Origin of the sequence: Corallococcus sp. AS-1-6 (assembly GCF_020037015.1) — a bacterium.
Classification (GTDB): Bacteria; Myxococcota; Myxococcia; order Myxococcales; family Myxococcaceae; genus Corallococcus.
The window spans coordinates 1-55,512 of record NZ_JAIQDE010000036.1; the positions used below are offsets into that span (position 1 = coordinate 1).

Consider the following 55,512-nt stretch of genomic DNA (forward strand, 5'->3'; position numbering starts at 1 on the left):
AGCTCCTGTCCCCCTTGTCGCTTGGCAGCCGGCCAACTGGCCTCGCTATTCCGCGCAGACCTCCAGTCGGACAAGTTTGGAGGACCACGGCCCAGCGGCTCCCTCGCCACCCGGGCGGAGGAAACCAGTCCGACAGTCGGACAGGTTTGAAGGACCACGGCCCAGCGGCTCCCGCGCCACCGGGGCGGAGGGAACCAGTCCGACAGTCGGACACGTTTGGAGAACCACGGCCCCGGCGGCACCTGCCCCATCTGGGCGGAGGAAACCTGTCGGACAGGTTTGGAGGTCCGTGGCATGGGGGCTCCCGTTCCACCCGGGCGCTGGAAACCTGTCCGACAGTCGGACAGGTTTTGCGGTCCCGCCGGGCGGGGGGCAGGCTGGGGGCTTTGCTTCACCTGGCATCGTGACGCCTCGGAGTGGCGCAGGGATTGCTGGAACGTGAGGGCTTGAACCGGATGGATTCACAGGCGCGAGGCGCATTGGGGCAGGCCGCACGCGAGCACGAGCGCTTCCTGTGGGGGCTCTGCTACCGGATGACCGGCGTGGCGGCGGACGCGGATGACCTGGTGCAGGACGTCTATGCTCGCGCGCTCGCGACGCCTCCGGAGCACCTGGACATGCTGCGCCCCTGGTTGACCCGCGTGGCGGTGAACCTGTCCCGAGACCTCCTGCGACGGCGCCGCCGCGAGGGCTATGTCGGCCCCTGGCTGCCTTCACCGGTGGAGACCGGCGACGAGGAGGTCCCCCCCTCGGTGGAGGCGAGGCTCCCGGACGGCGGCTCGACGGAGGAGCGCTATGAATTGCTGGAGAGCGTCTCCTTCGCCTTCCTCCTGGCGCTGGAGGCCCTGTCTCCCAAACAGCGGGCGGTGCTGCTGCTGCGCGATGTCTTCGATTACTCGGTGCTGGAGGTGGCCGAGGCGCTGCGCATGAGCGAGGCGAACGTGAAGGTCGTGCACCACCGCGCTCGGGCGGCCATGGCCGCGTATGACCAGGCACGTTGCGTGCCCACTCGCGACGTGCAGGCTCGCACTCGGGCCGCGCTGGAGGCCTTCCTGGGCGCCCTGGTGGCGGGAGACGTGGCCACCGCGGAGGCGCTGCTGGCCTCGGATGTCCGTGCGCTGACGGACGGAGGCGGCAAGGTGCGCGCGGCCCTGGTGCCCATCGTGGGCCCCCAGCGCGTCGTCCTCTTCATGAGACGGCTGATGGAGATGCGGGGCCCGCCCGTGGCGTGGGAGGCGCGGATGCTCAATGGCCTGCCCGCCGTGGTGGCGGTGTTCCATCCAGGAAGGGATCCGCTCCTGTCCCTGCGCACCGTGCTTCGCGCGGAGGTGGACGCCAGCGGGCGCATCCTTGCGCTGCATTCCGTGGTGGTGGACCGGAAGCTCACGGGCGTGCGCATGCCCGTGCCTGAATGACCCGGAACTCTTGGCGCCGCGCGGGCCCGTACCCGTGTCACCAGCGGGACGGCGAGGTGACCTTCCCGTAGGCCGGTCCACTCCCGGATTGCCCCAGGGGATGAAGCCCCTGCCCAAGCGCTCCCTCCGTCACCAGTTCCCTGGTGACGGGCGGGACGTGCGAACGGGGGCGTGCATGGCGGGGCAGGGGGACGACTCACCGGCGGGGGGCGGGCCGTCCCTGTTCGCCCGGCTGGCGGTGGGCGTGTTCCGGCACCGGGGGCCGGTGCTGGTGGGCGCGCTGCTCCTCCTCGCCGCGGCGGTGTGGGCGCTGCTCCGGGGCGGGAACCTCACCACCGGCACCATCGAGGGCATCGAATCCGCGAGGGCCGAAGCGCTCGCGCGCGGCGCCGCCGCCGGGTCGAACGACCAGACCCTGGCCGTCATCTTCCACCACGACGACTGGCGCACGGACGAGCCGCGCTTCGCCCAGGCCGTGACGTCCGCGCTGGCCCGCGTGGAGCGGCTGCCGGAGGTCGCCTCCGTGGTGTCACCCATCGGTGCGCCCGAGGCCTTCCGGGCCCGCTTCGTGGCACGGACGGGCCACGACCTGCTGGCGCTGGTGCGGCTCAAGGGGGGAGAGAGCGAGGCCACCGCCGCGTTCCCCGCCGTGCGCGCGGCGCTGGAGGACCCGGACCTCCGGACGACGCTCACCGGCAAGGTGGCCTTCCTGGCCGCGCTCAATGAGTTGCTGGCGCACGACCTGCTGCGCGCGGAGCTGCTGTCCTTCCCGCTGGCGCTGGTGGTCCTGCTGTGGGTCTTCCGCACCGTGGTGGCGGCCATGCTGCCCCTGGTGGTGGGCGGGCTGGCGGTGCTCTGCGGCGTGGCGGGCGTGATGCTGCTGTCCCACGTCACGAACATGGCCCAGTACACGCTCAACGTGGTGTCGCTCATCGGGCTGGGCGTGGCCATCGACTACTCGCTCTTCATCGTGAGCCGCTTCCGCTCCGAGCTCGCCCTGGGCCTCTCCACGGAGCACGCGCTGACGCGCACGCTGGACACCGCCGGGCGGGCGGTGGCGTTCTCGGGGCTGGCCGTCACGGTGGGGCTGGGAGGTCTGCTCTTCTTCCGCGGCTCATACCTGAGCGCCATGGGGCTGGGCGGCGCCCTGGTGGTGGCCTTCGCAGTCCTCTTCGCGCTCACCGTGCTGCCCGCGCTGCTCGCGTGGCTGGGGCCGCGCGTGGACCGGGGACGTCTGCCCTTCGCCCGCAAGGAGGGGCGCGGCGGCGCATGGCATGCGCTGGCCACCTGGGTGATGCGGCATCCCTGGTGGGTGCTGCTGCCCACGCTGGCGCTGCTCCTGGCCATGGGCCTGCCGTTCCGGCGGCTGCAACTGGCGGCCACGGACATCACCGCGCTGCCCGAGGGCACCGAGGCGCGCCAGGGCGCGGAGACCCTGGCCCGCCTGTTCCCCCGCGAGGCCGCCACCCGCGTCCTGGTGGCGGTGGAGTTCCCAGGCGGCAGTCCCCTCACCCCGGAGCGCGCGGGCGCCCTCTACGACGCCAGCCGCCGGGTGGCGTCGATGCCCGGCGTGGTCGGCGTGGAGAGCGCGGTGGACCTGGGCCCCGGCATGGACCGGGCGACCGTCCAGCGGATGGCCGCCGCGCCCCCCCAGCTCCTCCCGCCGGAGCTCCAGGCCGCGCGGGCCGCGTACGTCACCGGCAACGTGGCGGTGATGCAGGTGCTGACGTCCTCGGCGCCCAGCAGCGTGGAGGCGCGCGACCTGGTCCGCGCGCTGCGCGAGGACCGCGCGGTGGGCGACGGCCGGTGGTGGGTGGGCGGGCAGACCGCGACGGACGTGGACGCGGCGGCCTTCGTGAAGCACCACACGCCCGCGGCGGTGGGGTTCGTGATGGGGATGACGTGCATCGTCCTCTTCGTGCTCCTGCGCTCCGTGGTGCTGCCCTTGAAGGCGCTCCTGATGAACCTGCTGTCCCTGGCCGGCTCGTTCGGCGCCCTGGTGTGGATCTTCCAGGAGGGGCACCTGCACCGGCTGCTGCGCTTCGAACCCGGGCCCATCGAACCGTCGCTGCCCATCCTGTTGTTCTGCGCGCTGTTCGGCCTGTCCATGGACTACGAGGTGCTGCTGCTCAGCCGCATCCGCGAGGAGTACCTGCGCACGGGCGACAACACCCACGCGGTGGCCGAGGGGCTGGAGCGGACCGGCGGCCTCATCACCAGCGCGGCGGCCATCATGGTGGCCGTGTTCGCGGCCTTCACGCTGGCGTCGGTGGTGGTGGTGAAGGCCATGGGCCTGGGCATGGCCATCGCGGTCGCGCTGGATGCGACGCTCGTCCGGGTGCTCATCGTGCCCGCGATGATGCGCCTGATGGGGGACTTCAACTGGTGGGGCCCCGGCCACTGGAGGCGCTCGCACGCGCGGGCGCAGGGGACGGAGGTGCGGCCATGAACGCGCGGGAGCTCGCCTGGACGGCGGCGGGAGCGGCGGCGCTCGGCGTGCTCGCGCACGGGCACCGCGAGCTGATGTCCGGCCTGCGGCGGCGCGCGGCGCCACCCCCAAGGCGCTTCGAGCCCCCTTCCGTGACGGTCATCCGGCCCATCCGGGGCCTGGACATGGACGCGCGCGAGAACGTGCGCGCGCTGCTGGACCTGGACTATCCCGGCGAGTGGGAGGTGCTCTTCGTCTTCGACAGCGAGGACGACCCGGCGTTCCTCCCCACCCGCGAGGAGGTGGCCGCTCGCCCGACGCGCGCGAAGCGGGTGGAGCTGCTCATCGCGGGCGAGCCCCCGGTGGGGATGACGGGCAAGCTCAACGCGATGCAGGTGGGCGTGGCCCACGCACGGGGAGCGCTGCTGGCCTTCAGTGATTCGGACACGCGGCCCTCGCCCGGAGTGCTCACGGCGCTGGTGGGCGCGCTGCTGGAGGACGGCGCGACAGGCGCCACGTTCGCGCCCATCTACGCGGCGGCGGACGCGCCCCTGGCGGGCGACGTGGCCTACGGGCTGCTGGTGAACGCGTGGTACGGCGCGTCCGTGGCGAGCACCGCGGAGCCGGATGGCGCGCTGCCCTTTATCATGGGGCAGTTGATGGTGTTCCGGCGCCGGGCGCTGGAGGCCATCGGGGGCGTGGGCTGCGCCGCCGGGCAGTTCGTGGATGACATGTACCTGGGGCGCCGCCTGCACCAGGCCGGGTGGAAGAACCGCGTCGTCCACGTGCCCCTGCGCGTCGTCACGGGACACCTGGGGCTGGGCGCCTTCCTGCGCATCTTCCGGCGGTGGATCCTCTTCTCGGAGGCGGGCATCCCCGGGACCTTCGCGCGGCCCCACTGGGTGCGGGGCGCGGTGAGCTGGCTGGCGTGGGGTTCACTGGCGGCGGCGGTGGCGCGAAGGGCCTGGGGCCCGGCGCTCCTGTCGGCCGCGCCCATCGGCTTCTCCGTGTGGAGCCAGTTGCGGCTCCAGCGGGCCGGCCACGGTCCGGGAATCGCGCCCCGGCACTACTGGGTGCCGGCGGTATTGCCGCTCCTGGGTGCCGGCGTGGCGCTGTCCGCGCGGCTGTCTCGCGACGTGGACTGGCGCGGCCGGGGCTACCGCTTGGACGCGAAGGCGCGCCTGGGTGAAGCCCAACCGGCCCGGGCCAGCGTGTAGACGGGACGGCGGACGCGACGATGGAGCCAGCTCCCCACCTGTTCCACCGCGCTCGCCACGGTGCCTCGCAAGGGCGGCCCGGCGGAGCGCAGCAGCGGCGCGGCGGAGCGCAGGCTGCCCCCGGGGCCGTTCGGGGACAGCATCGCGGCGAAGGCATGGACGACGACGCGCAGGTACTCGCGGGCCATCACCCGCATGCGGGGCTCCTCGGAGGACAGCAGGGCCATGGAGGCGCGCGCGCCGCCGGGGCTGTGCTCCCAGTAGTGCAACAGGCCCATGCGCAGCGCGCGCATGCCCTCGTCCTGCCTGGCGAAGGCGCTGTAGAGCGCGGTGGCGAGCGCGACGCGGGTGCGCTGCGCGGGCCTCCGCGCGTGCGCGTACTGCTCCAGCGCGCGGGCGACGTGGCCCGGGTGGCGGTCCAGCGACTCCTGGAGGGCGCGGGCGTCGTGGAAGCACGACGCCATGCCGCTGGCCGTGAGCGGGTGGCAGCACGCGGCGGCGTCGCCCACGAGCACGGCGCTCCCCATCCAGACGGTCTCCGCCAGCCAGTCGTCGTTGGAGGCCATGCGCACCGCGGGCCGCTGCTCCAGCGCCCGCCAGACGGCCTCCCTCAGCCGCGAGGGCAGGGCGAGCAGCAGCTCCGGTTGCTCCTTCAGCGTCTGGGCCGTGCTGCCCAGGGGCAGGTCCACCATCACGCGCGCCACGCCGGGCTGGATGGTGTACGCCAGCGCGTGCACGGCGCCGCCCACGAACTGGTGGCCGTGCTCCGGGTGGGTGAGGCAGTCGCTGTCCACCGTCACGCCCAGCATGGTGGAGAGGCGCTGGTGGTGCTCGGCGATGCCCAGCATCCGCCGCACGGGGGACGCGCGCCCGTCCGCGGCCACCAGCAGCCGGGCGTGCACGGTGTGCTCGGCGCCCGCGTGCGAATAGCGCAGGCGCACGCCGCGCTCGCAGTTGTGCTCCACGGCCGTCACGCGGGCCCGGGTGAGCACGGTGACGCCGCGCCGCCGCGACACCGACTCCTGCAGGGGCACGGTGAGGGCGGCGTGTTCGAGCGACAGCCCCGTGACGCCGCGACCGTAGGGCAGGACGAGCGTGCGGGCGGGGGCATGGAAGCGCACCGCGAAGCCCCTCACGGGATGGGCCGCCCAGCCATCCACGACGTCCCCGAAGCCCAGCGCGCGCAAATCCCTCACCCCGGGCGGGTGGAGCAGCTCGCCCGCGAGCTGCTTGTGCCGGTCCACGCCCGCGTCCAGCAGCAGGACGGACCACCCCAGGTCGGAGAGCGCCGCCGCCACCGCGCAGCCCGCGGGTCCGCCCCCGGCTATCACCACCTCGGTGTCCCCCACGTGGCCCCCGCTCGGTTCGCAGACACCATGTCTGGCATTGACGACTTATCCATTGATGCGCGGCGCCGCACGCGGAGGAGGCAGGCATGAAAGTGCAGGGTGCATCATTCTGTCGCACGCAATTGCCCCGGGTCTCCCGGACCTTCGCGCTCAACATCCCGCTCTTGCCAGAGCCCCTGGACCTGGCGGTGACGGCGGCCTACCTGCTGTGCCGCATCGCGGACACGCTGGAGGACGAGGCCCCCGGGGCGCTCCCCGGTGCGTTGCTCGACGAACTGGGGGAGCTCGTGTCGCTGGAGCCGGGCTGGGAGGCCCGTGCCCGCTCCTTCGCGCGAAGGGCGCGGCTCGCCCTGCGGGACGAGGCGCCCCCCGCGGAGGCCGAGCTGGTTTCCGGGACACCGACCGTGCTCGAGACCCTGGCCTCGCTCCCCTCCTGGGTCCACCCGCCCATCGCGCGCTGCGTACGCACGATGACCGGCGGCATGAAACAGATACAGCGGATGCATGGAGGGAGCGGGCAGGTCATGGGGCTGCCCGACCTCCAGGCGACGTTCATGTATTGCTATTACGTGGCGGGCGTCGTGGGTGAGATGCTGACCGGCCTCTTCGTCGCCAGCTCCCCCCGGGTCTCCTGGCGCGAGCAGCGGCTGATGACGCGGGCGCCTGCCTTTGGCCGGGCCCTGCAGCTCACCAACATCCTCAAGGACGTGCGCGAGGACCTGGACCGGGGAACCTGCTGGCTGCCCAGGGACCGCATGGCCGCGCATGGCCTCACGCCCGCCACGCTGGCCCTGCCTTCGCTCCGCGCGAGCGCCGTGGCGCTGATGGAGGAGCTGGTGGCGGTGGCCCGGCGCGAGCTGGACGTCGCGCTCGAATACTCGCTGGCGCTGCCCGTGGAGGAGCCCGGCCTGCGGCTGTTCTGCCTCTATCCGCTCTTCTTCGCCGCCGCGACGCTCGACGCGGTGGAGGGCAACCCCGCGGTGTTCGAACCCGAGCCGGTGAAGATTCCCCGGGAGACGGTGGCGGCGCTGATGCGGCTGACGCAGGAGCGGGTGGGCTCGGATGAAGCGCTGCGGGAGCTCTACGCCCGTTCCTCGCGGGCGTCCCGGGACGTCGTGGAGGCCTGGAGCTGATGCGGCGGGCCCGAGACCTGCTGGCGGGGACCCAGGCGGCGGATGGCTCCTGGAAGGGGGACTACAGCGGCCCGTTGTTCCTGGGCCCGGTGTACGTGGCCGGGCTGTACGTGATGGGCCGCGCGCCGGAGGCGTCCGCCCGCGAAGGGATGGTCGCCCACATGCGCGCGCACCAGAACCCGGATGGAGGCTGGGGGCTGGACGTGGAGTCGCCCAGCCTCGTCTTCACCTCGGTGCTCAACTACGTCGCGCAGCGGCTGCTGGGCGTTGGCGCGGAGGACCCGGGGCTCGTCCGCGCGAGGGCGTGGTTCCTTCCCCGAGGCGGCCCCCTGGGCAGCGCGTCCTGGGGGAAGTTCGTCCTCGCCCTGCTGGGGCTCTACGAGTACCAGGGCCTGGCGCCCGTGCCTCCCGAGCTCTGGCTTTTGCCGCGAGCCCTGCCGTTCCACCCCTCCCGGCTCTGGTGCCACTGCCGCATGGTGTACCTGCCCATGGGCTGGCTCTACGGCCGCCGGGTCCGCGCCATGGAGTCACCGCTGCTGGCCGAGCTGCGGCGCGAGCTGTACCCCCGACCTTACGCGGACGTGGACTGGGAGGCGGCGCGCGGACGCGTGGCGGGCACGGACGCCTACAGCCCCCACGGCCTGGGACTGCGCGCCGTGCACCGCGCGCTGGGCCTGTACGAGCGGTTTCATTCGAGGCGGCTGCGGGAGCGCGCGCTGGAGGAAGCCCTGGCGTTGATTCGCGGCGAGGACGCGGCGACGCACTTCGTCTGCATCGGGCCCATCAACAAGGTGCTCGACATGGTGGTGTGGCACGTGGCGCGGCCGGACGGCCCGGAGGTGCGGGCCCACCTGGAGCGCCTGCCGGACTACCTCCAGCGGACGCGGCAGGGCGTCACGGTCAACGGCTACAACTCCTCGCAGCTCTGGGACACCGCCTTCGCGGTGCAGGCGCTGGTGGCCTCCGGAGAGTCCGCCTGGGCGCGGGACACGCTGGCGCGCGCGGGCCGCTTCCTGGAGGCGCAGCAGGTGCTGGAGGATTCGCCAGACGCCGCCAGACACCACCGGCATCCCAGCCGGGGAGGGTGGCCCTTCAGCACGCGCGCGCACGGCTGGCCCATCAGCGATTGCACGGCGGAGGCGCTGAAGGCGTGTCTGTTGTTGGAGCCGCTCGGGCTCAACCGCGTGCCGCGCCAGCGCCTGGAGCAGGCCGTGGCGTTCATCCTGTCCCTGCAGAACCGGGACGGCGGCTGGGCCACCTATGAGCGGCAGCGGGGGCCGCGCTGGCTGGAGCGCTTCAATCCCTCGGACGTCTTCGCCGGCATCATGGTGGACCCCAGCTACGTGGAGTGCACGTCGGCCTGCATCCAGGCGCTGGCCGCGTGGCGCGCCGCGTCCCCGGAGGCGCCGGTGGGCCGGGCCATTGCGCGGGGCGCGGACTTCCTGCGCCGCCAGCAGCGCCCGGACGGCGGCTGGGAGGGCTCCTGGGGCGTGTGCTTCAGCTACGGCACGTGGTTCGGCGTCACCGGCCTGGTGGCCTCGGGCGCGGGGCCCGCGGACCCCGCGCTGCGCCGGGCCGTCACTTTCCTGAAGGCCCACCAGCGCGAGGACGGCGCCTGGAGCGAGACCCTCCAGTCCTGCCGCGAGCGCCGATGGGTGGAGGGGCGCACGGGCCACGCGGTGACGACGTCCTGGGCCGTGATGGCATTGGTCGCGGCGGGAGAGGCGCACGCCGAGGCCACGCGACGGGGCGTGGCGTGGCTCCGCGAGAGGCAGGAGGCGCGGGGCCAGTGGCCACCCGAGCCCCTGGCCGGCGTGTTCAGCCGCACCTGCGGCATCCACTACGACGCGTACCTGCGCATCTTCCCGCTGTGGGCGCTGGCGCTCGCGGAGCGGCAGGCCCTGGACTTCAAGGCGCGCGAAGGCTCTGCGACCCCAGGTAGTCCGCCTTGCCCAGGTTGACGCCGTTGTGACGCAGCAGCGCGTACGCGTGGGTGACGTGGAAGTAGAAGTTGGGGAGCGCGTTCTCCTGGAAGTAGTCCGCGCCGTTCATCACCTTGCCCTCCCACCGGGGGTGGGTGACGACGCGTGCGGCGGCGCCCTCGAAGTCCTTCGCGGTGAACGTGTCCAGGTACGCGATGGTGGACTGGACGCGGGCGCTGAGCTCCTCCAGCGTCTGCTCCGTGTCCGGGTGCGACGGCGCGGCCTTGCCCGACAAGCGCGAGGCCGCCAGCTTCGCGGCGTCACAGGCAATCTGCACCTGCCGTACGAACGGGAGCTGGTCCGGCGCCAGCCGGAAGTTCAGGTAGAGGTTCGGGTCGAAGGGCTTCGCCTTGGCGTGGGCCGCGGCCGTGTCCAACCACTTGCCCAACTGCCCCAACTGCTTCTTCATCTGCGAAAAGGTCTCGAAGTACATGGGCGCGCAAGCTAACGGGCTGGCCATGGGCGCGCGAGCCAATCGCAAAGGGCGTCTGGACTCGCGAAAAGGCCCGCGCCGTTCGAGGATGGGCCCATGGACGTGTCGATGCAGGGGATTGGAGCGGTGTCATGACGGTGGCGGTCCTACGGGCCCAGGCCCCGGAGTTCGATGTGGCGTCCGTCCTGGATCGCTTCCCGGACTGCCACCCGGACGCCGTCTGGCTCCAGGGCGAGCCGCACCAGCGCCAGGGGCGGCACTCGACCTCTGGCTTCAACCTCACCCTGGTGGAGGACGGCGAGGGCACGCTGCACGGCCCCGTCGCCGCCGCCCGCAGGCAACTGGAGGTGCTGGCCCCGCTGCTCCTGGAGCTGCGCCAGCAGGCCGTCCCCTGCGTCGTGGACTTCGGCCTGTTCGTCGGCTCCTCGCGGCACTTCACCAGCTCCATCCACTTCCCACCGGAGGACGTCCGGTGGTTCGCGGACCAGGGCATCGCCCTGGCCGTCTCCGCCTACCCGACCGCCGAGGAGGAGTCGGAGGACTCCTCGGGCAACCTCCAATGAGCGCGAAGACGCCTCCCCGCTGGGACCCCGAGACCGTCCCGACCTTCTGGATCAACCACGCGTCCCGCTTGCTGATGCGCCACTTCGAGCAGCGGCTGCGGCCGCTCGAGTTCGGGATGGCCTACCTGCCGGTGGTCCTCGCGCTGGAGGAGCACGGGCCGCTCCTCCAGAAGCAGCTCGCGGAGTACGCCCACGTCGAACAGCCCACCATGGCCGCGCTCCTCACGCGCATGGAGCGCGACGGCCTCATCCAGCGTCACCCGCACCCGGACGACAGGCGCGCGAGCCGGATTTCCCTCTCGCCCAAGGCCCGGGAGCGCCTGCCGGAAGCGAAGGCGCGGTTGGAGGAGGTCGCGGAGCAGGCGACCTCCGGCTTCAGCGAGAAGGAGCGCGCCGCGTTCATGGCGCTCCTGCGCCGCGTGGTGGCCAACCTGGAGCCGGCGTCCGGGGAGTGAGGGGGAATCCAGACAGGACGTCAGAGCGTTCCTGTAGGGTGCGCGCCCCTCCGGAAGATTGCCTTCCGGCATGGCACAAGGTCGAGGCCTCTTGAACCGCTCCTCCTTCCTGATGCGCGCGCTGCGCACCGGCACGTTCTGTCTCGTGGGCGCCAGCTCGCTGATGACCGCCTGTGATTCCAATGACGATCCCCCCGTTGACCCGGCACCGGTGGACCGGTCTCCGCGCACGCTGACGGTGCTGCAGACCAGCGACCTGCACACCAACATCTTCCCGTGGGACTACTTCTCCGGGAAGCCGGACGCGAAGCGCGGCCTGGCCAAGGTGGCCACGCTCATCAAGCAGGAGCGCGCGAAGAACCCGGACTGCACGCTGCTCGTCGACACGGGGGACACCATCCAGGGCTCGCCGCTCGGCACCTACTACGCCCAGGTGGACAACGCGTCCAAGCACCCCATGGCCACCGCCATGAACGAGCTGGGCTACGCCGCCATGGCCATGGGCAACCACGAGTTCAACTACGGCCAGGACGTCCTCAACAAGTTCAAGGGCGAGGCGAACTTCCCCCTCCTGGGCGCCAACGTGCGCAAGGCGTCGGACGGCTCCGAGGCCTTCACCCCGTACGTGATGGTGACGGTGTGCGACGTGAAGGTCGGCATCCTCGGCCTGGTGACGCCGGGCGTGGCGACTTGGGAGCGCAAGGACAACATCACCGGCCTGCGCTTCGACGAGCCGCTGGAGACCGCGAAGACGTACGTGCCGCTGATGAAGCAGGCCGGCGCGGACGTGGTGCTGGTGGCCATCCACGGGGGCCCGGACAAGCAGCCGACGGGCAGCGCGAGCAGCCCCGAGTCGTGGCTCGCGGACTACGCGGACGCCACCAAGTGGACCGACCGCGGCAACCTCACCGCTGAGAACCAGGCCGTGCAGATCGCCCAGCAGGTGCCGGACGTGGACGTGCTGCTCACCGGCCACACCCACCAGCCCATCCCGAAGATGCTGCTGAAGCAGCAGGATGGCCGTGAGGTCCTCCTCACGCAGCCCAACCGCTGGGGCAGCCACCTGGCCGACGTGCAGCTCAACGTCACCTGGAACGGCGAGCGCTGGGGCGTGGACGCGCACGACTCGCGGCTCCTCGCGGTGGACGACACGGTGGCGGTGGACGCCACCGTCACCCAGCTCACCCAGGCCGCCCACGACACCACGGTGGCCTACGTGAACCAGAAGATTGGCAGCACCACGGCGGCCTTCGTGGGCGGCTTCCCCGGCCGCTACGTGGACAGCGCCCTGGCGGACCTGCTCAACATCGTGCAGGAGGAGGCCGCGGCGGAGGCCGGCTTCCCCGTGGACCTGTCCGCGACGGCCCTGTTCTCCAACGACGTCGCGCTGCCCTCGGGGGACGTCACCCTGCGGGACGCCTACAGCGTCTACATCTACGACAACACGCTGTACGTGATGGAGATCAACGGCTCCATCCTCCGGCGCGCGCTGGAGATGAACACGCTGTACTTCAAGCAGTTGGACGCGGCGAACCTGCCCGCGAAGCCCGAGGACGCGAAGGCCACCACGCCCGTCGTCGCGGACTACAACTGGGACCTCTACTCGCGCATCGAGTACGGCTACGACCTGACGAAGCCCGCGGGCTCGCGGCTCACGCACCTGCGCTTCCAGGGCCAGGACGTGAAGGACGACCAGGTCTTCCGCATCGCCGTCAACAACTACCGCGGCGGTGGCGGCGGCGGGTACAGCATGTTCAAGGAAGGCCGCCTGCTGTGGTCCTCCGCGGACGGGGTGCGGGACTACGTCGCGCGCTACATGCAGGAGCACCAGGACCTGTCCCCGGACGCGGTGAACACCTGCAACTTCACGCTCGCGCCGGACCTCTACACGCCTTACTTCCAGGCCAAATTCGGCCCGGCGAAGTGCGCGCCGGTGCGGTGACGCAGGGCCCCCAGGGACGCCCGGTGGACAGCCCCCTCTTCCTTGGGGGGCAGGTCCCACCGGGCCTCCTTCCGGGGCGAGCGCCGGCTTTCAGTGGCGGGTTTCGCGGGGGGGCTTGAAGCCCATGAGGAAGTCGATGAGCAGGCGCGTGCCGTAGCCCGTCGCGCCCTTGCTGCGCCACGCGTTGTCGCGCTCGGCCCTCGCGGTCCCCGCCATGTCGATGTGCGCCCAGGGGAGCCCGTCCACGAACTCCTCCAGGAAGAGGCCCGCGGTGATGGCCCCGGCGTTGTCGCCGCCGACGTTCTTCAGGTCCGCCACCTCCGACTCCAGCTCCTGCCGCAGGCGCCGGTCCAGCGGGAGCTGCCACACGGTGTCGCCGGTGCGCTCCCCCGAGTCCCTCACCTGGTCCACCAGCGACTGCTCATTGCCCAGGACCCCCGCGCTCAGCACGCCCAGCGCGCGCTGACACGCCCCGGTGAGCGTGGCGATGTCCACGATGGCGTCGGGGCGGGGCGACTGCTCGGTGGCCAGGACGAGCGCGTCCGACATCACCAGGCGGCCCTCCGCGTCGGTGTTGATGACCTCCACCGTCTTGCCGCCGCGCACCGTCAGCACGTCTCCCAGCTTCATGGCGGTGCCAGAGGGCATGTTGTCCGTGCACATCAGGTACGCTGTCACCGCCGTCCTGCAGCCCAGCGGCTTCAGCGCCGTCATCGCCGCGAGGATGGCGCCCGCGCCGGCCATGTCCCCCTTCATGGTGGCGTGGACCAGGTCGTTCGGCTTCAGGCCCAGGCCGCCCGAGTCGAACATGATGCCCTTGCCGACCAGCGAGACGCGGCCCAGGGGCTGGACGGGCTCTCCGCGGCTGCCCCGGGGCGTGTACGTCAGCTTGATCATCCGCGGCGGCTCCGCGCTGCCGGCGTTGACGCCCAGCAGGCCGCCGCAGCCGAGCCCGGCCAGGGCCTCGCCGTCGAAGACCTCGACCTCCAGGCCGCAGCGCTCGGCCAGGGACTCGGCCACCTCCGCCATGCGGGCGGCGGTCAGCAGGGTGGCGGGGGCGTTGGCCAGGTCTCGCGCGAACGCCGTGGCGCGGGAGTGGATGCCTCCACGCATCATCCCCTGCTCCACCTCCCCGGTGTTGCCCGGGCCCGAGACGAGCGTCAGGGCTTCGAGCGGCGGCTCCTGTTCGGACCGCCGCTTGTAGGGCCGGTAGCGGTAGCGGGCGAGCAGGACGCCCTCGGTCAGGGCCTGCGCGGCGAGGTCCGCCGGGATGCTGCCCGTGTCCGGGACCTGGAGCGCGACGCGCTTCTGCTGGCCCGCGGTCCGCGCGAACGCGGCGGCGGCGTCCCGGAGCCTGCCCGCGTCCAGCCGTGCCCGCTCACCCACGCCCACGGCGACCAGGGGCGGGCCGTCCGTGCGGGGAATGAGCAGCGTCTGCCCGGCCTTGCCCTCGAAGCCCGCCGCCTTCAGGAACGCGCGGTCGATGCCAGGGGCCTTCACCGCTTCGTCCACTCCCACGAACGTGCCGACGCAGCCGGCATCGGCGGGGACGGTGGCCGCCACGGCGAGCTTCGTCTCCTCCGGGGGTTCAATGGAAGGAGCGGGGTGGAACTCGGCCTGCGCGCGCGAATGGAACGAAGTCAACATGGAAGCCTCCTGATGGAGGAACTGGGCACGGCGCCGGGACGGTGCAACGTCCAGAAGGTCACCTGCCCCTGCCTCCGGGAGCGGTTTGCCGGCGGATGCGAGGTGTGGATGTTCCGCGACGCAATCCCATGAGGGGGAAGCCCATGCGCACACTGCCGTCGAAGCGGATGTCCTTGCTCACCGAGCGCGAAGCCCAGCTCGTCCTGTCCAGCGCCCCACGCAACCTGGCCGGGCTCACGCCACGCGAGCTGCGCGGACGCATCCTGCGAGCGCGCCGCCTGATGGAGAAGTACCAGGACGAGGCGCAGCGGCAGCGCAGGGAGGCGCTCCGCAAGGAGGTGCCCTCCCGCTCCCGCCGCGCCGAGGGCAACCGCAACACCCTCCGCAAGGCCGAGTACTTCGCCCTCACCTTGGAGCGCTTCGAGAAGCGGCTCGCCCTGCTCGAGCGCAAGGCGCGGACCCCGGCCCGCGCCGCGAGCCGTCCCTCCACCCGGCGGGCGACGCGCACGGCCACGGGTGGACGCAAGCCCGCGCGCCGGACACGCGCCGCCGGCCGCACCGCGAAGGCCCCCGCCTCCGGGAAGCGGGCGACCCGCCAGAAGCGGGGCGGGGCCCTGAAGCAGGAGCGCTTCGCCTCCCTCAAGCGGTAGGCCCACGCCTCCGCCCGGGGCCGCCGGACCCAGGGCCGGCGCGACTCGCGGCGCTGAGGGAAGCGCCCGGGTGGGGGGCCTACCCGAGCCCCCAGGGCAGCCCCAGCACCTGCCACGCGACCAGGAGGGCAATCCACACGGCGAAGACCACGATGACGTACGGCAGCATCAAGGCCACCACCGTGCCCACGCCCGCGTCCTTCTGGTACTTCTGGGCGAAGGTGACGATGAGCGCGAAGTAGGCGTTCAGCGGGGAGATGGCGTTGAACGGACCGTCGCCCACGCGGTACGCGGCGAGCACGGCCTCCGGGTCCACGTTCAGCCGCATCAGCAGCGGCACGAACACCGGCGCGAAGATGGCCCACTTCGGAATGGCCCCCGTCATGATGAGGTCCAGGACGGCCACCACCAGCACGAACCCCACGAGCAGCGGGAGCGCGCCCAGGCCCGCGTGCTCCAGGGCATCCCCCACCTTCACGGCCGCGATCGTCGCCATGTTCGTGTAGGTGAAGAGGGCGATGAACTGGCTGATGATGAACAGCAGGAAGATGAGGCCGCCCAGCCCGGCGACCGCCTTCTCCATGGCCTTGATGACGTCCACGCTGTTCTTGAGCGTCCCGGCGCCGACGCCGTAGGCGGCCCCCGTCACCAGGAACAGCACGGTGATGGCGACGATGAGGCCGTTCATGAACGGCGAGTCCCCGACGAGCGCGCCCGTCTCCGGATTGCGCAGCGGCGCCCCCGGGGGCAGCGCCAGCAGGCCGAAGAACACCAGCACGCCCACGAGCCCCCAGAACGCGAACTTCAGCCCCCGCGACTCCTCCGGGGACAGCTTCGCGCCCACCGTGGCCGGCTTCTCTCCCTTGTATTCACCCAGCCGGGGTTCGATGAGCCGGTCGCTGATGAGCGACACCACGATGGTCAGCATCAACACCGACGCGGCGGAGAACCAGAAGTTCGCCGTCAGGTCGATGGAGCGGTCCGGCGCCAGGATGTGGATGGCGTCGTTGGTGATCTCCGTCAGGATGCCGTCCAGCGGTTTGATCAGGATGTTGACGGTGAAGACCGCGGCGACACCGGCGAACGAGGCCGCCAGGCCCGCGAGGGGATGCCTGCCCACGGTGAGGTACGCGGCCGCCGCCAGGGGAATCAGCACCAGGTAGCCGGCATCCGCCGCGATGCTGGACAGGATGCCCACGAACACCAGGATGTACGTGAGGAGCCGGGCCGGAGCGACCGCCACCAGCTTGCGGATGAGCGCGCCCACCAGGCCCGCCGCGTCCGCGACGCCCACGCCCAGCATGGCGACGATGATGACGCCCACCGCGTTGAAGTCCATGAAGTGCTGGACGACGCCCGCGAACATGAAGCGCAGGCCCTCGCCCGTCAGCAGGCTCTTCGCGGCGGTGGTCGTCTGCTCCAGTTGGTGGGTGTCCGGGTTGATGGTCTCGTAGGTGACGCTGGCTCCCAGCCAGTAGAAGAGGTGGGAGAGCACCATCACGAGCGCGATGAGGGCGACGAAGATGATGGCGGGATGGGGGACCTTGTTGCCCACCCGCTCGATGGCGTCGAGCACCCGCTCCATGCCCTTCTTCTTCGGCGGCGTGCGCTGCTTCTTCTTCGTCTCGCCTGGGACCTGGATGTCGTCGAAATGAGCCGCTTTGGCCATGGGAGTGCTGCTCCTTTCCAATCCCTCAGAGCTCCAGCTCGGCCCCCACCGAAAGCGAGGTATCCGTCCGGACCTTGCCCGCCGCGGGTGCGCTGTCGTGTTGCAGTTCGAAGTACGTGGTGAGCGCGAAGCGGTCCGTCATGTCCACGGACAGCTTCGTGGTGGAGTCCAGCAGGACGCGGGGGTCGCCGAAGATGTCCGGCAGCAGCACGGCGTCCTCGCGCACGTACACGTGCTCGTTGATGTCATAGCGGAACGCCAGGCCCACCGCGGGCGACCACTGCGTCACGTCCGGCAGGTTCTCGCGCGTGGGGGTGTACTGGAACCGGCGGTCCTTCGCGTAGCCCGCGCCCAGGTACGTGCGCAGCAGGAGCTCCTTCGACTTCTTCGTCCGCTCCAGGAGCGTGAAGCCGGCGCCCAGCTCCACCTCGGTGCGCAGCTCCAGGCTGGCGGGGTGGTCCGTCTGCACGCCCAGGAAGGTGTAGGCGCTCAGCAGGCGCGTGAAGCGGTAGTCGCCGCGCGCCCAGCCGCCGAGCGTCAGGGCCGTGACCTCCCGCTCCTCCTCGTCCTCGGTGGCCGCGTTGCCGTAGGCGCCATCCGCCTCCAGGGTGAGCGCCCACACCGGGGACTCGTACTCCGCCAGGGCATCGCCGGTGATGGTGAAGGTGCGGGCGTTGCCGGTGAAGAAGGAGGCGCCGAGCCCCGCCGACCCCGTCCAGGGCCCTTCCTCCTCGTCCTCGTCGGCTGCCGCCGCGACGGAAGCCGGTGAGGAGTCCTCCGCCGCGTCGGGAGGCGGCGTGGGTGTCTGGGCCATGGCCGCGAAGAGGAGGAAGAGTGGACTCATACGTGCCCTGGGGAAGGAGGAGCCTGCCTGTCCCGGTGAAGGGGGAGGGGCGGCCCCGGTGGTGCTCGAAGGCCCTCTCGCGCTCCACGCAACCTTTGACACGCACCGCGCGTACGGCAATCACAGGCGGGCATGCCAGGGAGTGGCCCCTTCGTGTCCTTGCCCGTCAGAACGTGACGCGGGATTTGTTTCGCGCGCCCTGGCTCAGGGGCGCACGACGTCCTGGATGAACCGGCTCAGCGACTCCGCCATCTTCTGGTGCGTGGCGGCGGAGGGGTGCCAGTCCTCGCCGACGCCGTCAGCGAACGGGTTCTGCACGGCCATCACGTGGCGGTGGATCCGGGCGTCGCCCAGCCGCTGGCGCTCCGCCACGAGCTGGGAAATCCAATCGCCGACGTGCACGGACGTCACCACGCCCTGCTGCTCCTTGCGCTTGAAGCCGTCCGTCATGCTGCCCAGCGTGCAGACGAGGTGCGCGCGGGGATGCAGCGCGCGGAGCCGCTCGAGGAAGGTCCCGTAGGCGGCCTTGAAGGCCGCTTCGTCCGGGAGGAACGCGGCGGTGCCCGCGCCCGCGAACGCGTCGTTGGTGCCGGCGTTGATGACAATCACGTCCGGTGAGCCCTGGGAGAAGTCCCAGGCGGCGGGGTGGTCCGGGACGGCGCGCTCGTAGACGGCGGGCAGCAACCCGGACGTGGACAGGTCCAGGTTGCGGTACACGCCGTGGCCCGAATAGCAGACGAACACGGCCTCCGCGCCCAGGCGCTGGGCCGTGAGCCAGCCATGGCCGCGTCTGGGATTCTGGTGCTTCGACGTGAAGGTGGGCACCCGGGAGGAGGCTGTCTCGGGATGGAAGGTGACGTCGGTGCCGTAGGCGCAGGTGATGGAGTCCCCGACGAACTCCAGCTTGAGCCCCGTGTGCGGCGGGGGCGGCTCGCGGAGCTCGCCATGGACCTCCAGCGCCAGGAGCGTGCTGGCGCCCACCAGGGACTCGGTGCGCTTGAGGAGCTCCACCGTGTGCAACCCCACGGGGAGGCCGCTGGCGAGCAGGTAGCTGCCCTGGCCGGGCTCCACCGCGAGCAGCCGGGGAGGGGCCCCGTCCACCACGACGTCGAAGTGGTTGGTCCCCATGTCGCCGCCCGCGCCCGCGTCATCCAGCCGCATCCGTACGGCGTCCCCCCAGAAGCTCGCGCGCACCGTCACGCCCGGATGGGAGAAGACGACGCCTGCATCGGAGCGGTACGTGCGGCCCACGTACCGCACGCGCGCGTCAGCGGCGGGAATGCTCACCCAGGCCATGGAGGGGTTTTCCGGTGGAGGGGAGGGGCTCCTGCACGCGGCCAGTGACAGGCCCACGCCAAGGCAGACGCCTTGGAGGCCCCGGGCGAACCTGGCGATGCGAGAGCGGTCGGGCACGAAGCTCCCAGCGTACACGGGAAGGCGCCGCTCGCGATGCGCGGGGCCGACCGTGCGGTATCGTCGTGAGCAGGAGAGACTCCAGCCAGATGCCAGGACCCTTCGCGAACCCCTCCCTGCTGATGGACTGCTCCGACGCGGAGCTCGAAGCGCTGCTGGAACAGGCCGACTTCGGCAACTTCGAGCCCGGCCGGGACCTCCCGCCGCTGCGCGAGCGGCTGCTCCGGCTGGAACGGGAGCGCGGCCTCACGGAGCTCCACCGGCGCGTCTCCGACAAGGTCCTGGCCGCGGGGGCACGGCTCGTGGAGACCCCGCGCTACATCGGCATGCAGCGCTGCTTCGCGCTCAGCCCGGATGGACGCCATCTCGCCATCGCGAGCAACCGCCTGGACGAGTCGCACGGGGGCGACGTGCGCATCTGGGAGCTGGCCACGGGGCGCGTGGTCGACGCCGTCGGGTTCGAGACGGCGCTGGTCGGCTCGACGCGGGAGCCCTCCTGCCTCCAGTGGTCTCCGTCGGGGCAGTGGCTCGGCGTCATCCTGGGCCAGGTCGTCATCGGCGTGATGCGGGCCTTCTCCGGAGCGCTGCCCTGCTTCACCGCCGACGTCACCCGTCGCTGGGGCTCGCCGCCGGGGGGGACCGTCATCAATCCCAAGCACATGGAGAACTCGGGACACCTGCCCGCGTGGTGCTGGTCTCCGGATGAGACCCACCTGTTCGTCTCCACGCCCGGGCCGGACGGCGCGCTGGGCTGCATCGTCCCGTTCCGGGAGGGCACCCGGATCCATGAGGACAGCGAAGGCCTTCGCTGGTGCCCGGCCCGGTTGAACGGACAGCCTTCGAAGTCGCGCCCGCACACCTGGGTGCGGTGGAGTCCGGATGGCTCACGCATCCATGGCTACTGCAAGGACGAGTTCGTGCTCGAACCGAACACCAGCCCGGAGCAGGAGCCCCATCCGTCCGCCTCCGCCATCGACGTGCGGAGCGGCGACCTGGGGTACCGCTTCGATGAGCTGACGCTGCCGGTGGCGTTCTCCCCGGATGGCACCCGCCTGGCCTACGGGGAGGACTCGCCCCGGCTCGCCCATGGACACACCGGCCAGACAGTGTCCGTCCTGAACAGGGACGCCGAGCTGCGCGTTCACGCGGTCGAGGAATACGTCTGGTCCCGCGACGGCCGGCGTCTGGCCGTGCTCATCAACAACTACGAGTTCCCCCAGGTCCTCATCTTCGAGGGGGGCAAGCGCCTGTGTCAGGTGGACCTGAAGCGCCGTTCGTTCGGGCCGGCGTCCAGGAGCGGCGACCTGGGCCGCTGGGCCTGGTCCCCGGATGGCACCATGGGCGCCTGCCTGCTGGGGGAGGGAGGCAAGGTCGAGCTGTGGAAGGTGGGGTCCTCGGCCCGGATGCTCCGGCGGCTCGAGGGCGCCAGCGGCATCGACGGACTGGCCTGGGGCGCGGACGACACGCTCGTGGGGACAGGGCCCCACGACATCGCCTTCTGGGACGTGAACACCGGCGCGCTGCGCTTCCGCACCTCGTTGGAGCTGGAGCCGGGCCGCGTGCCACCTCCGAGCGACTGGAACCCCTGGCCGGACGAGGTCGCGCGGTTCATCCCGTCCGAGCGTGGCTGGGACTTCACGCGCGCGCAGCCGGACGGCGCCGTGGTGTGTCCCCCGGGCTCGCGGGAGAGGCTCGAGCCCCGGCTGATGTTCTCGGTGGGGGGACGCCATGCCTGGCCCTGGCGCTGGGCCGAGGGGACCCGGAATGCGCGCTGGGAGGACACAGCCTCCGCGCCCGTCGCGCCCCCCGAGGAGGACGCGTTCGAGGAGCGGCACGTCCCGGTGCCCGAAGGCGAGACGCTGGAGGCAAGAGACGCCCGGCACGCGAAGTGGGGGTTCCTGAAGCAATACCAGGCCCCCACGCGGCCCCTGGATCATTACAGGGCCGAACCCGTGTTCACGCACGGCCCCGCCATCAGCCGCGCCAACCTGGCGCCGTATCTCGGCAAGGGGGTGCTGCTGCGCCAGACGCACTCCGGGACGTGGTACGCGCTCGGGGCCCTGCTCGAGGTCTCCGACGAGGGAATCCTCCTCCACCCGCGCGCTCCCATCGGCTCGTACCGCGAGCGGCTCCTGTCCTTCCGGGACATCCTCTGGATTGGACCGGCGGTGCCGCTCGAAACGCCGGAGGGCTAGTCATTGGCGCCAGGGCGGTGCGAGGCCGGGAGGTGCGCCCGGCCGCCGTCAGCCCGGACGGAGCCTCCGGGCGAAGAACGTCACAATCTCATCGCGCGCCGCGAGCGTCGGCTCTCCCGCCGCGTCGATGAGGTGCGCCGTCACGACGCTGTGGGCCCCGCCGACCACCCGCTCGAAGAAGGACGGAGGCCTGGGGTTCGCGGCTGAATCGGGCAGCACCTTGGGGACGAAGCGCGGTCCCAGCGTGGCGGCGTAGGCCGCGAAGCGCTGCGCCGTGCAGTAGCGGTCCCCTTCGAAGCGGTAGGCGAGCACCGTCAGGTCTTCACGCTCGAGCCGCTCCTTGACGGCCGCGGCCTCCTCCGGGGCGATCTGGATCGCGCCTGGGGCATCGAGTGGCAGCGAGGGCTGGCACAGGACCGGCGCCAGCACCGCGGGCTCGAGCATCATGCTGAGCGCGAAGTTGCCGGTGAAGCACATGCCGATGGCGCCGACGCCAGGGCCTCCGCACTCCTGGTGGGCCAGACGCGCGAGCGCACGCAGCCACTGCGTCACGGGGCTGGACTCGTTCGCCGCGAACGCGCGGAACTCGGCGCTCACGCAGGCGCGCTTCATCACGGCGAGCCCCGCCTCCGCGTGCGGGTACGCCCCGTCCCTGCCGAACAACGACGGCAGGTACACCGTGAAGCCGGCGTCCCGGACCCAGCGCGCGAAGCGCGCGACGTGAGGGCTGATGCCCGGCATCTCGGCCATGACGATGACCGCGGGGCCGCGGCCGGCGACGTAGACCGTCCGCGTGGCGGAATCGAGGGTGATGGACCGCCGCTCGAAGTCGTCGAGCGGATCATCGGCGGTGGAGTCAGGCTCGGAGGTTCGCATGCCCGGACGATGCGGAAGAACCGCCGTCCCGGCCAGTGGCGGAATCGACAAGCTTCGGTCTACTCTTGCCAATGTGATTTCCCATGTCGTCCTGGATGGCGTGGCCGAAGGCCCGCTGGGCGTCGGCCTCGACGGGTTCGCCGCGGCGGCGCGGCTGGTGGAGGCGGGCCTTGCCCCGGTCCCCCGGCGAGCGGATTCGCTGCGCCAGCGCGTGGTGTCGCTCGACGGAAATCCCGTGCGCTCGGGGACGGGGCGCCCGGTCTCCGTGGACGGCGCGCTCAGCCTTCGCGGCGTGAAGGCGGGAGACGTGCTGCTGGTGCCCGGGCTCTCCGCGGTCAGCGAGCGCGCCATCGAACGCCTGCTGTCCCGCGCCGACACCGCGCGCGTCCTCGACCTCCTTGTCCGAGCGGCGGCGAAGGGGGCGGTGGTCGCGGCCTCGTGTTCAGCGACCTTCGTCCTCGCCGCGTCGGGGCTCCTGACGGGGCGGAGCGCGACGACGACCTGGTGGCTCGTGCCCGCGTTCGCGCGCCGGTTCCCCCAGGTCACCGTCCGCTCGGACCGGATGGTCGTCGAAAGCGGAGGTGTCCTCACCGCGGGCTCCGCCTTCGCGCATGCGGACCTGATGCTGGCGCTCGTGGCGCGCGTCGCGAGCCCGTCGCTCGCGCACCTGGTGGCCCGCTACCTCGTGCTCGACGAGCGCGTCTCGCAGTCGCGGTACATGGTGATGGAGCACCTGCGCGTCTCGGACCCGGCGCTGGGCGCGGTCGAGCGCTTCGTGGCCGCGAACCTCGGCCGGCAGTTGACGCTGGACGAACTCGCCCGGGCCGCCGCCACCTCCACGCGGACGCTCGCGAGGCGCGTCCAGGCCGGCCTGGGGATGACGCCGCTCGAGTTCGTGCAGCGCGTCCGCGTGGCGCACGCCTCCCACCTCCTGGAGACGACGCACGAGTCGGTCGAGGCGATCTCCGCCCGGGTGGGCTACGCCGACGCGGCCGCGTTCCGCCGCGTATACCGGCGGTACGCGGGCGAGACCCCACGGGGCAGGGCCTCCCGGAAGCGCTGAGCCCGCGGTTCAGCGGCTTCGAGGTACTCGCCCGATTGGCCTCTGGCGAAGTGCGCGCGGTCATCGCAGGTCCGCATGGCGCGGGTGTCCGGCCCCGGCCAGCGGTCGAGGCCCGCGCCCCAACGCGCCTCACCTCCGCTTCCGGCCACGGGCCTTCGGCGGCGTGGGCGCGGCCAGCGTGGCCACGGCATCCACGAAGAGCCGGACCTTGGGCGGAAGGTTCGTCCGGCTGGGATAGACGACGTGGATGGGCCGCAGCATCGCGGGCTTGGGGCCGAAGAGGACCTTCAGCCGGCCGTCACGGAGGGCGTCGCGGCAGAGGATGTCCGGGACGAGCGCGATGCCCACCCCGGCGATGGCCGCCTCGCACGCGAGCTCCAGGTCGTTCACGGTCAGGACCGGGTCGATGCGGGTCTTCACTCCCTCCGCCATCCACGTCTCGAACGCACTGAAGCCGATGCAGCGGGCGGAGCGCAGGTCGCGAGCGTCCGGCACGCCGTACCGCGACAGGTAGCGGGGGCTCGCGACGAAGTGGACCGAGCTCTCTCCCAGCTTTCGCGCCACGAGCGACGAGTCGAGCAGGGGGCCGATGTGGATGGCGACGTCCAGCCCCTCTTCGATGAGGTGGGGCCGGCGGTCCGCCAGCACCAGCTCCACCTGCGCCTGGGGATAACGGTCGAGGTACTTCGAGATGACAGGCGTCAGGAACCGCCGGCCGTAGAGCACCGGCGAGGACACCCGGATCAGCCCCGTGGGATCCGCCATGCCCTGCTGCACCTCGCTGTTCGCCTCGTCGATGAGCGCGGCGATGGCGGCGCAGCGCTCGGAGTAGGTGACGCCGGCCCCCGTCACCCGCAGGCGCCGCGTGGTGCGCTCCAGGAGCCGGACCCCGAGCCGCTCCTCCAACTGGCGGATGCGCTCGCTGACGGTCTGCTTGGTGATGCCGAGCTTGAGCGCCGCGCGGGTGAAGCTCTCCTCGCGGACGACGGTGGCGAAGAGGAGCATGTCGGCCGGTGGGATCATGACCGTCAAGATTAACCTGACAATGAGTTCGTCCGGGGCCGCATTGTCCGGGCCCTCCGGCCGCCGCATCTTGAGGCCTCACCCGGCCCCAGGAGTGCCACCCATGAAGCTCTCTTTCGCCCCCAGGACCCGAGCGGTCCGTCCCCGCTGGCTGCTGGAGGAGCTTGGCGTGCCCTACGAGCTGGTCAGGCTCGACCTCGACCGGCGGGAGAACACCACCCCTGAGTACCTGGCGATGCATCCGCTGGGAGACGTCCCCGCCCTGGTGGATGGGGACGTCACGCTGCTGGACTCGTTGTCCATCTGCCTGCACCTGGCGGACCGGTATCCGGAGAAGCATCTGGCGCCGCCCGTGGGGAGCGCGGAGCGCGGTCCCTATTACGGATGGATGGCCTTCGCGGAGCTCCAGTTGGATCCCGCGGTGCTGGCGTTCCACGGGCGCACGCAGCCGGACGCGGACGACGCGAAGCACAGGGCCCGGCTCACGGCCGTGCTCGACGTCATCGACAGAGGGCTCGGCGGCCGGGAGTTCCTCGTGGGAGGCGCGTTCACCGCCGCCGATATCCTGATGGCCTCCATCCTCCATCTGGCGCACACGCTGAGGCTGCTCGACGGGCATCCGCGGTTGTTCGAGTACGTCAGGCTCCACACCCAGCGCCCGGCGGTGCGCAGGGCCGTCGCCGGGTGAGCCGCGGCGGCTGATGTTCGCGCCGTTCGTGTGGCTGCCGGCGGTCCTGGTGGGCTCGGCGCTGTTCGGCCACGCGCTCCTCTTCCGCCGGCTCTGGATGGCCCGCGCCCCTTGAGGGCCCGCCCGCCCGGATGCCCACCCGGGCCTCGCCAGGGCTCTTATATGACTTGACGGGCATATGAAGCCGTGGGCATATATGGGGCATGGAATCATCGTTCGCGATCATCGCGGAGCCGAACCGCCGGGCCATCCTCAGCCTGCTGGCGGCGTCGGAGCACTCCGTGGGCGAAATCGAGCACCAACTGCGGATGCCCCAGACGTCGGTGTCCAAGCACCTGCGCGTGCTGCGCGACGCCGGCTTCGTGGAGTCGCGCGTCGACGCGCAACGGCGCGTCTATCGCATCCGGCCCGAGCCGCTCATGGAGGTCGATGAATGGCTCGCGCCATTCCGGCGCTTCTGGACGCTCCACGTGGACGCGCTCGAACGCCATCTCGACCGGATGGACCAGGAACCCGAACCCAGGAAGGGAAAGAAGCGATGAGCCACCGTGCGAAGTACACCCCCGGCCCCGCGGCCGGAGCCAGGGTCCAGAAGGAAGGCGACAAGTGGACGCTCGTCCTCGTCCGGGACCTGCGTCATCCCCCGGCGAAGGTGTGGCAGGCGTTGACCGACCCCGCGCACCTGGCCGAGTGGGCGCCGTTCGACGCGGACCGGAGCATGGCCAGCGTGGGGCCGGTGAAGCTCTCGACGGTCGGAGCGCCGACGCCGCAGGTCTCGGAGACCGCCGTGAAGCGGGCGGAGGCGCCGAAGCTGCTCGAGTACAGTTGGGGGCCGCAGGACCTGCGCTGGGAGCTGGAGCCGACGGGCGCTGGCGGCACGCGGCTCACGCTCTGGCACAACATCGACCGCAACTTCATCTCGTGGGGCGCCGCGGGCTGGCACATCTGCTTCGACGTCCTGGACCACCACCTCGCGAGCGACCCGGTGGGCCGCATCGTGGGGCCCGCCGCGATGCAGTACGACTGGCAGCGCCTGACCACCGAGTACGCGGAGCAGTTCGGGGTCCAGAGTCCCGCCTGGAAGGCCAGCAACCCGAAGCAGTGAAGGAGCCCACCATGGAATCGACCCTGCCGAAGCCGGCGCTCGTCGCCGCCAGACCGTCCCCCAAAGCCGTGACCGTCGTCTTCTGGATCGCCACCGTGCTCTTCTGCCTGCAGATGGGATTCACCGCCTACGCGCAGTTGAGCCTGAAGGACGCGGCGGATGGGTTCGTGCACCTTGGCTTCCCCAGCTACTTCCGGGTGGAGCTGGCGTGGGCCAAGGTCCTCGGGGTGCTGGTGCTGCTCGCGCCGGTGCCGTGGCGCCTCAAGGAGTGGGCCTACGCCGGCTTCGCCATCAACCTCGTCTCGGCGCTCATCGCCCACTTCGCGGTGGGGGATGGCCCGCAGGCATGGGCCTTCGCGGCGGGCACCAGCGTGCTCTGGGGGCTCTCCTACGTCTCCTGGCGCGGCCTCCAGGCCGCCGCCCGTCCGCCGGAGGCTGTCCATGGGTAGCCGCGGCAGTGAGCCCGTCTCTGGAGAGGCCGCCTCCCGGCTCATCGAACAGCGGCTCGTTGATTTGGGGGACTGGAGGGCGGAGACCCTGGCCCGCATGCGGACGCTCCTCCGGGAAGCGGACTCGGAGCTGACCGAGGAGTGGAAGTGGAGCAACCCGGTCTGGTCGCACCACGGAATCATCTGCACCGGGGAGTCGTACAAGAAGGCCGTGAAGCTCACGTTCCCGAAGGGGGCCAGCCTCCCGGACCCGAAGGGCCTCTTCAACTCCAGCCTGGAGGGCAACGTGCGACGGGCCATCGACATCCATGAAGGGGAGACCGTCGACGCGCGCGCGTTCAAGGCGCTCGTGAAGGCCGCGGTGGCGCTCAACCTCGACAGCAAGAGCAAGCCGAAGGCCTCGGTGGCCAAGCGCAAGCAGGCTCCCCGGTAGCGAAGCGCTGCCCGGAAAGGCTCGCTCTTGTGAGAGGCTTGGCGGGCAGCCGCATCCTCTCGCAGGAGAACCTGATGCTTCGTCCCGCTCTCCCGAAGCCCTTCATGGCGTGGCCCCTGGTTACCGTGCTGGTGGCGCTGGGGGCCCTGTTGCTCGCGCCGCCCGCCTGGGCGGAGAAGCCTGACAGGCCCACGTCCCGGCCCGCGGACCGGCACTACATCCGGAAGGTCGACCAGTCCTCCGTCGCCAAGGACAAGAACACGGTCGTTGAATCACGGGTCGACGTCAGCCGGGACGTGAAGGAGATCAACGACGGCAAGGCGAAGAAGGGCAAGGAGTCCGGGACCGTGACCTGGACGCTCAACGGCCGGACCTACGGGGCCCATGACAATGGTACGCTCTATCCCATCCGAGGCGCCGGGTTCCATGAGTTGAACCGCTCGGCCTTCAAGGCCCTGGGGGTCTACAACAAGTTCGACGACACCCCGCGCGCCAGGGAGATCCTGGACAAGATGGGGACGTCGCAGAGCGACAGGAAAGACGCGCTCAAGGCCTACAAAGCGGGCTGAGGGGAAGAGACATGCCGCCGGAAAGACAGGTTGTCGGATTCATCGCGCGGGGGGCCGTGGGTGAAGGACGCCTCTTCGAGAGCATCGGCCGCGCGCTCGGTCTTCCTCCCGAGGCCGTGGCGCGCTTCGACGTGGACGGCCCCGCGGAGGCCGCGGTGCTCGTGGAGACCGCGCTCCGGGCCTCCGGGTTCCGCACGGATGTGACGCTCTACATCGATGCCTCGCGCGCTCGCGCGCTCACCTCGGTGGAGGTGGCCACCCGGGTCGCGCCCCTGCTCGGGGAAGAGGTCCTGGTCTCGCCTCCCGCGGACGACCCGGCGGTCGCCACCTCCTGGTTCCTCATCACCCCCGGAGGCGAGCGCTTCCGGGCCCGTGAAGCCTCGCCGGGGAATGACAGCGATTGCGTGGAGATCGACCGGGCTTCCCTTCGCCCCGGGTAGCGGACCCGCTACGGCCGGGTGACGTGGACGAGGCTGGTCATCGCGTCCACGTAAAGGGTCGTGTCATCGGCGTACAGCGGCAGCAGCGGGGTGACCGACACCTGGTTCAGCTTCGTCTTGCGGAGCTGCCGCGTGGCCGGGTCCTTGAACACGGCGAACGGGACATCCTGGATGACATAGGGCTCGCCATCCACGTGTCCGATGATCATCAGCACATGGCCGGGGACGACGACGAGGTCACCCACCTCCGCCTGCCTCAGTGCGCGCACCCGCTCGGCGTGTGAGTCCCGCGCGGTGAAGAGGCGGTGGTTCAGCGCCGCGCTCCTCCCCTGCAGCCCGGAGTTGGGCGCCAGGAGCAGCCCCATGCTGCGGTACACCTCGCTGGTCAGACCGCTGCAGTCCCGCGCGTTGAACTGGTGCCCCCAGCCGTAGCGCTCGCCGAGGAACTTGAAGGACTGGCGGAGGATGTTGGCGCGCGTCAGTGGCAGATGGCCCGGCGCGGTGTCGGCGGTCCGGCGGAGCAGGGCGCTCTGGAAGGCCAGCGAGCCGTCCTGCGCGCGCACCGGCAGCAGCACCGGCCACGATGCATAGCTGCTGGCGCCGTTGACGGGCTCGCCGGGCGCCACGTCGGCCCGCGGCAGCGCGACCCCCATGTCGAGCTCGAGCTCCGACACCTCCGGCGCCTCCGGCGTGAAGACCGTGCGCACCTGGTCACCCGTGACGACGCGCCCGGGCTCCTTCGCGACGTAGGAGAACACCGCGTCCGCCGTGCCTTCCGCGATGTCGCCGCGCTTGACCCACGCCGGCCCCTGCGTCGTCTGGACGAACAGCCATTGCTGGTCCGCGCTGGTGTGCGCGATGACGACCGGCTCCCCCGGGAACAGGACGCCGGCCTGCAGGCTCTCGTAGTCGCGCAGGTCCTCCGAAGCGAAGAGGCGCAGGTCGGACGGCAGCGACCGCAGGTGCGTGCGCCGCACGCTGAGGCCGTAACGCGCGGCGGAGGTTTCGGGGATCTGCCCGGTCGCGGTGTTCTGACGGAGCTCATCGAGCATCGCCGCCGTCACCGGCCGGCCTTGCTCGTCGATGACCGCCTGGATGGGCGTCCGCTGCGCATCCCCGACCCAACCGGCGACCTGCGCCCGCGTCAGCGTGGCCGGCAAGGCCTTCAGGTCGAGCAGGCCGCCCTCCGGAGCGAACGCGCGCATGCGCTTCGCCGCCACCTGATCGGCATCGAGCAGCACCGCATCGGGAGACGGCGCGCGGCGGATCCAGAACTCGGGCGTCAGCATGTCCTCGCTGAACGCCGGCACCCCGGACGGAGACACGGCGAGCGCGGACGGCGCGGCACAGGCGGTGAGGTTGGCGGAGGCCCCCATCACCGCGAGGAGGAGCGCCCGCGTGCGCCACGTCCGGGCGGCGGTCCGGCGCGCTGTCGCACGGGGCGGGGGAGGAGCGGGGAAGGTCAGGCGGCTCATGGGGTCTGCTCGAGGAACGAACTCCCGGTGGGGGCTATTTCGTACCCGCGCCGCGTCCTCTCCGGGCGTCAGGCGCGAGCCCCTGGTGACTGGCGCCAGCCTCCTGGTGACCGCGGTCATCAGGGCGCGGGCCCATCCCGAGAGGCCCCTCCCGCCAACTCCTTGAATCCACAGGCGGGCATGGGCCGCACCGGGCGGCCTGAGCCCGGCATGCCGGGTGCAGTAGGGGAGGGAATCGCTGTACTGCTCCCCCTTCGCCGTACTCCAGAGGTTCCCGCCATGGCCCGTCGCATCGGTTCGTCCCTGCCCCGCTCCGCCACCTTCCCGAGCCCCACGGTGTCCCAGCCGAAGCCGCCGGCGCGCGCGTCGACGCTCCCCGCCTCGACGACGGCCACGAAGCCCACGGCCACGAAGCCCACGGCGACGACGACGCCCGCGACGACGGCCACGAAGCCCACGGCGACGACGCCCGCGACGAACACGGCGACGCCGCCGAAGCACGCGGCGGCTCCCGAGGGCCAGCCCTCCTACAGCCCCTGGGAGCTGAGCTCGGGCGCCTCGGACGTGGCGGTGAGCGGCGGTGACAACAAGCTCACGGCGCCCGCGGGCGCGAAGCAGAACATGTTCCTCGACAAGCCGGGCCGGCCCTTCGAGAAGGACACCTTCGGCGGCGGCCGGCTGAGCGGCAACGTGGGCTCGATGCAGGCCTCCACCACCAGCCACAGCGGCGGTGGCGTGCACCACTACTCGGCCGAGGCCGAGCTGCAGGGCCCCAACGCCTCCTACGCGTGGCAGAAGTCGCACGCGGGCCGGATGGGCGTGTCGAGCGCGCAGGTCACCGGCGAGGCCAACATGTTCAAGGCGCAGGCCCAGGCCGGCGTGTCGGCGGACACGAACGCGCACGCCTACACCGCCGCGCTGACGGCGAAGGCGGAGACGGGCGTGGGCGTCACGGCGAGCGCGAACCACGACTTCAACCGGCACGTGGGCGGCTACGTGAAGGGTGAGGCGAAGGCCGGCGCCTCCGCCTACGCCGAGGGCGTGGCCACGCTCGACCCGAGGACGGCCACGGCGATGGTCTCCGGCCAGGTGGGCGCGGGCGCCACGGCGGGCGCGTACGCCACGGCGGGCGGGCACGTGGGCCGGGTGCACGGCTCGGTCACCGCGGGCGCGGTGGCGGGCGCGTCCGCCCAGGCCGGCGGCACGTTCGGCCTGGAGAATGGCTTCCTCAAGCAGTCGGCGGACGTGAACACCGCCCTGGGCCTGGGCACCCACGTGAAGTCGGACGTGGCGGTCGACCTGCGTCACCACCTCAAGCCGGGCATCGCGTCGGGCCTGCGCCCCGCCCTCGGCACCGCCATGGGCGCGCCCGCCCCCGCGATCGCCATCGAGCCCGAGAAGTCGGGCATCGAGAAGCTCTTCGCCAAGGCCTTCGGCCGGGAGTGACCTGCCCAAGGCCGAGGGCTAGTTACAGGGCGCGCCGCAGGTGCCAGCCCCGCGCGCCTGACATGCCGCCGTGTTGATGCAGAACTGGCCATCACCCGTGCAGCACCCGAGCAACCGCGACGACTCGTCCGTGGTCTGGTCCGGAACCGCGCTGCTGGGGCCGGTCGACACAAGCACGGCCTCTTCGTTCGCCACGGCCTCGCCCGGGGCAAACTGAGAGGAGACAGCCATTCCCACCACGAAGGCAAAACTCAGGGCAACTCCGGAAAAAAGCGTCCGCAGCATCTGATGCTCCTTGGGTTGAGAGGCGTGTGGGATGATACTCCCAGTGCGTCTTGCAATCCAAGACGCAAACGTCTGGTTTGAGTGGTCGAATGTGGATGTATTTTGGTGGTGGGCGCGAATGACACGCTGCGAAGTCAGGTCTTGCCGTAGCGGCGGAGGGCCTCGTTGAAGTCGATCCGGCGCGCGCGCAGCAGTCCACCCGCCAGGGGCTCTGCTGCGTCGACGTCCACGTAGTCGAGCTTCCACGCGAAGCCGAGTGCCGGGTCGAGCCGGTCGACGATGAGGTCGAAGGTGTATGCGGGGCCCTTCGTGGCCACCAACCAATGCACATTGTCGTGTGCGTCCGAGATGCTTGAGAGATCCCCAGGCTTGGACACACGGTCGATGCTCGGGCGCAGCACCAGGTGCTGGGGCTGACTCTCGACGCGTTCGAAGTGACGCAGGTGGAACTCTCCGCCGAGCACCACGTGCATGGACACCATGTTTTGATGTCCGTGCGGCACGATGGCCCGGCCTTGAGCCAGCCCGAAGAGCTTCGTGCCAAAGACGCGCGGCAGCCCTTCGATCCTGGGCAATGGCGCGGACGTCACACCGGCCCGGTCATCGGGCAGTTCGAGGCCCGGCTTCAGGCGGTCCGCGTCGATGGCCCGAACAAGCTCGGAGAGGGGAACCCTGGCAAAGAGCGCCTCGACCTGCTGCTGCCATTCCCGAGGCTCGAGCCGCCGGTCATGGACATCCGAACAGAGTTGATGGACGCGGGAGAGCCAGGCCTGGACCTCCTTGCGTACCGGCTCTGCGAGCGCGTCCTGCCGCAGGAGCAGTGGCAGCAGGGCATAGCCCGTCAGTGCTTGTAGCAGGACCTCTCGTCGTGTCGCGGGCTGAGACATGTCCGGGCAGGGAAGCAGGGGGCATGCCAGCCTTACGGCCGATATTTTCGAAGTAGGGGGCCGACTCCAGGCGCTCTCCTGCTGGCGAGCAGCCACAGGCGCGGGCCGCCGCCCGCGCATTCGCTGCTCGGGCAAGGCACGCCGCCTGCCGGACCGAGTACTCGGTGCCCGAGCGGAAGGGAACGGTCATCGACGCGAAGCCGTTGAGCGGGTCGCGCACCCAGGTGACGCAGTCGCGAGCGTCGGCCTTGGCGAACCGCCTGGCCGCGCCCGCGCCGAAGCCGTAGCCGCGAGCCCCCCGCCGTGCTACCCCTGCGCCAGCCACTTGACGCTCCGATGGCGGTGCGACGCTTCGTCGCGACCGTAGGGTGTCCTCGGGTGGCATCCGCCGGCTGGCGCCTCCCGGGTCACGACCCCGTTGTTGCTGGAGGCCCCATGTCCCCGTCCGAACTGCCCGTCCTCGAGTTCATCCTCACGAACTACAAGAACTTCAATGCCCGCGCGACGCGCGACGCGCTCCTGTCCTACTGGGAGCATGTGTCGAGCGGTGGCCGCATGTTCTGGAGCGTCGCGGGCGCCATGTCGTCCGCGCAGCTCGGCATCACGCTCGCGCCCGCCATCCGCGCGGGCCTGATTCACGGCCTGTCGGTGACGGGCGCCAACCTGGAGGAGTCGCTCTTCCGGCTCGTCGCGCACACGGCGTACAAGGACTTCCCCGAGTACCGCTACTTCACCAAGCAGGACGACACGCGCATCCTCGAGCAGCGGATGCGCCGGGTCACCGACACGAGCATCCCGGAGGACGAGGCGTTCCGGGCGGTGGAGAAGATCGTCGTCCCCATGTGGAAGAACGCCTCCGCGAAGGGCGAGCGCCGCTTCTGGCACGAGTACTTCTACGAGCTCATCCAGGTGCTGGAGCCCTCGGCGTACGAAGGGGACCCGGAGGCCTGCTGGCTGATGGAGGCGGCGCGGCGCAAGCTGCCCATCGTCGTCCCCGGCTACGAGGACTCGACGTTCGGGAACATCTTCGCGTCCTACGTGAAGACGGGGGGCTGCAGCGCGAGCATCGTCAAGTCCGGCATCGAGTACATGGCCGACTTCTACGACCGCTACGAGGAGCTGTCCGAGGGCCGGGGCGTGGGCTTCTTCCAGATTGGCGGCGGCATCGCCGGGGACTTCCCCATCTGCGTCGTGCCGTCGACGAAGTACGACCTGCAGAAGCCCGTGAAGCCGTGGGCCTACTTCTGCCAGATCAGCGACTCCACGACGTCCTACGGCTCGTACTCGGGCGCGACCCCCAATGAGAAGATCACCTGGGACAAGCTGACGGAGACGACGCCCATGTTCGTCATCGAGTCGGACGCCACCATCGTCGTCCCGCTGATGCTCCGCGCGCTGCTGGAGTGCCAGGCCCGGCCGGAGGCGGCGAACGCGCTCATCGCCCGGCACCGGCGCTAGTCACGCGCGACCTGCGGCAGGGCCCGGAGACGCGTGGGCCCTGCCGGGGTCTCGTCAGCGGCCCTGCTCAGAAGCGCGCGAGGAAGGCGTCGTTGCCGCCAGCGTTGGGATTGCCGCCGAGGCTCCCGCCCGTCTGCCCGGCGACGTAGGCATTGCCGGACGCGTCCACGGCCACGCCGCGGGCGATGTCCTGGCGCACGCTGCCCAGGAGCTGGGTGCCCAGCTTCGCGCCGAGCGCGTCGTAGCGGGTGAGGAAGGCATCGGCGCTGCCCGAGGACGGGATGCCGTCGAGCCCGGCGGTGTAGCCGGCGACCTGCACCACGTTGTCGGCGGTGACGGCGACGCCGAACGCGTAGTCGGGCTGCCCGCCTCCGAGCAGGCGGCTCCAGGCGCGGTTGCCGGCGCTGTCGTAGCGCGCGAGCAGCACGTCGATGGTGCCGTTGTTGGTGTTGCCGTCCAGGCCGCCGAACGTCTCGCCAGCGATGTAGACGCCGCCGTCAGGGCCCACGGCGACGCTCCTGGCGTCATCCAGGTCGCCCGCGTCGATCTGCCGGACCCACTGCTGGACGCCGAGGATGTTCAGCTTGAGCAGGAACATGTCGCCGCTCAGCGCCGGGGGCGTGGTGCCGTCGAGGCTGCCGGTGGTGCTCCCGACGACGTAGACCTCGTGGCTGGACGTGACGGCGATGCCGCGCGCCATGTCGCTCGCGGGGCTGCCGTACTGCTGGAGCCAGTACGGATTGCCCGCCGTGTCATAGAGCCCGGCGAGGATGTCGTAGTGGCCGGGATTGCCGCCGTTGGCGAAGCTGCCGCCGGTGTAGCCCGTGAAGTAGAGCGTGTCGTCCGCGCCAATGGCGATGCCGGTGACGAAGTCATCCATCTGCGTGCCGTTCTGGCGCAACCACAGGCGGTTGCCGGCGGTGTCGTACTTGGCGATGAAGAAGTCGAAGCCGCCCGCATTGGCATAGAAGTCAAAGCCGCCGAAGGTGATGCCCGCGACGTAGGCATTGCCGTCCGCGTCCGTGGCCACGGCGGTGGCGCGGTCCGCACCCGCGGTGCCGAGCTGGTGGACCCACTGGAGGTTGCCGGCGGTGTCGTACCGGGCAATGAACGCGTCCTGACCGCCAGCCTTCGGGTCGACGCCGAGCTGGCTGGTCGTCTGGCCTACGACATAGACGCTCGCGCCCGACACGGCCACGGCGTTGGCCTGCTCATCCAGGTTGGCGCCGAGCTGCGCCACCCAGGACGGGGGAGGAACCTGGGCCGCGGCGACGGAGGGGAGGCCCGCGGCGCCGACGACGCCCGCGAACCCGAACATGCTCAAGAGGAGGTGTTTCATCACGAGCTCCATTTCTCAGGGGGGAGCACTGCAAGACCACGAGAAACGGGCGCTCGGGAAGATGGGTAGTGAAAGACACGCATGCGGGCGGGAGCCCGGGTCAGGGTGTTTCGCGACGCCGCCGTGCCCAGGCCTCGAAGCTCATGGGTGAAAGGCCATGGGCGCGAGCGATTTCGGGCCGGGCCAGCACCGGGGCGACGTTCATGTATGTCATGCCTTGCGCCACGCCCGGATGCAGGCCGGCCGCGACGGCCTCTTCCACCGTGGCGGACTGGACGACGTACTCCTTGCCGTCGATGCGTGAGAGGACTTCGGCGATCTGGGGGAGCGTGAGCAGGTCACCCGCGAGCTGCAGCGTCACGCCGTTGAACCTCGCGGGGTCGTTGATCGCCGCCGCGGCCGCCTTGCCGATGTCCTCGGGCGCGATCAACCCCATGGGCAGGTCGGTCCTGACCACCGTGAGCAACCGGCGCCCATCGACGAAGCCGGCGGGATCCAGCATCGGGTGGTCCATGAAGGTGGCGGGCAGGATGAGGGTCCAGTGCTTGAAGCCCGCGGCGCGGACCCGGTCGCACGTGGCCAGCTTGTTCTCCCAGTACTCCTCATGCGCCTTCCAGCGCCCCTCCGCCCAGCCCTCGACCTGGCGGTGGTCGCCGACGCCAGACGTCGCGGTGTGCACGAACGTCTCCACGCCCTCCGCGAGCGCGGCCTCCACGAGGTTCCTGCCTTGCTGGCGCTCCTTGCTGAAGTCGATGCCGGTCGCGGAGGCGATGGGGGACTGCATCGAGAAGACGGCCCGCGTCCCGGCGCAGGCCGCGCGCAACGACGCTGGATCGTCCAGGTCCCCGACGACGACCTCCGCGCCCGCCGCCGCGAGCGCCCTGGCGTTCGCCGCCTCCGGATTGCGCACCAGGACGCGCACCTTCGTGCGGCCCTCGGCCAGCAAGGCCCGGGCGGTGGCGCCCCCCTGGCGTCCCGTGGCGGCGGTGACGAGAACGACGTCGTTGTGGCGCATCGGCGGCTCCTTCTCAAGTGGTGGACCCCACCGTTTATTTCCGTGTTAAATACGGAGGGGTCCCCCGTTTGTCAAAGAGAAGGGACTCGTGAAGAGGAGGGCGCCGTGGAGCAGGTGAAGCGGTTGCGCGCGGACGGGCGACGCAACCGGGAGCGGATTGTCGAGGTCGCGGCGGAGCTGGTCGCCAGGGAAGGCGCGCAGGTGTCGCTGGAGGAGATCGCCCGGCGGGCGGGGGTCGGCTCGGCGACCCTGCACCGGCACTTCCCGTCGCGGCAGGCGCTGCTGGAGGTGGTCTTCCGGGATGGCGTCGCGCAGCTCTGTGCGAAAGCAGCCGCGCAACCTGGCAAGGCGCCTGCCGCCGAGCTGGCGGACTGGCTGGAGGAGGCGACGGTCTACACCGCGACCCACCGCGGGCTCGCCGCCGCGCTGCTGGCCGGCCCGGAGGGGCTCTCCGCCGAAGAGCTCTGCTGCACCGACATGGTGCTCAACGTGCTGAAGGTCCTGGTCGAGCGGGCGTCCGCCGTGGGTGCGCTTCAAGCGGGCGCCACGGCGGAGGACCTGATGATGCTGGCGAACGCGATCGCCGTCGCGAACGAGAATGATCCGCACACCGCGCGCCGGGTGCTGCGGCTCGCGCTCACGGGCATCCGTCGCTGAGGGAATCGCCAGGGCTGGTACTGGCCCTGGCGATTCACGCCCCCTGACGCCCGCTCATGGGCAGGTCGCGGGCTCCAGGTAGAAGGCCTCCCACGCGCCCGTGTCCGTGGGATTGCAGACGCCCACGTTGCCGCCGTTGCCGCTCTGGATGGGCGCGCCGGGGGTGTTCTCCTTCCAGTGGCGCGCGGTGCCTGTCGTCGATTCAAAGCCATATCGATTGCGCCCGCCGAAGACGCCGCAGTCATGGCGGGTGAACGCCTCCGCCGAGCCGAGCGAGGCATTCACGGTGAGCTGATCCGTCACCACCGCCAGGTACGCGCCGCCCGATCCCTTGAGCTTGTACTTCGCGCTGCTGGTGACGAGCTCGAACACCTCGCCACCGGCCTGCGTCGTGCCGAGGGCGGCCACCTTGCCCGCGCCGTCGACGGTGAGCCACTTGTCGGTGCGCTCGCTCTGGATGCGGAAGCAGCCCGCGCTGCCGCTGGTCTCGGTGTGGCAGGTCGCATCGCAGCCATCACCCGGCTGGGTGTTGCCGTCGTCGCACTGCTCGCCGCTCTCGACCGTGCCGTTGCCGCACACGGGGCCGGTGCCGCCGCCCGGGCAGCTCACCGGCTCCAGGTAGAAGCCCTCCCAGGCGCCGCCATCGTCCGGGTTGCAGGCGCCGCCATTGCCGCCGTCACCGCTCTGGATGGGCGCACCCGTCGTGGTCTCCTTCCAATGGGGCGCGCTCCCTGACGAAGCCTGGAAGCCGACGCGCGTGCGCCCTCCGTAGCCGCAGGCAATCCGGGTGAACGACTCCCCGCTGCTGAAGTTGGCGCCCATCGTGAGCTGGTTCGCCACCACCGTCAGGAACGCGTCACCCGAGCCCTTGAGCTTGTACCGGGTGCCGTTCGGAACGAGCTGGAAGATCTGCCCGCCGGCCTGCGTCGTGCTGCCGGCGATGACCTTGCCCGCGCCGTCGACGGTGAGCCACTTGTCGCTGCGCTCGCTTTGAATCTGATAGCAGCTCCCGCCCGAGGTCTCGACGAACTGGGCGGTGTAGGTGGCCGCGCTGCCAGGCGTGACGAAGGTATGGGATTGCGCGCCGCCGTCCGACCACGACGTGAACGCCCAGAACTTCCCGTTCGCGTACTGCGGCGACTCGACGCCCACGGAGCGGACCACCCCGACCACGCCGGTCGTGTCATGCGGCGCCGGGAACGGCCGCCCGTCCATCAGCACCTGGAGTCCGCTCGGCACGCTGGTCACCGTGAGCGGGACCGTGACGGGGTGGACGTCGCGGTACGTCGTGTGGGTGAGGCCAATCGAGTCGCGCACGGTGAGCCGCACGCGATACCAGACGTTGGCCGAGCTCTCGCCGATGTTCGGGATGGGCCAGCTCCCGCTCGCGATGCCGGTGATGTCGGCCATGGCCGGGTGCGTGTGGGTATCGTGATGGAAGGTGATGTTCCAGGTCATCGCGCCCGGCGGCAGCGCGCCATCCTCCTGGTCGCTGGCCGAGCCGGAGAACGTCAGGTTGGTGGCCGCGATGTAGGTCGCGCCCGAGGCCGGCGTCACGATCGTGGCCACCGGCGGCTTGTTGGACGTCACCGTCAGCACGGCCTCGGCGCTGGTGGCCGAGCCGAGCCCGTTGGTCACGACCACGCGGAAGCGCGCGCCGCTGTCAGTGAGCTGCGCGGCGCCCAGCTCGTAGCCCGGCGAGGTCGCGCCGGGGATGTCCACGCCGTCCCGCTGCCACCGGTAGGTGAGCGGCGGCTCACCGCTCGCGGACACCGTGAAGGCCGCCGGATGGCCGACCGAGACCAGCGTGCTCGCCGGTTGCTGGGAGATGCTCGGCGGCAGCGAAGCGGTGTAGGCGATGCGGCCCACCTGGCCCGCGCCGCGCGCAAGGTAGTAGAGCGCGCCATCGGGCCCGACATCGAGGTCCACGGGCCCCGCGGCGGCGGTCGCGAACAGCGAACGCACGCCCGTGTTCGGGTCGATGCGCGCAATCCAGTTGTTGGTGTAGTCCGCGAAGAAGTACTGACCGACATACGCGCTGGGAAACGCCGGGACGGGGGGATTGTAGAAGGCACCGCCAGCGATGCAGTTGCCGGCGGCCGTGCCCGCGCCGTGCGGGTACGCGAAGAACGGCTGCGTGAGCTCCGGGCGGTTCGTGAAATAACCCTCCGTCATCGGCCAGCCGTAGTTGGCTCCGGCCTGCCCGCGGTTGATCTCCTCCCAGCCGCCTTCGCCCACGTCGTTGATGAACAGGACTCCCGTGCCGGGCTGAACGTCGAAGGTGAAGGGATTGCGCAGCCCCATCGCCCAGGTCGCCTTCGCGAGCCCGGTGGCGGCCGCGTAGAACGGATTGTCCGTGGGGATGCTGCCGTCCGGGTTGAAGCGCAGCAGCTTGCCGAGCGGCGTGTTCAGGCTCTGCGAATTGGAGGAGACCGCGTTCTCTCCGACCGAGACATAGAGCTTGCCGTCGAGTCCGAAGCGAACCGCGCCGCCGTTGTGGTTGGCGGCGTCGAGCGTCGGGAAGTCGGCGAGCACCAGCTCGCTGCCGGGGACCACGACATTGCCGTTGGCGGTGAAGCGGCTGACCCGGTTGTGGATGCTGCCGGCGACCGACGTGTAATAGACGTAGAGATAGTGATTGCTGTCGAAGTTGGGGTCGAACGCCACGCCCATCAGCCCACGCTCGTTGTCGGTGTCCACGGCGAGCGTCATGAACGGAGTCGCCAGGAGCTGGCCGTTCACGACGACCCGCAGCGAGCCATTCTTCTCGGAGATGAACAGGCGCCCGTCAGGCGCGAAGGTCATGGTGGTGGGGCCCTGGAGCCCGCTGACGAAGACCGAGTCCGCGAAGTTGGCGTCCTGCACGACCGCGCCCGCTCGCGCGACCGCCAGCTCCGGCGGCGGCTCCGCCGAGCAGCCCACGAGGAGGGAGAAGACCGCGCAAACGACGAAGCACGGCAGGGGAGACCGCGCTCGGACATTCGTTCCTGGCATCGCTGCTGCTCCTGGTCGAACGTGGGTGGTTATTCCTGTTTTTACAATGAAAGCCTGTTCGGCTGGAGCTGATTCAGCAATCCGGCAATGGATTCGCCCGTCGTACGTCATAGGTGCAGCGAATCGCGTGGCACGCCTCAGGGGGAAGGTTCCGCATGGACAGCATTTCTCGTTTCTCATCGGGTCTGAATGGCATCCGGGTCTCCTCGGGCGTGGACACGGCCTCGCAGCCAACGACGTCCCAGGAGTCCAACGCCGGGCACCTGCTCCGCGAGCTGTTCTCCCGCAGCAGCTTCGAGTCGCAGTCCCGCCCCCCGGCGCCCGCGTCCTCCCGGGCCCTGGCCGAGACCGCGCCTCCTCCGGACGTGTCCAACCCGTCCGTCAGCGACTGGCAGGCCTGGTGCGAGCAGTTCAGGGACAATGCCGACGCCGAGCTCACCCGCAAGCGCGGCACGACCCTTCCGGACAGCGCCGCCGACCAGGTCATGCATGGCTCCCGCTCGCCCATGTATCCGGCGGGCCGCTCCACCGTGCCCGGCAACGAGAACGTCCCCGCCTTCTTCCAGGACTTCCCCGCCACCGGGGAGCGGCAGATGCAGCTCTACACCTTCTGCCGCCCGCCTCCGGGCCAGCGCCTGGACCCCTCGGACCGCAACCAGTGGGTGTCCTTCGAGGTGCACGGCGACATCTGCAAGGCCTACTCGGACGACACCTTCACCCACGGCCGGCAGGGCACCAACTCCCTCTTGGGCTACCCCAACTCCGGCCTCGAGGACGCCGTGCGCACCCGCCCGCCCTTCCTCGATGACCCGATGGTGAAGGCGTTCCGCGACGCCCAGGCCGCCGCCGGCAAGGGCGACCGGGTGCCCTTCCAGGAGTTCCAGAACGGCTACCTCGCCGACCTTGGCGGCAAGGTGCAGGCCTTCACCCGGGATGGGCAGCGCCTGGGCACCGCGTGGCCCGGCGGGGACATGACGGCGGCGCCCACGCAGGGCCCAGGGGGCGTCCAGCCGCCCACGGGCCCCTACGGCACCACGGGCCCCAAGGACGGGGACACCTCCTTCGGCAACGCGACGGTGCAGATGGGCACCTCCGCGAGCCACGGCGGCGCTGTCACCAGCCTCGTCTACGACGGCGTGGAGTACATCAACAACAAGGACCATGGCCGGCAGATGCAGGTGGCCTTCTCACTGGACGGCTACGACGAGGCCCTGATGCCCACCGAGGCGGGGAGCAGCCGCAACGGCACGGAGCCCACGTCCACGACGAAGGTGGTGGGCTACGGCGCGCAGCCCGGCGCCATGACCAGCACCGTGCACCCCGCCTACTGGCTGGAGCCGGGAGAGGAGGCGGGCCCGTACAACAGCGTCCCCACGGCCAGGAACACGACCCTGGTCTCCGAGGACCTCATCACCAAGGACATCACCGTCGGCGTGGGCGGTCACGACAACGTCATCCAGTACGACAGCCACATCCACCTCGCCGCCCCCCACGACAAGATCTACGTCGAGGCCCCCACCACCTACGTCAACGGCAGCTTCGAGAAGCACTACCGCTTCGACCCTGCGACGGGCGAGTCGCGCGAGTACCCCCGCGTGCACTCGGAGGATCCGGACAAGGGAGGCTTCGTGGACGAGGCGGGGAACGTGCCGCTCATCGTCGCCACGGAGGACGGCAAGCAGGCCATGGCCATCTGGTCGCCGGACGAGGCGCGGCCGGACCTCCAGTACCGCCTGCACCAGTTCGACTTCAACGACCCCCAGGAGGACTGCTCCAAGCTCGGCGTCACCTTCGGCATGTCGGAGGGCGTGCCTGACGACCTCCAGACGCGGACCTACGTCATCGTCGGCTCCGTGGAGGAGGTGAAGGCCCGGCTCGCGGAGCTGTACAACCAGAACCCCACCGGCGTGGAGCGCAAGTGGCCGGAGGACCTGCGCTGACCGTCACCCCGCCGCCTCGGCGCTCCGCTCCTGTGCGAGGAGGATCAGCTTGGACCGGCTGGGCACGGCCAGCTTGACGAAGATCCGCTTCAGGTGCGTCTTCAACGTGTTCAGCGAGCTGCCCATGTCCTCGGCGATGGTCCGGTTGTCCCAACCATTCAGGACACGCTCCACCACGTCCAGCTCGCGCGGGGTGAGCCGCTTGCGCCACTCGGTGGGCACCTGGACGCTGTGGGACACCTCCTGGAACAGCAGCGCCCAGGGCGCCCTCCCGGGATGGAGCGGCAACGGGAGGAACGTCACCTTCAAGCTTCGCGCTGGCCGCCGGAACGTCAGGACGTCCTGTCCGGAGTGCATCGGCTGTCCGGCGCGGCGGAGCCGCTCCAGCGCGTCCAGGAGCACGTGCGGCAGACCGAAGCGGCCACACGGCGCCTCGGAGAACCAGCGATGGAGCAGCGCCGTGGCGCGGGGCGTGCGCATCAGCTCGGCGTGGGGCGGGCTCAGCACGATGCTCTCAAGCCCTGTGTGCCGGAAGAGCTGGTCCAGGAGGTCTCCCTGGCGGACCAGGTCTCCCAGCATGAGGCAGTTGCGAACCGTCCTGGCCAGGATGGGCGTCAGGCGCTGGAGGAGGTCCCGCTGCTGCTCGGAGAAGGCCTTCGGGTTGTCCCGGTACAGGGTGAAGCCGCTGTGCCAGCCAAGCCCCATGTCCAGCGCCACGGACATGACGCGCTCCACCGGCATGTTCATCTCCCGGCAGTGCGCATACATGGCGCTGTTCCGCATCTCCCGGAGCGACAGCATCTCGGTGTCCCGCAGCACGGTGTTGGGCCGCCGGATGACCGAGGCGCTCACGAAACACTCGTCTGAAATCTCCGGGTAGCGGTCGAAGAAGACCTGGGGCATGTCCTGGACCACGGGCCAGTCGTATTGGCCGGGCTCCCCGGGCCTGGACACGCAAAGCGCTCCAAAGTCCGCGGCCAGCTCGCGCGACAAGATCCCATGGGCCTCCGAGAAGACCTCCCTCAGGTCGAGCGAGCGGGTCAGCGCGGTCATCACCTCCAGGAGCACCTGTTCGCGTTGCATGACCTCCCTCCTCGTCTGGAATGACTTTATCACACGCGGAGTGTCACCCCTATGGGTGATGCCCGCCCCCAACGGGCTCCCGTACGTTTCGCCAGCCGGGACTCACGGTGATGGCCTCGCTGGATGCCAAGGAGAGAGACAATGCGGAATCAATTGTTTGTATGTGTTCTGGCGGTGGGGGTGTTGCTGGCCGGAGGCAGGGCCGAAGCCCTTCCTGGCGGCTGGTACACGAAAGAGACGGGCGACCGGGTCACCCTCTACGACCAGGCCCACGAGGCCGTCTGGGCTGGCTACTTCGACGAGGAGGGCAACTGGCATGAGACGACCTTCTCGCCCAGGGGCAGCGGCTCGGGGGACCAGGGCCAGACGATGGGCGGCATCAAGACCACGGCGGACGCCGTGCTGGTGGAGATCACGAAGCCGGTGGAGGGGATCGTCGTCATCGACGCGTCGAAGCAAGACGTCGTCTTCGAGCTCCGGGGCCATCTGGATGCCGGGATGACCGTCAAGATTCCCGTGAGCAAGCTCGGTGACACCGTGCAACTGGTGGCCACCGTCGACGACAAGGGGGCGACGCTCGACCTTGCGTTCTTCAAGCGGGCGGACGTCTGCGCCAGCAAGTCCTTCTGGATCAGCCGCTGAACGCACGGTGGCCCACGGCACAGGCCCCTTGACCGGGCCTGTGCCGTTGCTTCCGTCCGCTCCACAGGACGCCGGTCACGGCCTTCCGTTCGACCAACCCGAGCGGTTGGGAGAGGAGATGGCGTCGTTCCTACGAGAGGCACTGCCGACGTCAGCTCATACCCTGGGTCCGGGTTGACGAAGCGCTAAATGTTTCAAGACTCAACGTTTCATGCGTCTCTCCAGGAGGGTGCGCCCGGCGCCGATGCTCCTCGACAGCCCGGCCCCAGGAGAGCCTCCGCATGAAACTTTTCGCCGGCAGACTTCCCCGCGTCGCCACCGTCTCGCTCCACGCCACCACGGTCCGTGTCCTCACTTCGGCGGCGGGCGGCCACGCCAGCTCGCTCGCCCTCCGAGCCGCCGCGAGCGCACGCTCCGGACGAACCGCGGTCCGGAAGGTGGCGGCCACGCCCGTGGCCAGCGCCGCGACGTCCACGCCCTCCCTTTCGGCGGCGGCGGCGGCGGCGGCGGCGCCCAACCCGATGAGTGCGGCCGGCGCGGGGGGCGGCCAGGGCACCGGGCCGCTCCCGGCCACCAGCGGCATCCTCGTGCCGAACCACACCTATCCGCCCCTGGGCCCGCCTCTCTCGGCGGGCGGCATGGTGCCGTTCTTCATCGCGGGGCACCCCATCTTCATCCCCGGCCGCCAGCTCGCGGCGCCGACCCAGGCCGTGGCCAGCACCTCCAGCTCCAGCTCCGCCGCCGTGTCGTCCTCCTCGGGTGGCACCAGCGTCCAGGCCCTGGTCGGGACCCCCATGCGGGGCGCGAGGAGCACGACCGCGCTCACCCGTCGAGCCTCGCTCCCCGCACAGGCGCACGTCCGGAGGATCCACACGAGCCGGGACACGGTGAACGAGCCCCTCTTCACGGCCCTGCTCCGAAAGGCCAACACCCTCCCGGAGGGGGTCCGCCTGGGCCCGGCGCCGGAGCACGCCACGGTCGACAACCCGACCTGGCTCGTCCCGCTCCGGCAGATCACCCACCACGGCCTCTCCGTGCTCCAGGGCCTCGACTCGTACTCCCGACAGGCCTGGGGCGATGGGCGGATGGCCACCCTGATCGCGCATGCCATCCGCGACCAGGGCTCCGCGCTGGCGGACATGCTCCCGCCGGAGACTCCGGTCGTGGATGTCCCCATCCAGGAGCTGCTGCGCCTGTACGCCGCGGAGGTCAACAGCCCGAAGCCCGATGTGGACCGGCTGCTCGTCTGGGCCAAGACGGCGTGCATGGAGGCGCGGCGGGTCGCGGGAGATGCTCCGCTCTTCGCCACTGACGAGGAGGGCGTCCGGGACTACCGCCTCGCGCTGCGCATGCTGGACGAGGCGAGGAAGAGCCCCCTGTCGAGCGTCAAGAAGAACTACTTCCAGGAACTCGGCGCGCGGGTACTGCCCCGGTGCGAGACGGACATCGCCTACCTCCAGGCCATGTCCATGCTGGCGGGCTACGTCCACATTGATTTCGAGTGCGTCCTCCCCCTCACCATGAAGACCTCGCTGCTGCTCTCCGTCGAGCACCAGGCCAAGGTCGCCAGGACGCGCTCCGTGCGCCTTGCTCGCACCCTGCTCCAGACGGGAGGGCCGCACGCGGGGGTCCGGCAGTACTTCTGGGAGGGCATCGACAGCAAGAGCAAGCCCACCGGCCTGCTGATCATCAACTCGATGGGGACGAACTCGGATGGCGCCAACCGCGACGTCGTCCTGAAGGCCAAGCAGGTGGCGACCGGCTCCCTGGCGAACATCGACCCGAAGGGCGTCGGCTACACCGCGTCCCAGGCCGCGGCGCCGAGGCAGCGGGAGATCTTCGAGGGCTACTCCAAGGACACGGTCATCATCTGCACGGGGCACAGCCTGGGGGCGTCCATCGCGGCGGAGACGTTCATCCTCCTCCACACGTTGGGGTTCGACGACACCTACCTGGCGACCTTCAACGGCGGCGCCTTCAATCACGACGCCCCCGAGCACGTGCTGCGGGCCGCTCGCACCAGGGCCATGCTCGTGCAGAACCAGGGGGACCCGGTGCCCTACGGCGGACGGCACGTCCTCCCGGGCCTGGAGAAGATCCACACCGCCCAGCACGTGGGGACCATCGCGCGAGCCGAGCCCCACTGGCTGTTCCCCAACTGGCCGGACATCATCAACCACGGCATCCCCAACGAGGTCGCCCAGTTCATGTACGGCGTCCCGGGCACCGCCAGCGTCCACCTCAACGACCAACTGGTACGCGGCTACCGCCGGCAGCTCTTCATGGCGCTGAGCACGTACCTGCCCTGGCTGCCGAACAAGGCACTCACCACCGTGCTGAAGCCAGACCCCATCGAGGCGGGCAAGACCGAGAACTCCTTCATCGAGTACATCCCCGACAAGGACAAGGACGGCGACGCGCCGGCGAAGCTCTAGGCGCAATGCCCATCAGGAGCGCGGGGCCGCTCACGCGCTGACGGTCGTGCGCAACGCCGCGAGGAACCGCCGCACGACCGGCGAGTCCGCCTGGCCGTCGTAGACGAACTCGACGTCGAAGCGGCTGGCGAGCTCGTCGAGCGCGACCAGCCGCACCGTGCGCGGGCACATGGGTGAGGTGCTCTCCGGCACGAAGGCGTAACCCATTCCGGCCGCGACGAGCCCGATGAGCGTCGGGATGTCGCTGCCCACCTGCGCGATCCGCGGCGTGAAGCCTGCCCGCCGGCACTGCTCGAGCAGGAACCGGTGCTGCGCGGAGGAGCGCAGCGGGTCGAACCAGATGAACGGCGCGCCCGCGAGCTCAGCCAGTCGGCGGGGCGCGCGGACGCGCTGGCCCGGCGTGGACAGCATCGCGAGCACGAACCGATCGCGCAGGAGCCGCAGGCCCGACAGATGCGGCGCCACGTCCTGCCGCCACGCCATGATGCCGCCGTCGAGCTCGCCGCGTGCGATCGCGGCCGCCTGCTCGGACGACAGCCTGGGCGCGATGGACAGCATGACGTCCGGGCAGGTGTCCCGGAAGGCCTTGAGCACGTCCGACACCACCGGCAGCGGGAAGTAGTTCGGCAGCACGCCCAGCCGCAGCTCGCCAAGCTGGCCGGCCGCGCTGCGCAGCGCACGGTCGCGGCTGGCCTGCAGCTCGGTGAGGATGCGCGTCGCGTCCCGCAGGAAGCTCGCGCCGGCCGCGGTGAGCGCGACGCCCGTCGAGCGGCGGACCAACAGCGGGGTGCCGATCGCCTCCTCGAGCTCGCGGATCTGCCGGGAGAGCGCGGGCTGTACGATCCCGACCGCGCGGGCGCCGGCCATCATGCTGCCGGCCTCGGCGACCGCCACGAAGTAGCGCAGATGGCGCAGTTCGACCTGTCTCATGGGTATACCTGGAAGGCATGGCCTGATGCCTCGAAGGGTATTGGGAAGTATGGGCGGATGGCCGTAGGTTGGCCAGCGATGTGACAACGGTTCGCGCGCCGCGGACGTCTTCCCTCGACTCCTCCACATGCCACTCCATCTCCAGACTCCCTATGTCCGTTCACGAGCAGCGTCCCGCCGGCTCGGCAAGGACGTCCTGCTCAAGCTCGAGGCGATGCAGCCGTCCGGCTCGTTCAAGCTGCGCGGCGTCGGTGCGGTCTGCGAGGCGCGGCGCGCGGCGGGCGCCCGTCGTTTCGTGTCGTCGTCGGGCGGCAACGCGGGCATCGCGGTCGCCTATTCGGGGCGCGAGCTCGGCGTGCCCGTGCTCGTCGTCGTCCCGGAGAGCACGTCCACGCGCGCCCGCGACCTCATCCGCCTCGAAGGCGCGGAGCTGATCGTCCACGGCGCGTCGTGGGCGGAGGCGAACACGTTTGCTCAATCCGTCATCGGCGCTCACGACGCGTTCGTGCACCCGTTCGACGAACCCCTGTTGTGGCAGGGCCACTCGACGATGGTCGACGAGATGGCGGCGGCCGGACCGAAGCCTGACGCGGTCGTGCTGGCGGTGGGCGGCGGCGGGCTGCTGTGCGGTGTGCTGGAGGGCATGGCGCGCAATGGCTGGGGCGACGTGCCGGTCGTCGCGGTCGAGACCCGGGGCGCGGACTGCTATGCGCGCTCGGTCGCGCAGGGGAGGCCCATCGAACTGCCAGCGATTGAGAGCGTCGCCACGTCGCTCGGCGCGAAGCGGCCCTGCGACGCGGCGATGGAGTGGTCAACGCGCCATGAAATCGAGAACCTCGTCGTGTCCGATGCTGCGGCCGTGGCGGCCTCCCTGCGGTTCCTCGACGAACACCGCATCCTGGTGGAGCCCGCGTGCGGGGCCTCGCTGGCGGCGCTCGACGCGGCGTCTTCGGTGCTCGCCGCCGCGTCACGCATCGCGGTGATTGTCTGTGGTGGCGTCACGGCGCCGGTGGAGTATCTGCAAGCCTTGAGCAGCCGGGACCGGGTGCCTGGAGGAAGCTGACGCGTGCACGAGTACGATTTGATCGCGGACTGGTATGCGGCCCACCGCGCGGGCCCCATGGGCGTCCCGGAGGTGACAGCGCTCGCGGCCTCACTGCCCCCCGGTGCCCGGGTGCTGGACGTTGGCTGCGGCACCGGACTGCCGCTGACGCGGGTGCTGCTGGAGCACGGCTGTCACGTGGTGGGCGTGGACAGCTCGCGCGAGCTGCTGGCGCGATTCCAGGCGAACTTCCCCCACGTACCGGTGGTGTGTGCGCCCATCCAGTCGACCGCGCTTCAGGAGCGGGCGTTCGACGCCGCGATCTCCTGGGGTGTCCTGTTCCACCTGCGCCACGAGGAGCAGGAGCAGGCGATCGCCCATATCGCGAGGGCCCTGAGACCCGGCGCCCCGTTCCTCTTCACCTCGGGCGACGCCCACGGCTCCACGGAGGGCGCGCCGATGAACGGCGTGCCGTTCCGTTATCACTCGTACAGCGCCGACGGGTATCGCGACCTGCTGCGCGCGCACGGGCTCACGCTGGAAGCGACGCACCAGGACCCGGGCGGGAACGTCTACTACCTGTCGCGCAAGACGGGCTGAGGACGGGGGAAGGGCCTGTTTCACGGGAGGGACTCCTCTTCTTGCAAGTCCCGGGGTGACCTGCGGATGCTCGCTCGACGGGAGGCGCGGCGGAGCGGACCTGGACGGTCCGCTCCCGCGTGTCGAGCGCATGGACCTGGAAGAGTTGCGTGCCTTTGTCGGCGTGGCGGAGACAGGCTCGTTCCTGGCCGCGGCGGACACGCTGGGGGTGTCGAGGACGACGCTGCGGCGTCGCGTCGAAGCGCTGGAGGCTCGCGCGGGAGTGCCGCTGCTCAAGAGCACCCGGACGGGCGTGGTGTTGACGGAGGCGGGGGAGGTGCTCGCCCGCCGTGGCCGGCTGATGATGCAGGAGACGAGCGCCCTGGTGGCCTCACTGCGCGAGGTCGGGCAGGCCCCCGCGGGGCTGTTGCACGTGGTGTTGCCGGTGGGCCTGCCGCCACACCTGCTGTCGCCGCTGTTCGGCCTGCTGCGCGGCACCTATCCGCTCCTGCGGGTCCACGCGAGCTTCAGCGACCACCCGCTGGCGGAGCCGCTCGACAACGTGGACCTCGCGGTGCACTTCGGGGAGGACATGCCCCGGGGCCCCTGGATCTCCCAGGTGGTGCTGCGCGTCCGCGAGCGCCTCTGGGCCAGCGCGGACTACCTGCGGCAGCGCGGCCTGCCGGACTCCGTGGAGGCCCTGCGCGGCCACGAGCTGTTCTCCTGGCAGGGCCCCGGCGGCGAGCCCTGCCTGTGGCCCCAGCTTCGAGGCCCCGCGTTCCAGGTGGAGCCCGCCCTCATCTCCACGGACATCCATCTCATCCGGACGTGCTGTCTGGCGGGGCAGGGCATCGGGCTGATCCCCAGCGTGGACCTGGCGGACCCGGGCGAGGCGGAGGGGACGCTGGTCCCCGTGCTCGCGGACGTCGTGGGGCGTGAGCAGCCGCTGCGCGTGAGCGTCCCGGAGGCGCTCAGCGAGCTGCCGAAGATCCGGCAGGTGCTCGAAGACATCCGGCGGGCCATCGCGCCGCTGTGAGGCGCGCCCGTGGGCGGGAACGGGTCATCGGGTGGCCACCTTTGGCCATCCCCGGCGCCGGGCGTCCACGCTACGCCATGGGGCCTTCCCGCCGTGTTGGAGCCCGCCATGCGCATCCCGCTGCCCCTGACCCTCGTCCTGACCCTCGGCGCGCTGTCGTCCCATGCCAAGGACCCCGCGCTCGGCGCGACGACCTTCACCGTCTACGAAGCCTTCCTGAGCCCCGCCCAGGAGCCCGGCGAGGAGTCCGAGACCCCCAAGCCCCTGCAGAAGAGCCTGGGGGCCACCGCGCCCTCCACGCCGCGCGAGCAGCGCCTGTCCCGGGGCCACGGGGTGCTGCGCTTCTCCAAGGACCTGACCCGGGCCTACGTGGAGGTGGAGATGACGGGCGTCAACTCCGCCGACATCCTCATGTTCCACATCCACTGCGGCCCGCCGGGCGTCCTGGGCCCGGTGGTGGTGGACTTCGGGGAGGTGGGCAACCTGGCGAAGACGCTCGCCAACGGGCGCTGGTCCGTGGAGCTGACCAACGCGAACGTCACCTTCATCAAGGACATGAAGGGCATGAAGTCCGGGCTGCCGGAGAGCTGCCCGGCGGAGCTGGGCTTCCTGGCCCAGACGCGGACCCTGGCTGGACTGGAGTCGCTCGCGCGCAAGGGCGTGCTCTATTTCAACCTGCACACCAAGGCCCATACCTACTACGGCGAGATGCGCGGGCAGCTCTACGCCGCCCAGCCCTGACACGACCCCGGCCGACGCCGCTGCGTGCGTTCATCGACTTCATCAAATCGACGCGGCCTTGAGGCGGCCAGGGCGCGCGTGGAGCGCGCCCTGGCCTACGGATGCATCACTTCGGCGTGACCTTGAGCAGCTTGCCGTTGGTGGCGTCGGTGAGCAGGTAGAGGGCGCCCTCGGGGCCCTGGACCACCTCGCGGATGCGCGCGTCCAGGTCCTTGAGGAGGTGCTCCTCGCCCACCACGCGGTCGTTGCGCACCATGAGCCGCACCAGCGCCTTGGCGGCCAGACCGCCGATGAACATGTCGTTCTTCCACTCGGGGAACAGGGTGCCGGAGTAGAGGGTCATCCCCGAGGGGGCAATCACCGGGTCCCAGTAGTACACGGGCTGCTCCATGCCCGGAGCCTGGGTGCTCTGGTGGATGGGCGCGCCGGAGTACTCCTCGCCATACCCGATGGTGGGCCAGCCGTAGTCCTTGCCTGCCTCGGGGCGGTTGACCTCGTCACCTCCCTGCGGCCCCATCTCCACCGTCCACAGTCGGTTCTGGCTGTCGAGCGCCGCGGACAGGACGTTGCGGTGACCGATGGACCAGATCTCCGGCTTCGCCTCCGGGTTGCCCAGGTAGGGGTTGTCCTGGGGCACGGAGCCGTCGGGGTTGATGCGGACCACCTTGCCGAAGTGGCTCTTCACGTCCTGGGCCTGGACACGGCCCGCGAGGATGGAGCGCTCGCCGAGCGTGACGAACAGCTTGCCGTCCGGGGTGAACACCATCCGTCCCCCGGAGTGCTGCGTCGACTCGAGCGTGGGCATCATGCGGAAGATGACCTGGACGTTCTCCACGCGAGGCTGCGCTTCATCCACGAGCCGCGCGCGCGCCACCGCCAGCCCGTTGCCGCCCTGGCGGGGCTCGGAGTAGGTCCAGTAGATGAGCTGGCTCTGGGCGTAGTCCGGGCCCACCTCCACGTCGAGCAGGCCGCCCTGACCGCGTGCGTCCACGGCGGGCAGGCCGCTGACGGCGCGCGACTTCGCGCCCTGCTGCGTGACGATGTAGAGCGAGCCGGTGGCCTTCTCCGTCACCAGCATGCGCTGGTCGGGCAGGAAGGCGATGGCCCAGGGGTTCCTGAAGCCAGAGGCAAGCTCGGTGACCTGGAGGGGCGTCTTCGTCTGGATGGCGGGGACGCGCGTCTGCCCTGGGAAGGCAGGCGTGAACTCGGGCACGTTGGGCGGGCCCTGCGGAACCGGCGGACCGCTGGGGAGCGGCTCCTCCGGGACGCCTGAGTCCTGCTGCGAGGCGCCCGAGTCCGGCGACGTGGGTTCTGGATCCTCACTGCAACCGACGAGGAGGGTAGCGACGATGAGAGGCATTGAGAGCAGGCGCATGCGACTCACTCCTGGGGGAAGAGGGGTAATCATGAATATCAGGCTTTAGGGCCGAACCATCGGGTCAGGGCCTCGGGCAGCCCCTGGTCCGTGCCCTCGCCCACCCACGCGACGTGTCCGTCCGGCCGGATCAGCACCGCGACGGGCGCCGCGACCGCGCCGAGAACGGGCAGCTCCCACGCCCCCGTGTAGCGCGCCGTCACGCTCCGAACCCGGTCCGCCCAGGGCGTGATGTCGAGCGTGGCGGGCCCGCCCAGGTCGAGCAGCACGGGCCGCGCGTCGTGCAGCAGGTGGAACACGCGCCGGGGGCCGTCGTCGGTGATCAGGTCGAGGTCCGGCATGCGGCGCCCGAGCAGCGGGTGTCCGCTTCCCAGGTCGTAGTGGACGTCCAACCCAGACATCATCGCCGCGTACTGCTTGCGGGGTTCGTCCATCCGCAGCAGTTCGGTCAGCGTCTCGCGCACGGCGTCCATCCGCGCGTCACCGCGGCTCAGCGCGGTCTGCGCCATGGTCTTGCGCAGCGCACGGGCCGCGACGGGGTGGCGCTCGGCCTGGTACGTGTCGAGCAGTGTTTCCGGCGAGACGCCGCGCACGACCTGGGCCAGCTTCCACCCCAGGTTCACGGCATCCTGCACGCCGAGGTTGAGCCCCTGTCCGCCCATCGGCGAGTGGATGTGGGCCGCGTCGCCGGCCAGGAGCACCCGCCGGTCCCGGTAGGACGCCGCCTGCCGTGTCATGTCGGTGAACCTCGAGAGGTACGTGGCGCCGCGCAGGCCGTAGTCCGTCCCGTAGAGCGCGATGAGCGCCTCGCGAAGGACCTGGAGGGTCGGCGCGTCACCCGTGACGACCTGCTCCTCTCTCAGCACGACGCCCACGCGGCCGTCCTCCATCTTGCCCATGGCGTAGGTGCCCTTCTCATCCCGGCGGATGCCGAACGCCGGAGTTCCGGTCATCTCGACCTCGGCGATGAGGTAGCTGATGGACGCGTCCCACCCCGGGAACCCGATGCCCGCCGCCTTGCGCACGAGGCTGCGCCCTCCGTCGCACCCGACGAGGTACTTCGCCCGCAGCGCGCGGCCGTCGGACAGCTCGACGTCGACGCCCGTGTCGTCCTGCGCGAAGCCCGTCACCTCGCACCCCCGGTAGATGGGCACCGCCAGCTCACCCACCCACTCCGCGAGGATGCGCTCGAAGCGCTCCTGCAAGAGCGCGAGCCCATGGTTGTGGCGCGTCGGGAAGTCGCTGAGGTCCAGCGGCGCCTGCCCGAACGCGACGTTCTGGACCGCTTGCCCTTGCGAGGTGAAGCGCTCCACGACCCCGCGCTGGTCGAGCACCTCCAGGCTGCGAGCGTGCAGGCCGCGCGAGCGAGAGCCGGCGACCTCCTGACTGGCGCGACGCTCGACGATGGCCACGTCCACCCGCGCCAGAGCCAGCTCCGCCGCCAGCATCAGCCCGGTCGGGCCTCCTCCCGCGATCACCACTGCGTGCCGCGTCACCCCGTTCGTGTGCATTCCAGCCTCCCGTTCCTGAAGCGAAACGGGCGATGGTGGAGCACGGCCGGGGGGGCTTGCGGCAACACCCGGGGTCTGGCATCTGCTTGCAGTGGAAAGAGACACGGGCGCCGCGAGGCCGGTTGCCCCGGGGCCTGCATCAGGTCGATGCCCGCCGGGTGTGCCGCTCCGAATGCGCCTGTTCGATGAGCTGGACTGCGCGCGCGGCTCCATCCTCCGCGCGGATGCGTTCACCCAGCGCCGCGGCCCGGGCCACGACCGCCGGGGACCTCGCCGAGCGGATGGCCTCCGCGAGCCGTTCGGCGGTCAGCGACTTCTGGGGGACGGGCTGGGGCCCTACGCCCGCCCGCTGGACGATGTGTCCCCAGAAGGGCTGGTCGCCAAGAAAGGGGCAGATGACGGTGGGCTTGCCCGCGCGCAATCCCGCCATCGTGGAGCCTGCCCCGCCGTGATGCACCACCGTGCTCATCCGAGGGAACAACCCGTCATGTGGCGCGGACTCCAGCATGAAGATGCTGGGTGGGAGCGCGTCCGCCTTCAGGCCGCCCCAGCCCGATGCCAGCACCGCGCGCTCGCCGGTCAACGCCACGGCCTTCAGGACGGTGGCGGCACGAGAGGCGGCGTGCGCCGCGCCCATGCTGCCGAAGCCCACGTAGACGGGAGGAGGCCCCGCTTCGAGGAACGCTTGGAGCCCGGCGGGCGGAGTCCACAGGTGCGCCTCGTCGAGGAACCAGCAGCCCGTCACCTGTGCCTGGGGAGGCCAGTCGGCGGGGCGCGGCAGCAGATGCTCGCTGTATGCGTACAGCGCGGGGACCGCGGAGCCATCGGCCTTCTTCATGGGGTCCGCGAAGCGTGAACGCGGCGCGAGTCCCAGCGTCTTCACGCGGAAGTCATTGGTCGCGCCGGCCCAGACCGCGTTGGCCAATGACAGGAGCTGGTAGCTGAGGGCGTTGAGCCAACCCCCGAGTCGAAACCCCGGCACCATCGGCACCGGGAACTCGCGCGTCCGGGTCAGCGGCAGCGGCATCGCCAGCAGCTCGACGGCCCCGAGCTTCTCCGCGATGTGGTGACTTCCAAGCGCCTTGGAGTGGTACACGAGCACGTCCGGCTCCAGCTCCCGCGCCGCTCGCCACTCGTCCTCCATGCCCGCCCGGACGATGGCGCCGAACCCCTTGAACAGCCGCCGCTGCTCGGTGCGTGTCGGGGCGCGCAGCACCGCCTCCGTCAGCTCCAGCACGGCATTGTCCATGTGCGCGTATGGAATGCCGTGGCGCTCCACCATGCCTCGGAAACCGGTGGGCGTGCAGAGCGCCACGACATGGCCACGCGCCTTCAGGGCCTTGGCGAGCGCGACGAAAGGCTGAACGTCACCTCGGGTACCGTAGGTGGAGATGAGCACGCGCATGGAGACCCCACACCGGAGCTTGTCCGCTGCAAGGTGGCGGCCCGACCACCGAGGAACCTGTGCGTGCCAGGAGCGCGACGCACACCCTTCGAGATGTGTCGCCAGTGTCTCATGGCGCTGATGCGGATGCGTGGCTTTTCGCCGCGCGGATGAGCGCGATGTCGATTCCCTGCAACGCCGCCTTCCGGCGTGTCTCCTCCCCATGGGGCCATTTCCCCCTGTGGATTTTCGTGAGGACGACATGAAGACGGCGACGTGTTTCCTGGTGATGCTCTCCCTGCTGGCGGTGGGGTGCGGCAGCTCCAACGAGGGTGACGGCGGTGGCGACGACGGCGGTGGTGGCGGCGGCGCCGCGCTCCAGTGCTCCGCCATCGGCTGGTGCACGACGTGGGAGTCGGACCACGAGGTCGTGACGAATGCGCCGCCCCTGACGGGTGGCGCGCTGACCGATGGCCTCTACCGCACGGAGCGGGGCTATGGCTTCAGGGAGGCCATGCTCATCCAGGGGAAGTCCGTCCTCCTCATCGGGGGGAGCTGGAGCAACTTCGTGGGCACCTGGAAGACGGAGGGCGAGAAGCTCATCGTCTCCGTGAGCCGCAGTTGCAGCGACGCCTCCGACGAATCGATGACGGCGACGTTCACCTACGCCTTCGCCGTCAAGGGCGAGGAGCTCTACACCCAGGAGCTGGACCGCACCAACATGCCCATCGTGGGCTGGCGCAAGGTGCGCTCGCTCTGCGAGGAGAGCGCCTCGTTCAACTGCAAGGTGCTCAACTGCGCCTGCGTCGTCACGACGGACAAGCCGCTCACGGGGCAGTCGAGCTGCTCCTGAGTCGTCATCCGGCGGGCCGGGGACGCGCCGGTACGGGCCTGCCCCGGCCCGTCGTGGCAGACTCGGTGCCGGGTGCGTGGAATAGGAGGGCCGCTGTTCCGTCACCTCGCGGGCGTGATGCAGGGAGGGACAGGAATGCGCTCGGGTGTCTCGGAGGCCCTCGAGGCCATGTTGGAAGCGATGGGGGAGCCGCGGGCCTCCCGCCTTCGCGTGGCGCCAGGGGTGCGTGAGGCGGTGTCGCGCGCGCTGGAGGAAGCCGCGTCGCTGGGAGGCGCCGCGCCGGAGCCGCTCGACTTCGCGCGGCACCTGGGCGAGCACCTGGCGAAGGCGGAGGACCCGCCGCTCGCGCTGGAGCGGCTGCACGCCAGGGACCTGGCGCTGGCGCTCGCGTGTACGCAGGGGCTGCCCGGCGCCGATGCGCGGT

At 70.7% G+C, this 55,512-nt stretch carries 50 protein-coding genes (1 of these 50 only partly in view); 31 read left to right on the forward strand and 19 right to left on the reverse strand.

All coding sequences use genetic code 11. From position 1 onward, the window contains the following. Positions 1–455: 455 nt before the first annotated feature. The 3 genes from K8612_RS34185 (at position 456) to K8612_RS34195 (ending at position 5,060) form a co-directional block, all read left to right on the forward strand. Positions 456–1,415: a sigma-70 family RNA polymerase sigma factor gene (locus K8612_RS34185; protein WP_223765368.1), complete on the forward strand. Its 960-nt coding sequence runs from the start codon at positions 456–458 to the stop codon at positions 1,413–1,415. 100 nt (positions 1,416–1,515) lie between these two features. Beyond that, entirely contained in the window at positions 1,516–3,864 is a 2,349-nt protein-coding gene (locus tag K8612_RS34190) for an MMPL family transporter (protein ID WP_223765316.1), read from the forward strand. After that, a complete protein-coding gene (locus K8612_RS34195; RefSeq protein ID WP_223765317.1) occupies positions 3,861–5,060 on the forward strand; it encodes a glycosyltransferase family 2 protein in 1,200 nt (399 codons plus the stop codon). The genes K8612_RS34190 and K8612_RS34195 overlap by 4 nt, the downstream gene beginning before the upstream one ends. Here the strand turns inward: K8612_RS34195 and K8612_RS34200 are convergent. Next, positions 5,000–6,409, reverse strand: a complete 1,410-nt coding sequence (locus tag K8612_RS34200) for an FAD-dependent monooxygenase (protein ID WP_223744802.1) — start codon at positions 6,407–6,409, stop codon at positions 5,000–5,002. The two genes, K8612_RS34195 and K8612_RS34200, sit on opposite strands and share 61 nt — an antisense overlap. Positions 6,410–6,495: 86 nt before the next feature. On the opposite strand from K8612_RS34200, the gene K8612_RS34205 reads away from it, so the two are divergent. Both K8612_RS34205 and K8612_RS34210 read left to right on the forward strand, forming a co-directional pair. Next, complete coding sequence (locus K8612_RS34205; RefSeq protein WP_223765318.1) at positions 6,496–7,542, forward strand: phytoene/squalene synthase family protein; 1,047 nt, start codon at positions 6,496–6,498, stop codon at positions 7,540–7,542. Then, entirely contained in the window at positions 7,542–9,503 is a 1,962-nt protein-coding gene (locus tag K8612_RS34210; protein ID WP_223765319.1) for a 2,3-oxidosqualene cyclase, read from the forward strand. The genes K8612_RS34205 and K8612_RS34210 overlap by 1 nt, the downstream gene beginning before the upstream one ends. On the opposite strand, the gene K8612_RS34215 is transcribed toward K8612_RS34210, so the two are convergent. Further along, the gene (locus tag K8612_RS34215; RefSeq protein WP_223765320.1) at positions 9,451–9,957 is read right to left on the reverse strand and encodes a DUF1993 family protein; all 507 of its coding nucleotides are present in this window, start codon (positions 9,955–9,957) and stop codon (positions 9,451–9,453) included. The genes K8612_RS34210 and K8612_RS34215 overlap by 53 nt on opposite strands. 131 nt (positions 9,958–10,088) lie before the next feature. Here K8612_RS34215 and K8612_RS34220 point away from each other — a divergent pair, with 131 nt between their 5' ends. The 3 genes from K8612_RS34220 (at position 10,089) to K8612_RS34230 (ending at position 12,917) form a co-directional block, all read left to right on the forward strand. Continuing rightward, a complete protein-coding gene (locus K8612_RS34220) occupies positions 10,089–10,520 on the forward strand; it encodes a hypothetical protein (protein ID WP_223744489.1) in 432 nt (143 codons plus the stop codon). Continuing rightward, a complete protein-coding gene (locus K8612_RS34225; RefSeq protein ID WP_223765321.1) occupies positions 10,517–10,975 on the forward strand; it encodes a MarR family winged helix-turn-helix transcriptional regulator in 459 nt (152 codons plus the stop codon). The genes K8612_RS34220 and K8612_RS34225 overlap by 4 nt, the downstream gene beginning before the upstream one ends. A 70-nt stretch (positions 10,976–11,045) precedes the next feature. After that, complete coding sequence (locus tag K8612_RS34230; protein WP_223765322.1) at positions 11,046–12,917, forward strand: bifunctional UDP-sugar hydrolase/5'-nucleotidase; 1,872 nt, start codon at positions 11,046–11,048, stop codon at positions 12,915–12,917. Between the two features lie 90 nt (positions 12,918–13,007). On the opposite strand, the gene K8612_RS34235 is transcribed toward K8612_RS34230, so the two are convergent. After that, positions 13,008–14,564, reverse strand: a complete 1,557-nt coding sequence (locus K8612_RS34235; RefSeq protein WP_223765323.1) for a leucyl aminopeptidase — start codon at positions 14,562–14,564, stop codon at positions 13,008–13,010. A 143-nt stretch (positions 14,565–14,707) separates the two neighbouring features. On the opposite strand from K8612_RS34235, the gene K8612_RS34240 reads away from it, so the two are divergent. Continuing rightward, positions 14,708–15,214 (forward strand): hypothetical protein, encoded by a 507-nt coding sequence (locus tag K8612_RS34240; RefSeq protein WP_223765324.1) that lies wholly within the window; start codon positions 14,708–14,710, stop codon positions 15,212–15,214. A 79-nt stretch (positions 15,215–15,293) separates the two neighbouring features. On the opposite strand, the gene K8612_RS34245 is transcribed toward K8612_RS34240, so the two are convergent. The 3 genes from K8612_RS34245 to K8612_RS34255 all read right to left on the reverse strand — a co-directional run bounded on the left by K8612_RS34245 (position 15,294) and on the right by K8612_RS34255 (position 19,023). Next, a complete protein-coding gene (locus K8612_RS34245) occupies positions 15,294–16,883 on the reverse strand; it encodes an AbgT family transporter (protein WP_223765325.1) in 1,590 nt (529 codons plus the stop codon). A gap of 25 nt (positions 16,884–16,908) precedes the next feature. Beyond that, positions 16,909–17,727, reverse strand: coding sequence for a YdiY family protein (locus K8612_RS34250; RefSeq protein ID WP_223765326.1), 819 nt, complete (start codon positions 17,725–17,727; stop codon positions 16,909–16,911). A 204-nt stretch (positions 17,728–17,931) separates the two neighbouring features. Beyond that, a complete protein-coding gene (locus tag K8612_RS34255) occupies positions 17,932–19,023 on the reverse strand; it encodes an SGNH/GDSL hydrolase family protein (protein WP_223765327.1) in 1,092 nt (363 codons plus the stop codon). Positions 19,024–19,229: 206 nt separating this feature from the next. Between K8612_RS34255 and K8612_RS34260 the strand changes: the two genes are divergently transcribed. Continuing rightward, a complete protein-coding gene (locus K8612_RS34260; RefSeq protein WP_223765328.1) occupies positions 19,230–21,335 on the forward strand; it encodes a WD40 repeat domain-containing protein in 2,106 nt (701 codons plus the stop codon). A gap of 48 nt (positions 21,336–21,383) precedes the next feature. On the opposite strand, the gene K8612_RS34265 is transcribed toward K8612_RS34260, so the two are convergent. Continuing rightward, the gene (locus tag K8612_RS34265) at positions 21,384–22,211 is read right to left on the reverse strand and encodes a dienelactone hydrolase family protein (protein ID WP_223765329.1); all 828 of its coding nucleotides are present in this window, start codon (positions 22,209–22,211) and stop codon (positions 21,384–21,386) included. Between the two features lie 100 nt (positions 22,212–22,311). Between K8612_RS34265 and K8612_RS34270 the strand changes: the two genes are divergently transcribed. After that, positions 22,312–23,274 carry a helix-turn-helix domain-containing protein gene (locus K8612_RS34270; protein WP_223744499.1) on the forward strand — a complete coding sequence of 321 codons (963 nt, stop codon included), beginning with the start codon at positions 22,312–22,314 and terminating at the stop codon, positions 23,272–23,274. Between the two features lie 129 nt (positions 23,275–23,403). On the opposite strand, the gene K8612_RS34275 is transcribed toward K8612_RS34270, so the two are convergent. Continuing rightward, complete coding sequence (locus K8612_RS34275; RefSeq protein WP_223765330.1) at positions 23,404–24,297, reverse strand: LysR family transcriptional regulator; 894 nt, start codon at positions 24,295–24,297, stop codon at positions 23,404–23,406. Between the two features lie 103 nt (positions 24,298–24,400). Here K8612_RS34275 and K8612_RS34280 point away from each other — a divergent pair, with 103 nt between their 5' ends. The 7 genes from K8612_RS34280 to K8612_RS34310 all read left to right on the forward strand — a co-directional run bounded on the left by K8612_RS34280 (position 24,401) and on the right by K8612_RS34310 (position 27,981). After that, entirely contained in the window at positions 24,401–24,985 is a 585-nt protein-coding gene (locus K8612_RS34280) for a glutathione S-transferase family protein (protein WP_223765331.1), read from the forward strand. A gap of 203 nt (positions 24,986–25,188) precedes the next feature. After that, positions 25,189–25,527, forward strand: coding sequence for a helix-turn-helix transcriptional regulator (locus K8612_RS34285; protein WP_223765332.1), 339 nt, complete (start codon positions 25,189–25,191; stop codon positions 25,525–25,527). Next, a complete protein-coding gene (locus K8612_RS34290; protein ID WP_223765333.1) occupies positions 25,524–26,090 on the forward strand; it encodes an SRPBCC family protein in 567 nt (188 codons plus the stop codon). Before K8612_RS34285 ends, K8612_RS34290 begins: the two co-directional genes overlap by 4 nt. An 11-nt stretch (positions 26,091–26,101) precedes the next feature. Beyond that, a complete protein-coding gene (locus K8612_RS34295) occupies positions 26,102–26,539 on the forward strand; it encodes a DoxX family protein (protein ID WP_223765334.1) in 438 nt (145 codons plus the stop codon). Further along, complete coding sequence (locus K8612_RS34300) at positions 26,532–26,972, forward strand: DUF1801 domain-containing protein (protein WP_223765335.1); 441 nt, start codon at positions 26,532–26,534, stop codon at positions 26,970–26,972. Before K8612_RS34295 ends, K8612_RS34300 begins: the two co-directional genes overlap by 8 nt. Before the next feature lie 74 nt (positions 26,973–27,046). Next, positions 27,047–27,541 (forward strand): hypothetical protein, encoded by a 495-nt coding sequence (locus K8612_RS34305; protein WP_223765336.1) that lies wholly within the window; start codon positions 27,047–27,049, stop codon positions 27,539–27,541. A gap of 56 nt (positions 27,542–27,597) precedes the next feature. After that, the gene (locus K8612_RS34310; RefSeq protein ID WP_223765337.1) at positions 27,598–27,981 is read left to right on the forward strand and encodes a hypothetical protein; all 384 of its coding nucleotides are present in this window, start codon (positions 27,598–27,600) and stop codon (positions 27,979–27,981) included. A gap of 8 nt (positions 27,982–27,989) precedes the next feature. On the opposite strand, the gene K8612_RS34315 is transcribed toward K8612_RS34310, so the two are convergent. Further along, entirely contained in the window at positions 27,990–29,456 is a 1,467-nt protein-coding gene (locus K8612_RS34315) for an SH3 domain-containing protein (RefSeq protein ID WP_223765338.1), read from the reverse strand. A gap of 279 nt (positions 29,457–29,735) precedes the next feature. Between K8612_RS34315 and K8612_RS34320 the strand changes: the two genes are divergently transcribed. After that, positions 29,736–30,902 (forward strand): hypothetical protein, encoded by a 1,167-nt coding sequence (locus tag K8612_RS34320; protein WP_223744508.1) that lies wholly within the window; start codon positions 29,736–29,738, stop codon positions 30,900–30,902. 18 nt (positions 30,903–30,920) lie between these two features. On the opposite strand, the gene K8612_RS34325 is transcribed toward K8612_RS34320, so the two are convergent. Together K8612_RS34325 and K8612_RS34330 are read right to left on the reverse strand one after the other, a co-directional pair. After that, positions 30,921–31,187: a hypothetical protein gene (locus K8612_RS34325; RefSeq protein WP_223744509.1), complete on the reverse strand. Its 267-nt coding sequence runs from the start codon at positions 31,185–31,187 to the stop codon at positions 30,921–30,923. Positions 31,188–31,321: 134 nt separating this feature from the next. Next, positions 31,322–32,074, reverse strand: coding sequence for a hypothetical protein (locus K8612_RS34330; protein WP_223765339.1), 753 nt, complete (start codon positions 32,072–32,074; stop codon positions 31,322–31,324). A gap of 164 nt (positions 32,075–32,238) precedes the next feature. On the opposite strand from K8612_RS34330, the gene K8612_RS39055 reads away from it, so the two are divergent. Then, positions 32,239–32,361, forward strand: coding sequence for a hypothetical protein (locus tag K8612_RS39055; protein ID WP_255653012.1), 123 nt, complete (start codon positions 32,239–32,241; stop codon positions 32,359–32,361). 148 nt (positions 32,362–32,509) lie between these two features. After that, positions 32,510–33,532: a deoxyhypusine synthase family protein gene (locus tag K8612_RS34335; protein WP_223765340.1), complete on the forward strand. Its 1,023-nt coding sequence runs from the start codon at positions 32,510–32,512 to the stop codon at positions 33,530–33,532. 67 nt (positions 33,533–33,599) lie between these two features. On the opposite strand, the gene K8612_RS34340 is transcribed toward K8612_RS34335, so the two are convergent. Then, entirely contained in the window at positions 33,600–34,871 is a 1,272-nt protein-coding gene (locus tag K8612_RS34340; protein WP_223765341.1) for an SBBP repeat-containing protein, read from the reverse strand. A 100-nt stretch (positions 34,872–34,971) separates the two neighbouring features. Continuing rightward, positions 34,972–35,886: an NmrA family NAD(P)-binding protein gene (locus tag K8612_RS34345; RefSeq protein ID WP_223765342.1), complete on the reverse strand. Its 915-nt coding sequence runs from the start codon at positions 35,884–35,886 to the stop codon at positions 34,972–34,974. A gap of 105 nt (positions 35,887–35,991) precedes the next feature. Between K8612_RS34345 and K8612_RS34350 the strand changes: the two genes are divergently transcribed. Next, positions 35,992–36,543 carry a TetR/AcrR family transcriptional regulator gene (locus tag K8612_RS34350; RefSeq protein WP_223744514.1) on the forward strand — a complete coding sequence of 184 codons (552 nt, stop codon included), beginning with the start codon at positions 35,992–35,994 and terminating at the stop codon, positions 36,541–36,543. A gap of 54 nt (positions 36,544–36,597) precedes the next feature. On the opposite strand, the gene K8612_RS34355 is transcribed toward K8612_RS34350, so the two are convergent. Next, positions 36,598–39,537 carry a PQQ-dependent sugar dehydrogenase gene (locus tag K8612_RS34355; protein WP_223765343.1) on the reverse strand — a complete coding sequence of 980 codons (2,940 nt, stop codon included), beginning with the start codon at positions 39,535–39,537 and terminating at the stop codon, positions 36,598–36,600. Positions 39,538–39,692: 155 nt separating this feature from the next. Here K8612_RS34355 and K8612_RS34360 point away from each other — a divergent pair, with 155 nt between their 5' ends. Next, entirely contained in the window at positions 39,693–41,477 is a 1,785-nt protein-coding gene (locus tag K8612_RS34360) for a hypothetical protein (protein WP_223765344.1), read from the forward strand. Positions 41,478–41,480: 3 nt separating this feature from the next. On the opposite strand, the gene K8612_RS34365 is transcribed toward K8612_RS34360, so the two are convergent. Then, entirely contained in the window at positions 41,481–42,560 is a 1,080-nt protein-coding gene (locus tag K8612_RS34365) for a helix-turn-helix transcriptional regulator (protein WP_223744517.1), read from the reverse strand. Between the two features lie 141 nt (positions 42,561–42,701). Here K8612_RS34365 and K8612_RS34370 point away from each other — a divergent pair, with 141 nt between their 5' ends. Then, positions 42,702–43,202 (forward strand): hypothetical protein, encoded by a 501-nt coding sequence (locus tag K8612_RS34370; RefSeq protein ID WP_223765345.1) that lies wholly within the window; start codon positions 42,702–42,704, stop codon positions 43,200–43,202. A 281-nt stretch (positions 43,203–43,483) separates the two neighbouring features. Then, positions 43,484–45,637: a hypothetical protein gene (locus tag K8612_RS34375; RefSeq protein ID WP_223765346.1), complete on the forward strand. Its 2,154-nt coding sequence runs from the start codon at positions 43,484–43,486 to the stop codon at positions 45,635–45,637. A 30-nt stretch (positions 45,638–45,667) separates the two neighbouring features. Here the strand turns inward: K8612_RS34375 and K8612_RS34380 are convergent, their stop codons facing one another. Then, positions 45,668–46,567, reverse strand: coding sequence for a LysR family transcriptional regulator (locus K8612_RS34380; RefSeq protein ID WP_223744520.1), 900 nt, complete (start codon positions 46,565–46,567; stop codon positions 45,668–45,670). A gap of 127 nt (positions 46,568–46,694) precedes the next feature. On the opposite strand from K8612_RS34380, the gene K8612_RS34385 reads away from it, so the two are divergent. The 4 genes from K8612_RS34385 (at position 46,695) to K8612_RS34400 (ending at position 49,965) form a co-directional block, all read left to right on the forward strand. Continuing rightward, a complete protein-coding gene (locus K8612_RS34385) occupies positions 46,695–47,630 on the forward strand; it encodes a pyridoxal-phosphate dependent enzyme (RefSeq protein ID WP_223765347.1) in 936 nt (311 codons plus the stop codon). Positions 47,631–47,633: 3 nt separating this feature from the next. Continuing rightward, positions 47,634–48,209: a class I SAM-dependent methyltransferase gene (locus K8612_RS34390; RefSeq protein WP_223744522.1), complete on the forward strand. Its 576-nt coding sequence runs from the start codon at positions 47,634–47,636 to the stop codon at positions 48,207–48,209. Positions 48,210–48,339: 130 nt separating this feature from the next. Further along, the gene (locus tag K8612_RS34395) at positions 48,340–49,224 is read left to right on the forward strand and encodes a LysR family transcriptional regulator (protein ID WP_223744523.1); all 885 of its coding nucleotides are present in this window, start codon (positions 48,340–48,342) and stop codon (positions 49,222–49,224) included. A 108-nt stretch (positions 49,225–49,332) separates the two neighbouring features. Continuing rightward, positions 49,333–49,965, forward strand: coding sequence for a CHRD domain-containing protein (locus K8612_RS34400; protein WP_223744524.1), 633 nt, complete (start codon positions 49,333–49,335; stop codon positions 49,963–49,965). A gap of 106 nt (positions 49,966–50,071) precedes the next feature. Here K8612_RS34400 and K8612_RS34405 read toward each other — a convergent pair whose 3' ends face one another. The 3 genes from K8612_RS34405 to K8612_RS34415 form a co-directional block, all read right to left on the reverse strand. Then, positions 50,072–51,340: a PQQ-dependent sugar dehydrogenase gene (locus K8612_RS34405; RefSeq protein WP_223765348.1), complete on the reverse strand. Its 1,269-nt coding sequence runs from the start codon at positions 51,338–51,340 to the stop codon at positions 50,072–50,074. A gap of 38 nt (positions 51,341–51,378) precedes the next feature. Next, a complete protein-coding gene (locus K8612_RS34410; protein WP_223765349.1) occupies positions 51,379–52,851 on the reverse strand; it encodes an FAD-dependent monooxygenase in 1,473 nt (490 codons plus the stop codon). Between the two features lie 139 nt (positions 52,852–52,990). Then, the gene (locus K8612_RS34415; RefSeq protein WP_223765350.1) at positions 52,991–54,256 is read right to left on the reverse strand and encodes a glycosyltransferase; all 1,266 of its coding nucleotides are present in this window, start codon (positions 54,254–54,256) and stop codon (positions 52,991–52,993) included. A 241-nt stretch (positions 54,257–54,497) separates the two neighbouring features. Between K8612_RS34415 and K8612_RS34420 the strand changes: the two genes are divergently transcribed. Both K8612_RS34420 and K8612_RS34425 read left to right on the forward strand, forming a co-directional pair. After that, positions 54,498–55,088: a hypothetical protein gene (locus tag K8612_RS34420; RefSeq protein ID WP_223765351.1), complete on the forward strand. Its 591-nt coding sequence runs from the start codon at positions 54,498–54,500 to the stop codon at positions 55,086–55,088. A 135-nt stretch (positions 55,089–55,223) separates the two neighbouring features. Further along, a protein-coding gene (locus K8612_RS34425) for a transcriptional regulator (RefSeq protein ID WP_223765352.1) crosses the window boundary here: on the forward strand, positions 55,224–55,512 show its 5' end (the start). 608 nt of this gene lie beyond the right edge of the window; the window shows 289 of its 897 coding nt (coding positions 1–289); it begins with the start codon at positions 55,224–55,226; its stop codon lies beyond the right edge, outside the window.

Coding starts and splice junctions, on each gene's coding strand:
- K8612_RS34410 (WP_223765349.1), bottom strand. CDS start 52,851: ATGCACACGAACGGGGTGACGCGGCACGCAGTGGTGATCGCGGGAGGA.
- K8612_RS34190 (WP_223765316.1), top strand. CDS start 1,516: ATGAAGCCCCTGCCCAAGCGCTCCCTCCGTCACCAGTTCCCTGGTGAC.
- K8612_RS34380 (WP_223744520.1), bottom strand. CDS start 46,567: ATGAGACAGGTCGAACTGCGCCATCTGCGCTACTTCGTGGCGGTCGCC.
- K8612_RS34405 (WP_223765348.1), bottom strand. CDS start 51,340: ATGCGCCTGCTCTCAATGCCTCTCATCGTCGCTACCCTCCTCGTCGGT.
- K8612_RS34325 (WP_223744509.1), bottom strand. CDS start 31,187: ATGCTGCGGACGCTTTTTTCCGGAGTTGCCCTGAGTTTTGCCTTCGTG.
- K8612_RS34195 (WP_223765317.1), top strand. CDS start 3,861: ATGAACGCGCGGGAGCTCGCCTGGACGGCGGCGGGAGCGGCGGCGCTC.
- K8612_RS34275 (WP_223765330.1), bottom strand. CDS start 24,297: ATGATCCCACCGGCCGACATGCTCCTCTTCGCCACCGTCGTCCGCGAG.
- K8612_RS34280 (WP_223765331.1), top strand. CDS start 24,401: ATGAAGCTCTCTTTCGCCCCCAGGACCCGAGCGGTCCGTCCCCGCTGG.
- K8612_RS34340 (WP_223765341.1), bottom strand. CDS start 34,871: ATGAAACACCTCCTCTTGAGCATGTTCGGGTTCGCGGGCGTCGTCGGC.
- K8612_RS34215 (WP_223765320.1), bottom strand. CDS start 9,957: ATGTACTTCGAGACCTTTTCGCAGATGAAGAAGCAGTTGGGGCAGTTG.
- K8612_RS34220 (WP_223744489.1), top strand. CDS start 10,089: ATGACGGTGGCGGTCCTACGGGCCCAGGCCCCGGAGTTCGATGTGGCG.
- K8612_RS34300 (WP_223765335.1), top strand. CDS start 26,532: ATGGGTAGCCGCGGCAGTGAGCCCGTCTCTGGAGAGGCCGCCTCCCGG.
- K8612_RS34230 (WP_223765322.1), top strand. CDS start 11,046: ATGGCACAAGGTCGAGGCCTCTTGAACCGCTCCTCCTTCCTGATGCGC.
- K8612_RS34290 (WP_223765333.1), top strand. CDS start 25,524: ATGAGCCACCGTGCGAAGTACACCCCCGGCCCCGCGGCCGGAGCCAGG.
- K8612_RS34210 (WP_223765319.1), top strand. CDS start 7,542: ATGCGGCGGGCCCGAGACCTGCTGGCGGGGACCCAGGCGGCGGATGGC.
- K8612_RS34345 (WP_223765342.1), bottom strand. CDS start 35,886: ATGCGCCACAACGACGTCGTTCTCGTCACCGCCGCCACGGGACGCCAG.
- K8612_RS34375 (WP_223765346.1), top strand. CDS start 43,484: ATGAAACTTTTCGCCGGCAGACTTCCCCGCGTCGCCACCGTCTCGCTC.
- K8612_RS34205 (WP_223765318.1), top strand. CDS start 6,496: ATGAAAGTGCAGGGTGCATCATTCTGTCGCACGCAATTGCCCCGGGTC.
- K8612_RS34250 (WP_223765326.1), bottom strand. CDS start 17,727: ATGAGTCCACTCTTCCTCCTCTTCGCGGCCATGGCCCAGACACCCACG.
- K8612_RS34360 (WP_223765344.1), top strand. CDS start 39,693: ATGGACAGCATTTCTCGTTTCTCATCGGGTCTGAATGGCATCCGGGTC.
- K8612_RS34365 (WP_223744517.1), bottom strand. CDS start 42,560: ATGCAACGCGAACAGGTGCTCCTGGAGGTGATGACCGCGCTGACCCGC.
- K8612_RS34335 (WP_223765340.1), top strand. CDS start 32,510: ATGTCCCCGTCCGAACTGCCCGTCCTCGAGTTCATCCTCACGAACTAC.
- K8612_RS34265 (WP_223765329.1), bottom strand. CDS start 22,211: ATGCGAACCTCCGAGCCTGACTCCACCGCCGATGATCCGCTCGACGAC.
- K8612_RS34185 (WP_223765368.1), top strand. CDS start 456: ATGGATTCACAGGCGCGAGGCGCATTGGGGCAGGCCGCACGCGAGCAC.
- K8612_RS34315 (WP_223765338.1), bottom strand. CDS start 29,456: ATGAGCCGCCTGACCTTCCCCGCTCCTCCCCCGCCCCGTGCGACAGCG.
- K8612_RS34305 (WP_223765336.1), top strand. CDS start 27,047: ATGCTTCGTCCCGCTCTCCCGAAGCCCTTCATGGCGTGGCCCCTGGTT.
- K8612_RS34285 (WP_223765332.1), top strand. CDS start 25,189: ATGGAATCATCGTTCGCGATCATCGCGGAGCCGAACCGCCGGGCCATC.
- K8612_RS34385 (WP_223765347.1), top strand. CDS start 46,695: ATGCCACTCCATCTCCAGACTCCCTATGTCCGTTCACGAGCAGCGTCC.
- K8612_RS34415 (WP_223765350.1), bottom strand. CDS start 54,256: ATGCGCGTGCTCATCTCCACCTACGGTACCCGAGGTGACGTTCAGCCT.
- K8612_RS34240 (WP_223765324.1), top strand. CDS start 14,708: ATGCGCACACTGCCGTCGAAGCGGATGTCCTTGCTCACCGAGCGCGAA.
- K8612_RS34330 (WP_223765339.1), bottom strand. CDS start 32,074: ATGTCTCAGCCCGCGACACGACGAGAGGTCCTGCTACAAGCACTGACG.
- K8612_RS34255 (WP_223765327.1), bottom strand. CDS start 19,023: ATGGCCTGGGTGAGCATTCCCGCCGCTGACGCGCGCGTGCGGTACGTG.
- K8612_RS34235 (WP_223765323.1), bottom strand. CDS start 14,564: ATGTTGACTTCGTTCCATTCGCGCGCGCAGGCCGAGTTCCACCCCGCT.
- K8612_RS34295 (WP_223765334.1), top strand. CDS start 26,102: ATGGAATCGACCCTGCCGAAGCCGGCGCTCGTCGCCGCCAGACCGTCC.
- K8612_RS34420 (WP_223765351.1), top strand. CDS start 54,498: ATGAAGACGGCGACGTGTTTCCTGGTGATGCTCTCCCTGCTGGCGGTG.
- K8612_RS34400 (WP_223744524.1), top strand. CDS start 49,333: ATGCGCATCCCGCTGCCCCTGACCCTCGTCCTGACCCTCGGCGCGCTG.
- K8612_RS34320 (WP_223744508.1), top strand. CDS start 29,736: ATGGCCCGTCGCATCGGTTCGTCCCTGCCCCGCTCCGCCACCTTCCCG.
- K8612_RS34395 (WP_223744523.1), top strand. CDS start 48,340: ATGGACCTGGAAGAGTTGCGTGCCTTTGTCGGCGTGGCGGAGACAGGC.
- K8612_RS34245 (WP_223765325.1), bottom strand. CDS start 16,883: ATGGCCAAAGCGGCTCATTTCGACGACATCCAGGTCCCAGGCGAGACG.
- K8612_RS34370 (WP_223765345.1), top strand. CDS start 42,702: ATGCGGAATCAATTGTTTGTATGTGTTCTGGCGGTGGGGGTGTTGCTG.
- K8612_RS34355 (WP_223765343.1), bottom strand. CDS start 39,537: ATGCCAGGAACGAATGTCCGAGCGCGGTCTCCCCTGCCGTGCTTCGTC.
- K8612_RS34260 (WP_223765328.1), top strand. CDS start 19,230: ATGCCAGGACCCTTCGCGAACCCCTCCCTGCTGATGGACTGCTCCGAC.
- K8612_RS34225 (WP_223765321.1), top strand. CDS start 10,517: ATGAGCGCGAAGACGCCTCCCCGCTGGGACCCCGAGACCGTCCCGACC.